This window comes from Arthrobacter sp. 05T410 (assembly GCF_056396505.1).
Genome location: NZ_JBFTLP010000027.1, coordinates 1 through 46995, shown reverse-complemented (window position 1 = coordinate 46995; position 46995 = coordinate 1). Strand labels below are relative to the sequence as shown.

The following is a 46995-nucleotide window of genomic DNA, read 5'->3' as shown; positions in this document are numbered from 1 at the left end:
AAATAGGCGGCCACGGCGAGCTCGCGCCCGTTCAGGGTCGCGTCCCCGATCCCGGTCACGCCGTCCTCGGTGGTGATCCGCAGGGTCACGAAGTTCCGGGAGGGGCTGGTGACGAACACTTCAGCGGCAATGATTTTCACAACAGGTCCTTTTCTGGTCTTTCGGGGGTGTCTTATTTGCTGGGCGCCAGCGGCGCGGCGTCCGCGGAACCGGTGGCGGAAACAGCGGCCGGCACGCCGGCGCCGTCGGAAGAACCGTCGCCGCCGGTGCGGCGGGCCTGGATCTCGGTGAGGATCCGGGCGTGCATGGCATCGGTAAGCGTGTACTTGGCCATGACGAGCACGGCCAGGATGGTCATGACGGCCGGCAGGGCGCCTGCGGCGATCTGGATGCCGAAGACGGCGTCGGGCGTCTGGACGGCGCCGGACTTGTAGCCGCCCAGGGCCAGGGCGTAGGCGGCGAGCGCACCGCCGACGGCCTGTCCGGTCTTGCGGGTGAAGGAGAACAACGCGTAGGTGATGCCCTCGGTCCGGACGCCGGTCTTCCATTCGCCGTACTCCACGGTGTCGGCCTCGAGCGCCCACACGACGATGTTGACCGCCAGCACGCCCACGAGGCTGATGATCAGGCCGGTGAATCCGATCCAGACCTGGCTTGCCGGGGTGAAGAAAACGATGGCGCCGCCAATGACCGTGAGCAGCGAGGAGAAGATGTAGACGCGCTTTTTGCCAAGGTTCCGGACCAGCTTCGGCATGAACCCGGCCAGCACGAAGGTGAGGACGAGCTGGGTGATGGACAGTACGGGGTACAGGTCCAGCCGGCCCAGGACATCGCGGAGGTAGTACAGCTGGACCGAGGTGAGGGCCAAGTAGCCGGTCAGGAAGAAGAAGGAACTCACGCACAGCATCAGCAGCGGCCTGTTGCCCTTGAGGGTGTCCATGCTCTGCTTGAACGTGACGTTGGGGACGGCGCGGTGGACCCGCTCCTTGGCGGTCAGGACGGTGAAGAGGTACAGGGCCGCGCCGATGACGACGAAGACAAGGGTGATGGTGGTGAACGTTGCCTGCAGGTTGGCGCCCGGCTTGATCAAAGGGGCCACGAAGATGCCAAGGGCGGAGCCGACCAGCATTCCGCCGATCATCCGGGCGGAGCCGAGCTTGGCGCGTTCCGCGGGGTCCTGGGTCATGGCGCCGGCGAGGGAGCCGTAGGGGATGTTGACCAGGCTGTAGGCCAGGCCCAGGGCTGCGTACGTGACGTAGGCGTAGAGCAGGGTGCCGGATTCGCCGAGCTCAGGGATGGAGAAGGTGGCCACGCTCAGCAGCAGCAACGGGATGGAACCGAACATGATGAACGGACGGAACTTGCCGAACCGCTTGCTGTAGGTCCGGTCCACCACGCGGCCGGCGAAGACGTCGGCGAAGGCGTCGAAGATCCGCACCACCAGCAGCAGGGTGCCGGCGGCCGCGGCGGAGATTCCGGCCACATCCGTGTAGTACACGAGCAGGAACATGGTGGCGGTGGTGAAGGCGAGATTGTTTGCGGCGTCGCCGGCGCCATAGCCGACGATGCTGAGCTTGTTCAGCTTTTTCATGATTGGGCTCCTTTACCCGTTGCCGGACCTGGGTCCGGCGAAAAATGTGCGGTGAGGCCTACGCCTTGGAGGTGCTGTTCTTGGTGCCGGCCAGTGCCGTCCACCGTTGGCGCAGGGCATAGGCGGCAGGTTTGGGCCGCCTGTCCCGGGTGAAGACGCCCTTCTTGTTGCCGTCCACGCGCATGATGCCGTTGGAGGTCTGGAAGTCCGCGAAGTTCCAGACCTGTTCACCGACCATGGCGTCGACCCGGTCGAAGACCCGGTGGTACATGGCCAGGAACGCTGCCTGGTATTCCTCGCTCCAGGGCTGTTCATAGATGGAGTGGAAGCCGGGCATGGTGTCCGGTCCGTACTCGGTCATGATCATGGGCTTGCCGTACTTGGCTTCCCACTCGCGCAGCTCCTTCTCGAGGTGCTGCTCGGCGGTTTCGAGGTCGCCGTTATCGACGTACCAGCCGTAGTAGCGGTTGAGCATGATCACGTCGAACAGGTCCCCGAGCAGTTCCTTGTCCGGGGTGTCGAACAGGACGTTGACGTAGCCGACGGGCCGGGTGGGGTCCAGGCTGCGGGTCAGCTCCGCGAGGGGTGCGAAGTACTCGCGGGCGCCCTCCTCGGAACCGTTGGGTTCGTTGGCGATCGACCAGATCACGACGGAGGGGTGGTTCTTGTCGCGGGCGACGAGTTCGGTAATCGCCTGCCGGTGGTTGGCGGCGGTGTGGGCGTCCACTCCGCCCTCGACGTAGGTCTTCCTGGCGATGCCGCCGAAGACGGCGCCGAAGCCCAGGTGCAGCCCGACGGCGGCGGTTTCGTCGATCACGACGATGCCGTGCCGGTCCGCGAACTCCATGACCTCCTCGGCGTAGGGGTAGTGCGAGGTCCGGAACGAGTTGGCGCCCACCCAGTCCAGGAGCTGGAAGTCGTTGACCATCTGGGCGTTGCTGTGGCCCTTGCCGATGGCCACGTGGTCCTCGTGCATGCCGAAGCCGGTGAAGTAGAACGGTGCACCGTTGATGAGGAATTCCTTGCCCCTGACTTCCACGGTGCGGACGCCGACCGGCAGGGTGTAGCTGTCCAGCAGCCGGCCGCCGTCGCGGATCTGCGCGGTGAGGCTGTACAGGTAGGCCGCGCCGGGCTTCCAGAGCACGACGTCGGCGACCGCCAGGGTGCCGCGGGCGCCGTCGGCGCGGGCGACCTCGACGCCGTCGGCGTCGCGGAGGGAAACGGTGACCGTTTCGCTGCCGGTTCCGCCGGCGGTGGCAATCGTGTAGTCGACGCTGCCGGCGGTTCCTTCGAAGCCGGTGACGACGGTGATGTCATCGACCGTGACCGCGGGGGTGCTGAAGAGCCAGAGGCTGCGGTGCAGGCCGGCGTAGTTGTAGAAATCGTGGAGGTAGCTCTGCTGCCGGCGGCCGTCCCCGGTGACGGTGATGGTCCCGGGCGGGATGGTGGCCTGCGTGAGCTCGTTGTTGACCGAGACCGTCAGGCGGAAGGCCTGTCCGGGTGTCACATGGTCCGTGATGTCTGCGCTGAACGGCATGTAGCCGCCGGTGTGCTGTGCCACCAGGGTGTCGTCCACCCACACCATGCCTTCGTGGGTGGCGGAGTCGAGGCGGACCTGGATGCGCTCCCCTGCCCAGCCGCGCGGGACGCGCACGTCGCGCTGGTACCAGACGTAGCCCACGTGGTCCCGGATGGCCTTGTCGGGGAAGACGTCGTTGTAGCTGGCCGGGACGCCCATTTCCAGTCCGGTTTCCAGGGGCGCCTTGAACCATTCGTCCCGGTGGCCGGAGCGGTCATGGTCGACCTTGAAGCGGTACAGGCCGTCGAGGTTGACGATCTCGCGGGTTTCGCTGGCCTGGGGCTTGAGCATTGGGAGGTCCTATCGCGTCTTTGCGGGCAGTGCCGGGGAGGGTTTTTAGGGTCCGGCCGCGGGGCCGGTTTGTGCTCTTGCTGTAATCCTAATCACTTGGCAATCAAATGGCAAGCGGTTGCCATCATTTTGTTGAAAGTTCATTGAAACTCCGCTGTTCATTGAAACACTGCTGCCCGGCTCCCGATGATCCGGGAGCCGGGCAGCAGTGCTTGCCCGCAGGGCGTTACGGGGAGACAGCCTGCTCCCCGAACGTTCCGCGCAAGCTTTCAATGAGGTCCACGACGGAACGGTCACCGGCCAGGGCCGGATCCACCAGGGCCAACAGTGCACGGGTCCGCTCGGCGCCCGCGAGCCGATTGGCTGCGGCTGCCTCCTCGGCGAGCGGATCCTGGAGCGCGGCCGAGGCGGCGCTGTAGTCCATCCAGGCGGCAATCATGAGCGCGGCCGCCGCGCCGGGCCTGCCCGCGGCACGCTCGGCCCGCAGCACCGGAACGGCGCGCATCCGCAGCTTCGTGCTGCCGTCCATGGCGATCTGTGCGAGGTGGTGGGCAATCCGGGCGTTGCCGAATCGCTCCAGCAGGGCGGCGCGGTAGGCCGGGATCTGCAGCTCGGCGGCATGTCCCGCCGGCCCGGACAGATTTGCCTCCGCCTCGTCCCAAAAGCTTTCAATGGCCCGCAGGCACAGCGGGTCTGCCAGGGCCTCGGCCACGGTGGTGTGGCCGCGCAGCAGGCCGGCGTAGGCCAGCAGGGAGTGCGCGCCGTTCAGGAGCCAGAGTTTGCGGTTCTCGTACGGCTCAATCTCGGCGACGAACACGGCTCCGGCGTCTTCCCAGCGCGGCCGCCCGGCGGGGAACTCCCCGCTGAGCACCCAGTTGGAGAAGGGCTCGGCCACCACGGGCGAATTGTCGCGGTAGCCGCACGCGGCCTGGACGGCGGCGATGTCCGCGGCCGTGGTGCGGGGAGTGATGCGGTCAACCGAGGTGCTGACGAAGCTGACGTTGGCGTCGATCCATCCGGCCAGGCCCGCGTCCCACGCCCCGGCCATGCCTGCCACGGCATTGTGCGCGACGGTGCCGTTGTTGGAAAGGTTGTCGCAGCAGACGACGGCGAGCGGTCCCGCCCCGGCAGCCCGGCGGGCGGCGAGGGCCAGCACCAGCCGGCCCAGCGGCGTCGCCGGGTTGGCGCTGCCGGACGCCAGCAGCGCAAGGTCGGCGGCGACGTCGGGCGCGGAGCGGTCAAGCTGCCCGTCGGCGCGGAGCCGGTAGGCCGCCTCGGTGATGGTCAGGGTGATCACCGCGGTGGCCGGCGCGGCAACCAGCTCCGCCAGGCGCTGGACATCCGCCCCGTCCACGGCTTCGACGATGCTGCTGACAACGGTGAAGGTGTCGCCGCCGTCGGCCCGGTTCACGATCGTGTAGAGCCCGTCCTGTTCGGCCAGCGCCAGGGCGGCGTCGGGGCGGCGTCCGGTAAAGGCCGCAATGCCCCAGTCCGCTGCGTCGGACGCCTGGTGGGTGTACCAGCCCTGGTGCGAGCGGTGGAAGGCGCCCAGCCCCAGATGGACGATCCGCACAGGCGCCGTCGCACCGGGGTGCAGGCGCCGGCTCAGTTGGGGAAGTTCCACGGCGGCCTCGACCTCGGATTCCTGTGCGGATGTCAGTTCGGCGCTCACAGTTTGAACACCCGTCGGGGTGAGCCGTCCACGACGTCGACGATCAGTTCATGGGCGCGGTCCTCGCTGACGCGGTGCTCCGCGACCAGCCTGGCCAGGAAGGAGGCCTCGATCCGGCGGGAGGCATCGTGGCGCGCGGGGATGGAGCAGAAGGCGCGGGTGTCGTCGATGAAGCCGGACGAGCGGGAGAATCCTGCGGTTTCGGTCACGGCCGAGCGGAAGCGCAGCATGGCGTCGGGCGCGTCCAGGAACCACCATGGCGCACCGAGGTAGACCGACGGGTAGAAACCCGCCAGCGGCGCGAGTTCGCGGGAGAACACGGTCTCATCGAGGGTGAAGAGCACCAGGTGGAAGTCCTTGGCGGTGCCGAAGTCCTGCAGCAGCGGACGGATCGCCTCGGTGTAGTTGACGGCGAACGGGATGTCGTGGCCGGTGTCGGCGCCGAAGGCGTTGAAGGTGGGTTCGTGGTGGTTGCGGTAGGACCCCGGGTGGATGGTCATGACCAGGCCGTCCTCCACCGACATCCGTGCCATCTGGTACATCATGTGGGCCTCGAAGTCGTCGCGGTCGGCCGCCGTGGCCTGGCCCGAGCGGGCGCGGTCGAACAGCCTGGCCGCGTCGCCGGCGTCGAGCTTGAGCGTTGCCGGGGTCCGGACGCCGTGGTCGGCCGAGACTGCGCCGTGGTCCACGAAGTAGCGGCGCCGGTTTTCCAGGGCGGTGATGTAGCCGGCATAGCCGGCGGCGCCGTCGCCCGCTGCCGCAATAAGCCGGTCAACATTCGCACTCCACGTGGGGTGCGCGATGTTGAGGTAGGCATCGGGGCGGAAGGTGGGCAGGACGCGGCCGTGGAAGGTGGGGTCCTCGGCGATCGCCGCGTGGCTGGCGAGGCTGTCCAGGGGGTCGTCGGTGGTGGCCAGCACCTCGATGTTGAAGTCCTTGAAGAGCTGGCGGGGACGGAAGCCGGGCTCCAGCAGCTTGGCGGAGATCGCGTCGTAGCTGGCGTCGGCGGTTTCGGCGCTGATCTCCTGCCGGAGGCCGAAGACGCTGCTGAACTGGGTGCGGAGCCAGTAGCCGGAGGCCGTGCCTTCGAAGAGCGGCCAGGCCTTGCAGAACTCGCGCCAGACCGTGCGGGAGTCCGGTTCCGCCGCGGCCGAGCCCCGGAGCCGGTCCAGCGGGACGCCGCTGGCGTGGATCAGCCGGGTGACGTAGTGGTCCGGGCTGACCAGCAGCGCTGCCGGGTCCGGGAAGGGGCTGTTGTGCTCGATGACGGCGGCGTCAACGTGCCCGTGCGGGGAAATGATGGGGAGGTCCTGGACGCGCTGGAGGAGGTCGCGCGCAATGCTGCGCGTTCCGGGATCCGCGGGCAGAAGCCGGTCTGGGTTGGCGGCAATCGACTGTGACATAGATCAATGGTCCGGCTTGCCTCCGGCATTTGTCAACCGGTTGCCAATAATTGCCATCAAGTTGCGGATGGCCTCACAGGTGTGGCTAGCCCGCGGGCAGCAGCCGCCCGCTCGAGCCGCGCAGCACCAGCTCCGTCTCGACGCGCAGCGTGGCGGCCGGTTCCCCCGCACCGTGCAGCAGATCAAGGAGCAGGGTCGCGGCACCGGCGCCGCACTCCCCCAGCGGCGAGCGCACGGTGGTGAGCGGTGGCGTGGTGAAATCCGCGCCGAAGATGTCGTCGAAACCCACGATGCTGATCTGGTCCGGGACCACCATGCCGGCGGCCTGGAGTTCCTGCATGAGCCCGATGGCCAGGAGGTCGTTGTAGGTCAGCACCGCCGTGGCGCCGCTTGCCCGGACGTCGCGCGCCACCTGGCGGCCGCCGTCGACCGTGGGTTTGGTGGATTCCAGCCGCACGGCTTCGAGCCGGGACCACTCGCAGGCCGCCTGCACGCCTTCCCAGCGGCGCGCGGACATCCAGGACTGCGGCGGCCCGGCAACAAAGGCAACCTTGTGGTGCCCGTTGGCGGCCAGGCTGCGGACTGCCTCGCTGATGCCCTTGTTGACGTCGGGAACCACGCACGGCACGCCGTCGACCTCGCGGTTGATGACCACCACCGGCTTGTCCCGGGCGATGGCGCGGATGTCGTCGTCGTCCATGCGGGGGCTGGCCAGGATGAGGCCGTCCACGGTGGCCATCATCCGGCGTGCTGCCGTCAGTTCGGTGACGCCGGACTCGGCCGACTCGGCCAGCACCAGGGTGTAGTCCCGCAGCGTGGCGGTCGTTTCCGCCCCGCGGATGATGTCGAAAAAGGTGGGGTTGGTGATGTCCGCGACGATCAGGCCGAAGGTGTTGGTGCGGCCGGTGGGCAGCGCGCGGGCGAACGGATTGACCTGGTAGTTCAGCTCGGCGGCCGCGTCCTCGATGAGTTTCTGCGTCTTGGCGCTGACCCGGCCGGGCTTGCTCAGCGCCCGTGAGACGGTGGAAGGATTGACGCCGGCAACCTTGGCAATGTCGTAGATGGTGGCGTGGGACTTTCCGGACCGCGAGTGCTTCTTGGCCGGGTCTGTTGTTGCGGCAGCGTCCGGCGTCTTGGGTTCAGTCACCGCCCCATCCTAACGAGGAAACAACCCAACCAGCCCCCAGCGGAGGCCGTTTTGAGTGCTCAAAACGGCCCCTGCTGCGGCGGGGCGGGGCGGGCTAGGAGCGCTCGGCGAACTTGCCCTCGTCCGCGATGCGCTTGTTCAGCTCGGCGAGGAACTCGTCCTCGTCGAAGTCCAGCGCCACTTCCGTGCCGGTCCAGCTCGAGAGATGGATGGCGTTGGCCAGCCGGACACCCTTGATGCCGTCCGATCCCGGGGCCAGCAGCGGCGTGCCGTCCAGGATGCTGGCGGCGAAGTTCGCCAGGACGCCGGAGTGCTGCGCGCCCCAGGCGGACTCGAACTCGATGACCTCGGTGGTGTAGTACTCGCCGGGATTCAGCTCGCCCATGAAAAGTTTGCGGACATCGTCCATGCCCATGCCGTCGCTGAGTTCACGCTCGGGCTTCTTCAGGCGGGTCACAGTGGCGGTTTTGCTGTTCTCCACCACGATCTTGCCCTGGTCGCCCAGGATCTCGAAGCGGTCGGTTCCCACGAGGTCGTGCGTCGCGGTGACGAAGACGCCCGTGGCGCCGTTGCCGTAGTCCACCACGGCAGTGACTTCGTCCTCCACGGCGATGTCGCGGCGGAAGCCGTAGGCCACCTTGGCGTAGACGGACTTCGGCACGCCGCAGATCCACTGCCACAGGTCCAGCTGGTGCGGGGCCTGGTTGACCAGAACGCCGCCGCCCTCGCCGCCCCACGTGGCGCGCCATTCGCTGGAATTGTAATAGCCCTGCGGTCGCCACCAGTTGGTGATGATCCAGTTGGTGCGGCGGATGCCGCCGATCTCGCCGCCGTCGACGATCTCTTTCAGCTTCTGGTACAGCGGGTTATTGCGCTGGTTGAACATGATGGCGAAGGACAGCTCGGGCTTGCCCGCGGCAAATTCGTTGAGCTCCCTGACCTGCTTGGTGTAGACGCCGGCTGGCTTCTCCACGAGGGCGTGGATGTTGCGCTTGAGGGTCTCGATCCCCATTTCCGGGTGCAGGAAGTGCGGCACGCACGTCACGACCGCATCGACGTCGCCGCTTTCCAGCATCGTGATGTAGTCGTCGTAGAAGGGCGCGTCGGGGTATCTGGCGGCCGCCAGTTCCTTTTTCGCGGGGTCGGTGTCGCAGATGGCGCCGATCACCATGTTCGGGACCAGGCCGTCGGTGATGAACTGGGCGTAGGCGCCGCCCTGCTGGCCCAGGCCGATGATGCCCAGGCGTACTTGCTTGCTCATGTGGTGGTTCTCCGTAGTCAGTGGGGGTGGGCTAGAAAAGGTCGGAGTGGCCGAGCGCCACCAGGTTGTCGTGGGAGGTCTGCAGCGCGTCCCAGACGGTGCGCCCGTAGAGTTCGTCCTGCTCCACGAGCAGGTACCGGGCGCCGGCGGCCTGGGCGGCCGGAACAATGGATGCGAAGTCCAGGTTGCCTTCGCCCACTTCAGCGAACTGGACCACATTCTTGAACTCGGTCATGAAGCCCATGATGTCCCCGGAATCCAGGAGCCCGAACGAGGACTCCGGCAGTTCTCCGATCCGGTAGTCCTTCAGGTGGACCATGGCCGTGCGGCCGGCGTACTTCTGCAGCGTCCGGACCGGGTCCAGGCCGCCGCGCTGCACCCAGTGCACATCGATTTCCATGCCCATGGCCGGGGAGTTCTCGGCAATGATGTCCAGCATGAATTTGCCGTCGAACTTCGCGAACTCGATGTGGTGGTTGTGGTAATACAGGCCCAGGCCCTGTTCCTGCAGGCGCTGCGCGTACTCGTTGGCCTGCTTGGCGAAATCAACGACTGCCGCGATTGACTTCATGGCCGGGAACGGCAGCATGCCGATCCGCAGGAGGCTGGAGTCCAGGCGTTTGGCGTCCGCCACGATCTTGTCGAAGTGCTCCGCCAGGGAGTCCCCGGGACGGCCTTTGGGGGTCTCCATCGCGACAGACAGTGCCGCGATGTCCATGCCCAGTTCGCTCCGGGCGCGGCCCAGCTCGGCGACGTTCTCGGGGGTCATCGGGATCTGGGAGATCTCGACGGCGTTGTATCCGATCGCGCTCACCTTGCGGAGCGTCTCGAACGCCCCCACTTCGGCGAAGCTGTCTTTCAGCATCATCGCTTGTACGCCAATTTTGGCCACTGTATTCCTCCGTGGTGTTACGGACCCGCAAGGGCCCTCGTTGCCGGTTAGGTGCTGCCGCCAGGGCGCCGGCCGTTCTGTCTGACGGCGCGGGTGGCCTCAGGCGAGGGCGCCCGCTTGTTCGTGCTGCATGCGCTGCGTCTCGAGCAGGCGGTGCCGGTCCGCGCGGCGCTGTTCCTGCCGGTCCGGGTCCGGGACCGGGGAGGCGAGCAGCAGCCGCTGGGTGTAGGGGTGGTCGGGGTCGGTGGTGACGACGCCGGCCGGGCCTTGTTCGACGATCTCCCCGTGGTACATCACGGCGACGCGGTGGCTGATGTGCCGGACGACGTCGAGGTCGTGGGAGACGAAGAGGTAGGACACACCGGTGTCCTTCTGGATCTGCAGGAACAGGTCCAGCACCCGGGCCTGGGTGGAGAGGTCCAGGGCACTGACCGGCTCATCGCAGACGATCAGCTTCGGCGAGAGGGCCAGGGCGCGGGCGATCGCCACGCGCTGGCGCTGTCCGCCGCTGAATTCGCGCGGCAGCCGGTTGATGGCGTCGGCGGGCAGACCCACCTGGTCCAGCAGTTCCCTCACACGCTTTTTGGCCGCCGCGGCGTCCATGCCCTGCACACCCAGTGGTTCGGCGAGGATGTCGCCGATCTCCAGGGCGGGGTTCAGCGAGGTGTAGGGATCCTGGAACACCACCTGCAGGTCACGGCTCAGGACCCGCCGGTCCTTGCGGGTGGCGCGGCTGATGTCCTTGCCGTCGAAGCTGATCTTCCCGCCGGTCACCGGGGCCAGCCCCAGGATGGCGCGGCCCAGGGTGGTCTTGCCGGAACCGGACTCCCCCACCAGGCCGAGGGTTTCGCCGCGGCCGATGGTGATGTTGATGTCCGTCAGGGCGCGAAAGGGCTTGGCCCGGAACTTCTTGCTGGGGTACTCGACGATCAGTTGGTCTACCGCGAGCAGCGGAGCGCTGTCGGTGGGGCTCATGCGACTGGCTCCTTCTGGCCGGTGGAAACGAGCATGGACATGGGTTCCTTGCCCTCAAGCATCGATGCCAGGAGCGTTTGCGTGTAAGGCTCCTGCGGATTGCGCAGGATGTCGCGGACGGATCCTTCCTCCACGAGCCGGCCGTTCTGCATGACAGCCACACGGTCGCAGAGGTCCGCCACCACCCCGAAGTTGTGGGTCACCAGGATGACGCCGATGTTCAGGCGCTGCTGGAGCTCGCGCAGCAGGTCCAGCACGTCCGCCTGCACCGTGACATCCAGGGCCGTGGTGGGCTCATCGGCAATAACCAGGTCCGGTTCGCAGCTGATGGCGCCGGCGATCAGGACGCGCTGGGCCATGCCGCCGGAGACTTCGTGCGGGTAGGCGTTGAAGGTCCGTTCCGGGTTGGCGATTCCGACGTCGGTGAGCAGCTTCAATGCCCGCCTCCTGGCCTCGGCCTTGGAGATGCCGAGGACGCGGACCATGGGCGTCACGAGCTGGTAGCCGATGGTGAAGGCCGGGTCCAGGTTGCTCATGGGCTCCTGCGGGATGTAGGAAATCCGCCTGCCGCGCAGTTTGGACAGGCGCTCCTGGCTGACGCGTTCCTCGCCCGGGGCAACGGTGTAGTTGCCATCGAACTGGATGGAGCCGGCCACGATGCGGGCATTGTCCGGCAGCAGCCCCAGGATGGAGAAGGCGGTCTGGGACTTGCCCGAACCGGATTCGCCCACGATGCCCAGGATCTCGCCGCGGTCCACGTGGAAGGAGACGTCGTCGACGACCTTCTTGATGGAGCCGTCTGCCTGCGGATAGCCGACGCCGAGATTGGTCACCTTGACCAGGTGGTGTTCGGTTCCGGGGTCGACGGCGGCCACTGACTTCCGCGACGGGCGCGCGGCGGCGGGCGCCGCCGTCGTGCGTTTGCTGATGCCGTTTCCCCTTGGCTTCTTGCGATGCGTGATCTTTTCGCCGTCTTCAAGGGCATCGCGGATGGCGTTGCCCAGCAGGACCAGGCCGCCGATGGTCAGCGCCATGGCCAGTGCCGGCCAGAAGAGCAGCGTGGGAGTGAGGTAGACGTTCTTGAAGCCCTCCGAGAGCATCACGCCCCAGGTGGCCTTGGTGGGGTCGCCCAGGCCGAGGAATTCCAGACCGGACTGAATGGCGATGGCCACGCCGGCGATCGCCGCGGTCTGGATGATGATGGGGGCGCGGACCACGGAGAAGATGTGGCGGGCGATGATGCTGAGGTCGGACAGCCCGGAGACCCGTGCGGCGTCGACATAGAGCTCGTTGCGCACCGACTGGACGGCCGTGCGGGTCAGCCGGAAGTAGGACGGGCTGATCAGGATGCCGAAGGCGATCATGGACATCCAGACCGAAGGGCCGAAGGCCGCCCGGATGGTCAGCAGCACGATCAGCCCGGGGAGGCTCATGAGGATGCCGACCACCCAGTTGGAGACTGCCTCGAATTTGCCGGCGTAGTACCCGGCGACCAGGCCGGACGGCAGGCCGATGGCAATGGCCACGCCCGCGCAGAGCAGGGCGGAAAGCAGCGTCAGCTGCGCGCCGTACAGGAGCCGGCTCCAGACATCGCGCCCGGCGCTGTCCGTTCCGAGGATGTTTACGGAGTCCGGGGCGGCGAGGGTCTTGGCGATGTTGGCGTAGTTCTGCTCGAAGGGCGCCAGGACCGGGGCGAGTACCGCCAGGAGCGAGATCGCCAGCAGGATGGTCATGGCAACGATGCCCAGCGGGTTCCTGAACAGGCGCCGGATGACGGTGGACCGGACCACGGTGCCGCTCTGGCCGGGGTGAATCGGAATGGCGGCGGATGCCGCGGTTGCGGCGGCTTCTTCGGAAGAATTGTTCATGACACACGTACTTTCGGGTTGAGCCAGCCATTGAGGATGTCCACCAGCAGGTTCACCACAATGACGACGACCACCGTGTACATCACGACGCCCATCACCACCGGAAGATCCGACTGGCCTGTGGCGGCGACCGCCATCGGACCCATGCCGGGAAGGGCGAAGATCTGCTCGATGATCACCACGCCGCCCAGCATGCCGATCAGCTGCAGGCTCAGCACCGTCAGGCCGGCCGGCGCGGCGCTGCGCAGGACGTGCTTGAACAGGATTTCCCGCTCGCCGATCCCGCGACTGCGCAGGGTGCGGACATAGTCCCGCTCGAGTTGTTTGATGACGGCGCTGCGGATCTGCTGCGCGCCCCCGGTGACGCCGTTGATCAGCAGGGCTATCACCGGAAGCGACATGGAATAGACCCACGCGTCGGCCCCGGAATCCGGGGAAATGGTGCTGGTGGCCGGGAACAGGCCCAACTGGATGGCCAGGATGGTGACCAGGACGACGCCGATCACGAACCCCGGAACGGAGTCGCCGATGATGGCGCCAACCTGGACCACCCTGTCCACCCAGCCGCGCTTGACCGCGGCGATGACACCGATGAGTGCGGCACAAATTGCGATCAGGATCATTGCGGCGAAAACCATGGTCATGGTCACCGGAATCCGGCTGGCCAGGGAGTTGGCCACCGGTTCCGAGGAGAACCAGGAGGCACCCAGGTTTCCGCTGAGGGCATCGGCCACCCAGGCAAAGTAGCGGGTCAGCAGGGGCTGGTCCAGCCCCAGCTCGTGTTCTTTCATCGCCACCTGCTCAGCGGTGGCCTGATCGCCCAGGATGTTCCTGGCGATGCTCCCGCTGGACATATAGAGCAGGAAGAAGGTGAGCGCCGAGACAACAAGCAGCACCACCAGCCCGCTGCCCAGTCGTTTCGCAATGAACCTGATCATGGTGTCCTACTTGGCGGGTGAGTAGTTGTAAATGGACGGAACGGCCTGCTGGATCTGGGGTGTGACGTCGACCTTGGCGTTGTGGTAGTACATCTGGTTGACGCGGAACAGCGGCGCGAACCAGGCCTGCTCCACCACGTACTTGTTCACTTCCTGGGCCAGCTTGCCCGCGTCAGCCCCGCCGTTGCGCACGGCGTCAATCTTGGCGTCGAGCTCCGGCGACGCGTTCTTGAACGGGTTGTAGAGCGCCTTGGTGGAGATGATCTGGTTGATGGCAACTGTCGGCTGGCCTTGGAAGAGGGAGAAGTACATGGTGGTGTACTTCTGTCCAGCCACATCGGAGGTGAAGGTGTTGGTGAGCGCGGCGCCAATCTTCAGGGTGATACCGACGTCTGCCAGCTGCTGCTGGACCACGGAAATCTGAGTCTGGAAGTCGGGGATGCTGGGGACTTCCAGGGTCACGCCGTTTTCATAGCCGGCTTCCTTGAGGAGCTGCTTGGCCTTGGCCGGATCGTAGCTGTAGTAGTTCTCCAGTTCTTCGGTCCAGGCGCCGCTGGCCTTGCCGAACGGCTGGGACGTCGGGGTGCCCTGGCCCAACAGGACCTGGTCGAGGATGGTCTTGCGGTCAAAGGCGTAGTTGATGGCCTGGCGGACCTTGACGTTCTGCAGTGCGGGGTTCTTGGCACCGTCACGGTCCAGGAGGAGCAGCCCCTGCCAGTCCACCTCGTTGGCGGCCAGCTTCATCTTGGCGCCTTCGGCCTGCTTGCCGTTCTTGGGGTCCAGGAGTGTGGCGTCCACCTGGCCGGAGACCAGGGCGTTGGTGCGGGCGGTCGGGTCGGTCAGGATCTTGAAGGTCAGCTTGGAGTACTTCTGCAGATCCTTGTTCCAGTAGTCCTTCCGGGCGGTGAACACGGTCTGGGAGTCCTTGACCGACGCGGCCTTGTCCATCACGTAGGGCCCGGAGCCCACCGGCTCGGTCTTGATGCCCTCGGTGCCGAGCGCCTTGGGGCTGCCCATCAGGCCGGCCGCCTGGCTGAGGAAGTACTCGAGGGCCGGGTCCGGGGTGCTGAGGTTGATGTCGATGGTATCGGCGTCCACAACGGCCACGTCCTTGACGGCATTGAGCTGGGCCATCTGCGGACCATTGGCCGTCTTGAAGTGGTCCATGTTGGCCTTGGCAGCCTCGGCGTCGAACTTTGCTCCGTCGCTGAAGGTGACGTCCGAGCGCAGGTCCACCGTCAGTTTGGTGTTTGCTGCGTTGTACTTCCAGGCCGTCGCCAGCATGGGGCTGAGCTTTCCGTCCGGCTCGCGCAGGATCAGGGTGTCGTAGACGGCCTGGTACGGCTGGAGGATATGGCCCACATGGGCCTGGGCCGGATCCCAGGACCGGACGTCCTGGATGGTGCCGAGCGTCAGGGACGTGGCTGTGGTGCCTGCGCCGCCTGCTGCGGCGCCGCCGCCACAGGCGGTGAGCGCGAGGGATGCGCTGAGGATGAGGGCAGCAGCTGCTGCCTTGGGACCGAACTTCATTGTTGGCTCCTTTGGATCGCTTCTCGAGGTCCGCTGCACGGACGTTGATGGCGGCAATGTGGCTTGGGCCACACCGCCGCTTGTGGGTTCAGCGTACGTTGGGTTGCCACATCTGGCAACCGGTTGTCATTATTTTTTGAATTATTGCGAATTCGGGCGTGGCCAAGCACTACGACGGCACCGGACGGAGACGCAGCGCGGCGCGCCTGAGGGGCGCACGTACTGGGCAAGCACGACGTTCGCAGCGGAGTGCACAAGCAGCGCAACGGAAGTCCGCATGGGTCGCGGCGGCGGCTTCGGTCAGGACACTTTTTCCTCAGAGCCGGGGTAGGACTGGCGGTAGAGTTCCTTCACGATCCGCAGCGACTTCGCCCCTTCGGCGGCGTCAATCCAGAACGGGCCCGGTTGCGCCAGTCCGGCATAGAAATCTGCGATCAGCAGGGCATGCGAAACGCCCCAGTAGGACCGGCCGCCGGATCCCTTGGCGCGTTCACGCACCACCTCGCTGCGCCCGTCGTCGTAAGTGACTGTCAGGTCCCCGCGCAGGCTCAATGCAGCCCTCTCGGTGCTGATGTCCAGCGTGACCGGTGCGTTGACGGTGTTAGCCAGGGTGGCGTAGAAGACGGAGCGCGCCCCGCTGCTGTGCAGCGCTGCGAACTCCGCCGTGTCCTCCACCTCGATGGTTTCTGCCAGCACATGGGTCGAGGCGCTGCCGGCGAGCGCGACGACGTCGCCCACCAGCCACTGCAGCAGGTCAACGGTGTGGATGGCCTGGTTCATCATCAGCCCGCCGCCGCCCTCGGCCCAGCTTCCGCGCCAGGGCCGGCTGAGGTAGTAATCGGCATTGCGGTGCCACATGACCGTGGCCGAGGCCCCCCGCACCTGGCCCAGCTCGCCGGAGTCCAGCAGCCGGCGCATTTCCTGCACCGGGGCGTTGTAGCGGTTCTGGAAGCACAGGGCAATTTTGGCCGTGCTGTCGGCAGCCGCGGCCAGCAGCCTTTCGCCCTCGGCCAGGGTGTGCGCCAGGGGCTTTTCCAGCACCACGTGGACCCCGCGGCGCAGGCATTCGATCGCTATCGCCGCGTGTTCGTGATGCGGGGTGGTGATGTGCACGACGTCGGGAGCTGCCACCTCCAGCATGTCGCGGTAGTCCTCGAAGCCGGGGACGCCGTGGGCCTCCTGCGCCGCCGCCCGGCGTGCCGGATCCGGGTCACAGACGGCCACCAATTCGGCGTCGTCCATCCCTGCAAGTGCTTCAAAGTGAACGACCGACACGTCGCCGCAGCCGATGATTGCCGCCTTTGGCATCCGGAGTTCCCTCTTTCCCTAGTGGTGGTGCATGCCTGCTAAAGAAGGCCGATTACACGAGTTCGATCTGGTTTTTCGCGGCCAGCGCGGCAAAGGCGCGGGCCGCGGTGCCGAAGGCCGCCGGGCCCGAGAAGCCGCCGAGTTCGTGGGCGCTGGCCAGGTGGGGTTCCAGCGAGGCGAAGCCGGCGTAACCGTCCGCCTTGAGGGCGGCGATGGTGGCGTCGAGTTCGCCGTCGCCCTCACCGGAGGGGACTACTTCCCCGGTGGTGGCGAGCGCGTCCTTGACCTGGAAGTACTCGAGGTAGGGGCGCAGCATGGCGTAGCCCTCGGTGTAGGGCTTGACGCCCACCTGGACGAAGTTGGCGTTGTCCCACGCGATGCGGAGCGCGGGCGAGTTCACGGATTCCATGATGTCCAGCACGCGCTGCGGGGTATCGCCATAGATGCCCTTTTCGTTTTCGTGCAGGAGCACGACGCCGGATTCCGCGGCGAGCGCCGCCAGCGCGCCCATACGGGCCAGGACGTCCTCGCGGATGTCTTCCGCGCTGCGCCCCTCGGCCCGGAAGAAGGAGAAAATGCGGACGTATTGTGTATCCAGCCCCCTGGCCACTGAGATGATTTGCCGGAGCCGTGCCAGCTCCTGCTCCACCGGCAGGCTCACGTCCACCTTCCCGATGGGGCTGGCCACGGCCGAGACCTTGAGGCCCTTTTCATCCAGGATTTCCTTGAGCCGGGCAACCTGCGCGGGCTCCAGCTCGGAGACGTTCGTGCCCCAGGCGCTGCGGACCTCGATGTGGCTTGCGCCCAGCGCCAGGAGCACGGCGGCCTGAACTGCCGGGTCCGGATCTATTTCGTCGCCGAAACCTGACAGCGACCAGACTGCGGGTGGTGTTTTGCTCACGCGGATCTCCTGGGTTTCGCGGCCGCCGCGGGCAGCTTCCGGCTCCGGCGCGGTGACGCAGTTCACAAACGGTGTGGGCCCCAGTCTAGCCAGCACCGCACACAAATGACAACCGGTTGCCAAATTCTGACAATCTGTGGCATGCTTTGCTGACCGGCCCTGTGGCGGCAATCACAGCCCGGCCACCCGCCCCGGCCACCTCGGCCCGGCCACCACGTTCAGAGAGGAGCGCCGTGGCGACGACGCAACCAGCAGCGGTGGACCGCCCGGCCACCATCCATGACATCGCCGCGCTCTGCGGCGTGGCGGCCTCCACGGTTTCCCGTGCCCTCTCCACGCCGGACCGGGTCAACATCAGGACACGGCAGCGGATCGAGGCGGCCGCGGCCCGGCTGCACTACACACCCAACAGCCAGGCGAAGGCGCTGAGTTCCGGGCGCACGGGCGCGGTGGGAGTCCTGGTTCCGGATATCACCAACCCGTTCTACTTCGACCTCATCAGGGGAACCCAGCTCCAGCTCAAGGCGGCCGGGTACACCCAGTTGCTGGTGGACACGGAAGAATCCGACGAGGTGGAGGCCAGCACCGTGGAGCAGCTGCGCAAGAGCGCCGACGGCATCATCGTTGCCGCATCCCGGCTCAGCGACGAAGCTCTGCTGAACGCGGCGGCGAAGATGCCCATGGTCGCGATCAACCGTGACGTGCCCGGCGTTCCCGCGGTCCTGATCGACACCCCGTCCGGCACCAGCCAGGCGCTGGACCACCTGATCTCGCTGGGGCACACCCGGGTGGCCTATGTGGCCGGCCCGACGACGTCGCAGTCCAGCGAACGGCGGTGGACCGCGTTGTCCGTGGCTGCCGAGGAACGCGGCGTGGAGGTGCGCCGGCTCGGTCCGTTCGCCCCCAAGACACAGTCCGGCGCGGCAGCCGCGGACGCCGCCGTCCACAGCGGGGTCACCGCCTGCCTCGCGTTCAACGACCTCATCGCCATCGGCATGCTCCAGCGCCTTCGCGAACGTGGCATCCGCGTCCCGCAGGACATGAGCATTGTGGGCTGCGACGACATCTTTGGCGCCGACTTCTGCAATCCGCCGCTGTCCACCATGGCCTCCCCGATCGAGCAGGCCGGCCGCGTGGCGGTGTCCATGCTGCTGGCCCAGCTGAACCCGCTCGCCGGCGGCGGCACCCGAAGCCGGTCCGTGATGCCCACCCATCTCACGGTCCGCGGCTCCACCGGTCCGGTGCGGCAGGCTCAATAGGCCCGGCGTCCGGGCCGGTGCCCAGTCAGTACCGGACAGGCGCCGGCCGGCGGTGCGGTTTTCGCGGCGGTTCCGGACAGGGGCGCCGAATTCGGACCGGCGCACCGGGGATCTAAGTCGCAACGGTCCGAAACCGTAGCCGCCGTCCGGAACCGAAGCCATTTCGACGCCGGATCCGCCCGTCAGCCGCCGGCCCGGGCGCAATAGTTGAGCGTTGTTGACACCGCTGACTAGGCTGTGAGGCATGCGTGAACTCCAGGCGAAGATCATCGAGGAAATGGGCGTGCAGCCCCGGATCGACCCTGCCGGGGAGGTGCGCAAACGCGTGACGTTCCTGAAGGAATACTTGGCGGCCACCCACACCAAGGGCTTCGTCCTGGGCATCTCGGGCGGCCTGGACTCCTCCCTGGCCGGGCGGCTGGCCCAGCTGGCGGTCGAGGAACTCGAGGCCGAGGGCACCGAGGCGAACTTCGTGGCCGTGCGGCTGCCCTACGGCGTCCAGCATGACGAGGACGACGCGCAGGCGGCCCTGGACTTCGTGCGAGCCAAGACCGAATGGACGTTCAACATCTCGGCCGCAGTAGATGGCTTCGAGGACGAGTTCGAGAAGACCGTGGGCGCGGAGATCTCCGATTTCCACAAGGGCAACACCAAGGCCCGGACCCGGATGATTGCCCAGTACGCCCTGGCCGGCGAGCACAACTACCTGGTGATCGGCACGGATCACGGCGCCGAGTCCGTCACGGGGTTCTTCACCAAGTTCGGCGACGGCGGCGCGGACATCCTGCCGCTGTTCGGCCTTAACAAGCGACAGAACCGCGCCCTGCTGGCGGAACTCGGCGCACCGGCCCGGATCTGGGAAAAGGTTCCGACGGCGGATCTGCTGGACGGCAAGCCGGGCCGCACCGACGAGGACGAACTCGGCCTGGGCTACGACCTGATCGATGACTACCTCGAGGGCCGTGACGTACCCGATGCCGCTGCCGAACGGATCGAGGCGATGTACCTGCGGACCCGCCACAAGCGCACAGTCCCGGTGACGATTTTCGACACCTGGTGGAAATAGCCTGAGCCGAGAGCCCCCGGCCGGGCTGCAGGCTCGCCCCGCGGGGGGTCCAATCACGGGATCAGCACGAGTTTGCCCCGGACATGGCCCGCGCGGCTGATGCCCAGTGCCCGGGCCGCATCGGTGAGGGGAATCCGTTCCTGGATGCTGAAGCGGAGCTTTCCCCCGGCCGACAGCCGGGCCGCCTCCGCTACCCGTCCGTCCAGCAGCCTGACCGGTGCAATTCCGGCGGCGTTGGCCTCCTTTCCAGGCACTGTGGTCACCGCGGCGCCGTGGCCGCCGAGCAAATGGACCGTCGCCGTCGTCGTCTCCTCCCCGCCAAAGGTGTCCACGACGGCGGTGATGGTGCCCAGTGCGCGGACGCGTTCGACGAGCCCTTCGCCATAGGCCACAGGCACGGCGCCGAGGCCGCGCAAGTAGTCGTGGTTCTGCTCTGAAGCGGTGCCGATGGTCCGGGCGCCGAGGTGCCGTGCTATCTGGACCGCCGCCGAGCCGACCCCGCCCGCTGCGCCGTGGATGAGGACCGTGTCCCCCATGCCAATGCCAAGCTGAACCAGCGCCGAATACGCTGTGCCGCCAGCTATCGCGACGCATGCCGCCTGCTCAAAATCGATGCCCGCGGGCTTTGGCGTCAGCTGGTCGACCGGAAAATTGGCCACGGCACGGTAGGCCCCGGAAATGCCATTCCAGATGACGTCGTCACCCACCTCATAGCCGGTCACGCCGGGGCCAACGGCGGTCACGATTCCTGCCGCCTCACAGCCGGGAACTGCAGGGAAGTCCAGGGCAAGGTACGGCTCCAGGTAGCCGGCAACGACTTTCCAGTCCACCGGGTTGACGCCGACGGCGCGGATTCCCACCTGGACCTCGTTCTCCCCCGGAACCGGCGGTTTCTCCTCGCCAACGGTGACGACGTCCGGGCTGCCATAGTGATCGAAAGAGATCTTGATGTCTTTCACGGGGCTTTGCTCCTTCGGCTCGACGCGCTGCGGCCTGTGCTGCCAGCTTCTGGCACAAGCGGCGGCTGCGCAAGAGTCGCCCGGCAAGTTGAACTGTCCGAAGCAGCCCGAGCCGAACCGGGGCCCGTGACGAGGGTCAGGCGCCTGGCGAGCGGGTCAGCAGCGTGGAGATCCGGTGCGCTTCTTCCAGGAGCAGCCGCCCCAGCTGCGGACGCCGGTCCTCCCGGAAGCGCGGTTCGATGCCGGTCAGGGACAGCGCCCAGGCGGGGCGCCCCCGCTGGTCGAAGACCGCCGCACCCATCCCCCAGCTGCCTTCCAGGACCAGCCCCGGATTGACCGAATAGCCGGCCTGCCGCGTCGCTTCCAGGTTCTCCCTGACCAGTGCTGCGGTGTGCGCGGCCGCAAAGCTGCCGGCATGGGCTGCCCAGTTAGCGAGCAGTTCTTCCTGCTCTTGTGCCGGCAGGAAGGCCATGATGGCGGTGCCGGCGGAGGCGACGCCCAGCGGGAACCGCACCCCCTCGTGCAGCACGAAGGAACGGACCGGGAAGCTGCCTTCTTCCCGGAGCAGGCACACGGTCTCGTTGCCGCGGCGGATGGAGAAGAAAGCGCTTTCGCCGGTCTCTTCGGCCAGGCGGCGCAGGCTCGGCCTCGCGATGTCCTCCAGGGGGAAGCGCGCCGAGGCCACGGACCCCAGCAGCAGGATCTCCGGTCCCAGGACCCAGTTGCCGCTGCCCGGGTCCTGGTCCAGCAGCCCCTCGGCCGCGAGCGAGCTCAGCAGCCGGTGCACGGTGGGCCGTGTCAGGCCGGATTCGCGCACGAGCTCCACCAGGGGGCAGCCCTCCGGCTTCCGGCCGACCAGGCGCAGCAGGCCGGCTGCCCGGCTGACCACCTGGGCGCCCTGGACGGGGGTTGTATTCATTGCTTGCCTCACGTCGGCCCGGAACTGAATGATGCTTTCTCCCACGCTGCTTTTACCCAATTTCACCATCAGGTATCCACATAATGGATAGTCCTAAGGGTAGCGTCCACACTGTAAATTCCGCCAGTTAGCGGCGAGACTCCACGTTGACAGTGGTCTGTGACACACCATAGGCTCCTTCTTCAGACATGGAGTCCACAAAGTGGATTGCCGGGGTGGACAGCAAGACGAGCTCAATGAGGAGATGCAATGTCAAAGGTGAAATCCGGGGCAGCGGCCGCTTTGCAGGACGTACTGCGCGACGGCATGACGCTCGCCGTCGGCGGTTTCGGGCTCAGCGGGATCCCCGCTGACCTGATCGAGGCGGTGCGGGACTCCGGGGTGAAGGACCTGACTGTCGTCTCCAACAACATGGGCGTGGACGGCAAGGGCCTCGGGGTCCTGATCGAAGGCGGCCAGGTCCGTAAGGTCATCGCGTCCTACGTTGGGGAAAACAAGCTCTTCGCCGAGCAGTACCTCGCCGGCCAGCTGGAGGTGGAGTTCACCCCGCAGGGCACCCTTGCTGAGCGGCTGCGCGCCGGCGGCGCCGGCATCCCGGCGTTCTACACGAAGACCGGCGTGGGCACCCTCGTCGCCGAAGGCAAGCCGCTGGCGGAGTTCGACGGCGAGACCTATGTCCAGGAGCGCGCCATCAAGGCCGACGTCGCCCTGGTTCACGCCCGCACGGCCGACACCGACGGCAACCTGATCTACCGGTATACCGCGCAGAACTTCAATCCGGTGGTGGCTACCGCGGGAGCCGTGACGGTCGCCGAGGCCGAAGTGATCGTCGAGCCCGGCCAGCTGGACCCGAACCACATCATCACCCCCGGCGTGTTCGTCCAGCGCCTGGTCCAGGCCAGCGGCCGCGTCAAGGACATCGAACAGCGCACCGTCCGCCCGCGGCCCGCAGCGGAAGCGGCGGCGGCGCAGGCCGCCTCCGCCGTCACCGTCTAATCCGGCCCGAGCGCCGCCCACCCCGGGCGCGCCGGCGTTGGCGCCCCACCCTTTGCACCCTGACTTTCCAAGGAGAACCACCATGGCCTGGACCCGAGATGAAATGGCCGCAATCGCGGCCGAAGAACTGAACGACGGCGACTACGTCAACCTTGGCATCGGCATCCCCACGCTGGTGGCCAACAACCTGCCCGACGGCGTCCGCGTTGTCCTGCAGAGCGAGAACGGCCTGCTCGGCATGGGCCCATTCCCCTTCGAGGGCGAGGAAGACGCGGACCTGATCAACGCCGGCAAGCAGACCGTCACGGTCCTGCCCGGCGGCAGCATCTTCGACTCCGCGACGTCCTTCGGCATGATCCGCGGCGGCCACGTGAAGGTCGCGATCCTCGGTGCCATGCAGGTCTCCGGTGCCGGCGACCTCGCCAACTGGACCATCCCCGGCAAGATGGTCAAGGGCATGGGAGGCGCCATGGACCTCGTGGCCGGCACCCCGCGCGTCGTGGTCCTGACCGAGCACAACGCCAAGGACGGCAGCGCCAAGATCGTCAAGGAATGCACGCTGCCGCTCACCGGGCTCAGCTGCGTGGACCGCATCATCAGCGACCTCGCCGTCTTCGACCTTGTGAAGAATGAACACAAAGCAGGCGGCGGGCGGAAGCTCACGCTCACGCGCCTCGCGCCCGGCGTCACCGTGGAGGAAATCCGCGAAAAAACCGAAGCCGACTTCGATGTCGCGCTCGAATTTGAAGGAGCGACGGCATGAGCCTCAAAGACCAGTTCGGCAAGGACGTCCTGCTCACCGGCTGGGGCCACAGCCGGTTCGGCAAGCTGAGCGAAGAAACCCTGGAGTCCCTGATCGTGCAGGTCGCCACCGAGGCGATCGGCAACGCCGGGATCGAGCCCGGCCAGATCGATGAGATCTACCTCGGCCAGTTCAACTCCGGCATGATGCCGCTGGCCTTCCCGTCCTCCCTCGCACTGCAGGTCTCGGATCAACTGGCCAACGTACCCTCCACTCGGGTGGAGAACGCCTGCGCCTCCGGCTCGGCCGCATTCCAGCAGGGCACCAAGTCCCTGCTTGCCGGCACCGCGAAGACCGTCCTGGTGATCGGCGCCGAAAAGATGACCCACGCCGGGGCCGACGTCGTGGGCGCGGCCCTGCTCGGCGCGGACTACGACATGGCCGGCAAGGCCTCCACCACCGGGTTCACTGGGCTCTTCGCGGAGGTCGCGAAGCACTACGGCAAGCGCTATGGCGACGGCAACGGAAAGCTCGGCGACGTCCTGGGCACCATCGCGGCGAAGAACCACCGCAACGGCGTCGACAACCCCTACGCCCAGCTCCGCAAGGACCTCGGCGAGGAGTTCTGCCGCACCGTCTCGGACAAGAACCCGATGGTGGCCGACCCGCTGCGCCGCACCGACTGCTCCCCCGTCTCCGACGGCGCCGCCGCCGTCGTCCTCTCCGTCGCCCCTACCGGCGGGGCAACCGCCCCGGTGCGGCTCGCCGGCTTCGGCCAGGCGAACGATTTCTTCCCCGCCGAGCGCCGGGACCCCACCGAATTCGCCGCCACACGCGCCTCCTGGCAGCGGGCCCTGGGGATGGCCGGCGTCGGGCTGGAGGAGCTCGACTTCGCGGAAGTCCACGACTGCTTCACCATTGCCGAACTGCTCATGTACGAGGCCATGGGGCTGACCGAACGCGGCCAGGGCGCCCGGGCGCTGGAAGAAGGCTGGGTCTTCAAGGACGGCAAGCTGCCGGTCAACGTCTCGGGCGGGCTCAAGGCCAAGGGCCACCCCGTCGGCGCCACCGGCGTCTCCCAGCACGTCATCGCCGCGATGCAGCTCACCGGGACCGCCGGCGACATGCAGCTGGCCAACCCGCGCCGGGCCGCGGTGCAGAACATGGGCGGCGTGGGCATCGCCAACTACGTCAGCGTGCTCGAAGCCCTCTAAAGCAACGCGGGGTCAGATACAGCCCATGCCGGGCGGCTTGATGGGCCGTACCTGACCCCGCGTTGCTTGTCCTCGCCTGCGTGGCCGGCATGCCACGGGACTAAACTCGTTCCCAGCCCATCCACCACAATGCGAGGAGCACCCATGCGCGCCACCATCATCCACGGTCCCGGCGACATCCGAGTCGAAGACCGCGACTACCCCACCCTCCAGCTGCCCACCGACGTCATCGTGAAGGTCACCGCCTCCTGCGTCTGCGGCTCGGACCTCTGGCCGTACCGCGGGGTCAAGCCCACCCACAAGCCGTCCGCGATCGGGCACGAGTTCATCGGAACGGTCGAAAGCATCGGCGACGACATCAAAGACCTCGCCGTGGGCGACTACGTGATCGCCCCGTTCGTGGTCAGCTGCGGCGCGTGCCCGCAGTGCCTCGACGGCGTCACGGTGGCCTGCGACCACCTCGCCGGCTGGGGCGGCAAGGATGACACCGGCCACGGGATCGACGGCGGCCAGGGCCAGGCCGTGCGCGTACCGCTCGCCGAGTCCACGCTGGTCAAGGTCCCGGGCGTCACCGACCCGGACGACGCCCTCCGCGCCAGCCTGCTCACGCTCTCAGACGTCATGGCCACCGGCCACCACGCAGCCCTCGCGGCCAAGGCCGGTCCCGGCCGGACGGTCGTGGTGGTCGGCGACGGTGCCGTCGGGCTCTGCGGCGTCCTGGCCGCCAAGCGCCTCGGCGCGGAGCGGATCATCGCCATGTCACGGCACGCCGACCGCCAGGCGATCGCCCGCGAATTCGGGGCCACGGACATCGTCGCCGAACGCGGGGACGAGGGCGTCGCCAAGGTCCGCGAACTGCTCGGCGGCGTGCTGGCCGACTCCGTGCTGGAGTGCGTGGGGACCAAGGAATCCATGGAACAGGCCCTGCACAGCGTCCGCCCGGGCGGCGCCCTCGGCTTTGTCGGCGTCCCCACCGGCGGCGCCGAAGCCCCGCTGCGCTTCCTGTTCGATACCAACATCTCGATCGGCGGCGGCATGGCCCCGGCCAGGACGTACATCCCGGAACTGCTGGCGGACGTGCTGAACGGCACCATCAATCCGGGCCGCGTGTTCGACTCGGTCATGCCGCTTGAGGAGGCACCCGAGGCCTACCGCGCGATGGACGAACGGCGCGCCATCAAGGTCCTCCTGACCCCCTAGCCGGGATCTCGACGGCGGCCGCGCTTGCACCCGCGCGGCCGCCCGCGCCGGCCTAGCTGTACTGCTAGCTCCCGCCCTTGCACGGGCAAGGACGAGGGTCTAGCGTGAAGCGCATCAGCATCCGCCGCCGTCAAGGGAGCCGTCATGGCCAGGTTCGTGCAGATCATCGAATTTCAGACCTCCCGCATTGAGGAGATCGAGCAACTCGGCCGGCCCTCCAGGACGGAGGGAACCACTGCCCCGACCTTCCGCCGCATCATGGCCACCGCAGACCGCGACCGCCCCGGAACGTACCTCACGATCGTGGAATTCGACTCCTACGAGTCGGCCATGGAGAACTCCAACCGGCCCGAGACCTCCGAATTCGCCGCGCAGATGGCCGCCCTGTGCGACGGCCCTCCGGTCTTCCGCAACCTGGATCTTATGTGGGAAGACACCGGCGAGGCCGACGCCGGCCAGTAGGCCGGCAGGCTCGCTTGGCGGAGGTGCCGCCGCGCCGCCGGACTCAGGACCCGGAGGCCGCCCGCGGCTTGAATACGTGGCGTGAACACGTGGATTGAAGACGCGGACAGGACGTGGGAGCAGGGAAATGGGTTCTGCAGATGGCAGGGCGCCGGAAAGTCTCGTCATGGATCTCAGCGCGCTGGGTTCCGCTCCCCTGCCGCTCGTGGGCGGAAAGGCCCTGAACCTCGGCAAGCTCACGGCCGCCGGATTCCGCGTACCCCGTGGATTCTGCCTCACCACGGTTGCCTACCGAAAGGCGGCCCCGGCCGAACTGGACGCGCTGGCGGCCCGGCTGGACGCCGCGCGGCCCGGCCCTTCGAACGACGACGAAACAGACAACGGCGAACCAGGCGACGGCGAACCAGGCGACGGCGGCTCCCGCCCCGGCCAGCCAGGCCGCCCCGGGTTGGCCCGGCCCGGACCGGACCTGGGCGAACTGGCCCGGCAGGCGCGGGAAATGATCGTGACCGCGCCGATTCCCGCCGACGTCGATGCCGCCCTTCGCGGCGCGTATGCCGCGCTCGGCAGCCGGGCCACAGTGGGGGTCAGGTCCTCCGCCACCGCCGAGGACCTGCCCTTCGCCAGCTTCGCCGGCCAGCAGGATTCCTTCCTGAACATCTCCGGAGCCGACGCCGTGGTCGAGTCGGTCCGGCGCTGCTGGGCCTCACTCTGGACCGAACGGGCCGTGGCCTACCGCGCCGCCAACGGGATCAGCCACCGTGAGGTGGGGCTCGCCGTCGTCGTCCAGGACCTCATCACCGCCACCAGCGCCGGCGTGCTCTTCACCGCCAATCCCGTGACGGGCACCCGGACTGAAACGGTCATCGATGCGAGCGCGGGGCCCGGCCAGGCGGTGGTCTCCGGCAGCGTGAACCCGGACCATTTCGTCGTGGATACGGCCACGGGACGCATCCTCCTCCGTTCACCGAAGGGGACGGCAGTCCGGCGGCGGCCGAGCCTGGACGACGCCCGGATCAGCGAACTCACGGCCCTCGGCGATACCGTCCAGCGGCTGTTCGGTACACCCCAGGATGTGGAATGGGTGATCGACGCAGCGGGCAGGATCTGGGTGACCCAGTCGCGGCCCATCACCACGTTGTATCCGCTGCCGGAGCCTGCGGCCGCCGAACCGCTCGGCGCGGAGGCAGGGGCCGACGCCGACCCCCGCGTCTACCTGTGCGGCACCTTGCTCCAGGGCCTGACCAGGCCCCTGACCCCCATGGGGCTCTCCGTGCTGGGCTCAATGCGGAACCGCAACGGGCCGTGGCGGTACGTCAACCCGGGATTGCGGATGTATGTCGACGTGACGCCCATGGTGCGCAACAGGTACGGCCGCCGCTACCTGCTGCGGATGCTGCCGCTGGCGGACGGCAGGTCCGGCGCGGTTTTTCCGGCACTCCTGGATGACCCGCGGTTCGGCGTGCGCAAACGGCCGTCCCGGCGGGCACGGCACGGTGCAGCGGGCAGGCTGGCCCCCCGACAGGCGGGGACTGGCAGCGGCGCAGCGGGCAATAGCGCAGGGCGCGATCCCGGAACCATGGCCGGCCTGGGCCTGACGGTCCGGCTGCTTCCGTCCCTGGCGCGGGCCGCGGTGCGGCCGTCCGCCGAACTGCGCCGCGCCTTCGATTACGGAAATCGCCTTCAATCCGAGCTTGTCCTGCCGGAGCCGGCCACCACTTTTGGCCGGCTCGATCACGCCCAGCGCATCCTGGAGAACACCGTGGACGGGCTGATCTTGGCGACGCTGCCCGGACCGTCCGTTGGGTACCTCATGCTGGCCGGGGCGCGCAGGCTGCTGCGCGGCATCGCGGCACCGCGGGAACTCGAGGCCGTGTTGCGGGGTCTGCCCAACAATGTCACCACCGAGATGGACCTCGAGCTCTGGCAACTGGCCGTCACCATCGGCGCGCATGCCGCGTCCCGGGAGGTGTTCCTGGCCCACGGGCCAAGGGAACTGGCCGCCCTGTACCAGGCCGGCTCGCTGCCCGCAGTGGCACAGACCGGCCTGCACGGGTTCCTGGACCGTTACGGCCACCGCGCCGTGGCGGAGATCGACCTTGGCATGCCGCGGTGGTCGGAGAAGCCGGACCATATCCTCGGGATGATCTCGAACTACCTTCATGTGGCCGACCCCGAGCAGGCGCCCGACCGGCAGTTCGCCCGCGCCGAGGAACATGCCGAGGCCAGGATCCGCAGCCTGGTGGAACGGACCAGGGTCCGGAGCCGGATCCGTGCCCGGCTGGTGGAATTCTGCCTGCGCCGGACCCGCCAGCTGTCCGGACTGCGCGAACTGCCCAAGTTCTACATCATCCTCGCCCTCGCGGAAATGCACCGCCAGCTCAACGCGATCGGCATCGAGCTGGCCCGGTCCGGTGCGATCGCCGCCGCGGACGATGTGTATTTCCTGGAATTCGACGAGGTCCGTGTGGGTTTGCGGGGTGCCGACCTCAAGGGCATCGTCGCGGGCCGCCGCCGGATCTACGACGTCGAACTGCGCCGGCGCCGGATTCCCCGGCTCCTGCTCTCCGACGGGACGGACGTCGAGGCGGCCGTGATGGCCAAGTCCCCCGCTTCCGGCGCCCTCGCCGGGACACCGGCGTCGGCCGGCACCGCCACCGGAACGGTCCGGGTCATCCTGGATCCGGTGGGCGCGCACCTTGAGCCCGGGGAAATCCTTGTGGCACCCTCCACCGACCCCGGCTGGACGCCGCTGTTCATGACGGCCGGCGCCCTGGTGATGGAAATGGGCGGGGTGATCTCGCACGGCGCCGTGGTGGCCCGCGAATACGGCATCCCGGCGGTGGTGGGCGTGCCGGACGCGACCACCCGTTTGCGGACCGGTGAGACCGTGACCGTGGACGGATCGGCCGGAACGGTGCGGCAGGTGGATTCCCCGCTCTCCCCTGCGACGGCCGCCGGCAGCCTGGCTGGCTGAGCGTGAACCTCCGGACCGGCCGGCGCCGGGCCTTCGAATTGCAGCGGGACCTCCGCCACGCCGCCAGCAGGGGGCTATGTTAGTTAGATGGCGTCTGCCGGCAGTAACGCACAGGGCGGCCCGGTTCCCGAGGGCTTTGGTTCGGGGCTGGTGGACGATGCCGCCCGCCGGGACGCCGCGTTGCCCGACTTCGACTGGGCCGTCCTTCCGGCAGGCGTGATGCGCGGTGAGTTCGAGGCACCGAGCGGGACCTTGGCGACGATCGCTGCCGGAGATCCCGGGAAGCCGCGCGTCCTGCTAGTCCCGGGCGCGACCGGCTCCAAGGAAGACTTCATCCTCATGCTGCCCGAGCTCGCCGCGGCCGGATACTTCGTCCTCAGCTGCGACATCGCCGGGCAGTACGAATCCGCCCAGGCCGGGCCCGAAAACCTCGTTCCGCCCCGGAATTGCTACGACTACGAGCTGTTCCGCGACGATCTCCTGGCCATGCTGGACACCGATCAAGGCGCGGTGCACGTCGTGGGGTATTCCTTCGCGGCGGTGGTTGCCCAGCTGGCGTTCGTCCAGCGGCCAGAAAAGTTCCGCAGCCTGACCCTCATCAGCTGCCCGCCGGAGCCGGGGCAGAGCCTCCGCTACGTGCGCCTGGCTGGCTGGGTCAGCTGTTGGGTCACCTCCAGGGTCGGCACCGCATTAATGATTTGGGGCATCCGCAGCAATATTGCCCGGGTGGCGCCGCAGCGGCTGCGGTTCGTCAGGAGCCGGTTCGCGTTCACGCGCCGCGCCTCGGTGGTCGACATCATCGGCCTTATGAAGCACACCCCGGATCTGCGGCGGGTGCTGGCGGCCGCGACGCTGCCAAAGCTTGTCGCAGTCGGCGAACACGACCTCTGGCCGCTGGCGTTGCACCGGAGCTTCGCGCAGTCGATCGGTGCGCGGATTTCGGTCTACCGCGCGGGCCACAGCCCGTCCGAGACCTCGCCGTACCAGATCAGCCGGGACCTGATTGCGCTCTTCGACGCCACCGTCTCGGCCTGACGAAAGCGGCCGGCCGGGACGAAGACCCCCGTCAGACCCTTGCACCGCGGCCCGTCGCACCGTACGTTGGGGACAGCGGACGAATGTCTCCGCAGCCGTTGGCCTTATGGCCGCCGGAGATCAGCAGCATTTCAGAAGGATAAAGGCATGGCTACAGGCACAGTTAAATGGTTCAACGCCGAAAAGGGTTTTGGCTTCATTGCCCCGGATGACGGGTCGGCCGACGTTTTCGCCCACTACTCGGCAATCGCTACCAGCGGCTACCGTTCGCTGGACGAGAACCAGAAGGTTGAATTCGACGTCACGCAGGGCCCGAAGGGCCCGCAGGCTGAGAACATCCGCCCGCTCTAAGTACTCCGGAAAAAGCCCCGGCCGCCTGGCCGGGACACTTTCCCCGAAGACCACAACGCCCCTCCGGAGGATTCCTCCGGAGGGGCGTTTGTGTTCGAGGCGCTTGTGTTCGAGGCACTTGTGGCCTTGCGCCTGCCGCCGGGCGCGGTCTCAGCCGACGTGGACCCATGGACGCCGGGTGACGTCCGGCTCGGCCTCCCGCAGCACTTCGCGCGTCACCGGGGCGATCTCGCCTTCGCCGAAAGCCAGGAACCGCAGGAGGTTGGTGAACGGGTTTCCCTCCGTCCAGCGGAAGTAGATGTGCGGCATCAGTCCGGTGACGTCGCGGATGTGCAGCAGCACGGAGGCGATCGTGTTCGGAACAACTGGCCCGTGGACCTCCAGGATCTGGTACCCGTGCCGGCTGACCCCGCGGACCTCGAGCGCGGTCTCGAAGTCCGAGGAGTCGTCCACGACGACTTCGAGGAACAGTGCCTGGGAGTCCAGCGGGAGGTGGCTGACCTCGATCGCGGACGTGAGCTTGTCCAGGTACGCCTGGGCAGTGAGACGCAGCGGCTCGTGGGCGATGATCGCGATGGGGCCGGATTCATTGGCGGCCAGGAATTCCAGGGCCGGGGTGTCCATCCGCACATGCGTGGCATGGAGCTCGAAGGAGCGCCGGATGCGCGAGAGCAGGGAGATCACGATGATCCCGATGATAAAGAACGCGGCGATCCGGATGCCTTCGGGCCGCTCGAAGATGTTGACCACCGTGGTGTAGATGAACACGACGGCAATGATGCCGAACCCGATGGTGCGCTTGCGCTGCTGTCGGCCGCGCGCGGACAACGTCACGGCAATCGCCGCCGACGTCATCAGGACCAGGACACCGGTGGCGTAGGCACCGCCCTGGGCATCGACGTCGGCGTCGAACAGCCAGGTGATCACGAACCCCACCAGCGTGAACACCAGGACCAGCGGCCTGACCGCGCGGGCCCATTCCGGGGCCATGCCGTACCGGGGCAGATAGCGCGGCACGAGGTTCAGCAGCCCGGCCATGGCGGAGGCGCCGGCGAACCACAGGATGGCAATGGTGCTCAGGTCATAGACGGTGCCGAATCCGTTTCCCAGGTATTCGTGCGCGAGATAGGCCAGGGCACGCCCGTTCGCCTGCCCGCCCGGCTGGAACTCCTGCGCCGGGATCAGCACCACCGTGGTGAAGCTTGTGGTGACGAGGAACGCGCTCATGATGAGGGCCGCCGTCGTCAGCAGCCGGCGTGCACCCTTGATCCGGCCCTCAGGGTTCTCCTCGGTGTCCTTGACGTGGCCGCGGATCTGCGGCATCACGGCGACGCCGGTCTCGAAGCCGGACAGGCCCAGGGCCAGCTTGGGGAAGACGAGCAGCGCGATGCCCACCACCATCAGCGGGCTCCCGTGCTGGGTGGTCAGGGCCAGCCACCAGTTGTCGACCGCCACCGGGTGCTGCAGGACCTCGATGATCGTTGTTATGACCACGACGACGTTCAGCCCGAGGTAAATGCCCACCAGGACGACGGCGACGCCGATCGCCTCCTTGAAGCCGCGCAGGAACACGGCAGCGAGCAGGGCCAGGAAGACCAGCGTGACCGCGACGTTCTGGCCTTGGATCCAGTCGGGGGCGAACGGGTTCTCGATCGCGTGCGCTGTCGCGTCCGCGGCAGAAAGCGTCATGGTGATCATGAAGTCGGTGGCGGCGAAACCCAGCAGCACCAGGACGAGCAGTTTCCCGCCCCACCGCGGCAGCAGCCGCTCCAGCATGGCGATGGACCCTTCGCCGCGCGGACTTTCGCCGGCCACCCGGCGGTACACCGGCAGTGCGCCCAGCAAGGTCACGGCGACCAGGACCAGGGTGGCCAGCGGCGAAATCACGCCGGCCGCGAGCGCGGCGATGGCGGGCTGGTAGCCCAGCGTGGAGAAGTAGTCCACGCCGGTCAGGCACATGACCTGCCACCATGTGTGTTTCTTCAGGTGGCTGTCGCTCACGGCCCCGGGCCCCTGGTGGATTCCCTTGGCGTCCTGGAGGCCGAACAGCAGCCAGTTCTTGAAGTGCTCCCCGGCGTCGGGCCGCGGCGCCGAAGGGTCTGCCGGTGGCCGGCTGAGGGTAGTCATGTAGTCCTTTCCAGGCGACGCATCGCGCCGCTTCCGTCCGCGAGAGTACCAGCGCACGCAGACGTCACGACCGTCCGGCCAACAATCCTGATGGTTCCTTAACGCCCACGGCGAGCCGCCACATTAAGAGAACGCAAATTTATGGCCTGCCGGCATATGGAAAGCATTAAGGACCGTCCCGAGGGGCGTCGCCGGTGATGTTATGAAGCAAGGGGACGCTGCAGCCACGGTGGCCGCAATCCGATCCCCAGCAGGAGCCAAACAGCATGAACACCACGTCCCGGCCGGCACAGGACACGCCCGACCTTCCGGCCGGTGCCGGTATTGCCCGGGATTTCGTCGTCATCGATGACAGCGGGGACTTTTCCTATCACCGGTCGGAACAGGATCTGCTGGCGGCGTTTGAGTACGTCGGGGAAGCCGCGTGCATCCTCGATCGCAGCGGCAGCGCCTACCGCCTCGCCCTGGATCCGAACCGTCATCTGGTCCTCGGGCCCTCCCGCGGCCAAGTGGAATTCCATTGGCTCCGCCACGCATGGCTGGACGCACAAGGCGCGCATCCCGAGGGGCATCGGCTCCGCCGCTTCTACCCCGCCACCAGGGACGAAGTGGTCTCGGACCTGTTCGAAACCCTCGCCCTGGAACGCGGGACAGCCCCGGCCGGGGGCGCCTGGTCTCTCGACATCGACGGCCTTGCCTCGCACCCGTCCGGCATCGAGGACATCGACGTCCAGCTCCGGCGCCAAGACGTGCTGGCGCATGCCCACGTGACAGACCCGTTCGGACACCTCTACCGGCCCGCACGGCACCGCAGGCACTGGTATCTGCCGGCTGCCGCCGGTTTCATCCTCTACATCGAAATCCCCGCCCCCGCCGCAGCCCGCTGAGACCGGTGCCGCCGCCGGCGGGCCGGTGTTAAAGATCCGTCAAGATCGGCCCCGGGGCGGGAGCCGCTCCCGGCTCCGGTGTTATCGTCGGCAGTAAACACGATGGTGGGCATCGCGCGGAGAGGCATAGATGACCACGATGAGCAGGCCGCCTTCGGATCCCTCAGCGGCACGGCCGGGAGCCGGGGACAACTTCAGGAAATGGCTGCTGTTCGGCCTGCAGGACGCCAAGGGTATCCATCAGGGGCCCGGGGCCGTGAGCGACAGCCACCTGAAGAAGCACTCGTGGTGGCAGGTCATGTGCCTGACCGGCGTCGATTACTTCTCCACGCTGGGCTACCAGCCGGCCATTGCGGCCCTGGCCGCGGGCGTGATTTCGCCGCTGGCCACGCTGGTCCTGGTTGCCGTGACCTTGTTCGGCGCACTGCCGGTATACCGCCGGGTGGCCGGCGAAAGCCACCGCGGCGAGGGATCCATCGCCATGCTGGAGCGGCTGATGCCGCGGTGGGGCGGGAAACTGCTCGTCCTGGTGTTGCTGGGGTTCGCGGCTACCGACTTCATGATCACCATGACGCTTTCTGCCGCGGACGCGACCGCGCACGCGCTCGAGAACCCGTTCGCCCCCGCCTGGATGCAGGGCCAGAACGTCGCGGTCACGCTGTTCCTGCTGGCTCTGCTCGCCGCCGTGTTCCTGCGCGGTTTCAAGGAGGCCATCGGCGTCGCCGTCGTCCTGGTGGGCATTTACCTGGGCCTGAACGTCGTCGTGGTAGTCACGACAATATTCGAAACATTGACCCACCCAGTTGCCGTGGACGACTGGTGGCTGGCCCTGACCACCCAGCACGGGAGCCCGCTGATGGTGGTGGGCATCGCGCTGCTCGTCTTCCCCAAGCTGGCCCTGGGCCTGTCCGGCTTCGAGACCGGCGTGGCCGTGATGCCGCAGATCCAGGGACGCCCCGGTGACACGGAAGAGAAACCGGCAGGCCGAATCGACGGTGCCCGCCGGCTGCTGACAACTGCCGCCGTCATCATGAGTGCCTTCCTGATCACGACCAGCTTCACCACGGTGGTCCTGATCCCAGCGCAGGACTTCGAACCCGGCGGCCCGGCGAACGGCCGCGCCCTGGCCTACCTCGCGCACGAATACCTGGGAAACGGATTCGGCACCGTCTACGATCTGAGCACCATCGCCATCCTGTGGTTCGCCGGCGCCTCCGCCATGGCCGGGCTGCTGAACCTCGTGCCGCGCTACCTGCCCCGGTACGGCATGGCCCCCGGGTGGGCAAGGGCCGTGCGCCCGCTGGTCCTGGTGTTCACCCTGGTGGGGTTCCTGATCACCTGGCTGTTCGACGCCGACGTCGACGCCCAGGGCGGCGCTTACGCCACAGGCGTCCTGGTCCTGATGACCTCCGCCGCGGTGGCGGTGGCACTGTCCGCCCGGCGCGGGAAACAGCGCAAACGCACTATCGGGTTTGGCGTCATCGCCGTCGTGTTCATCTACACCACGGTGGCCAACATCATCGAACGGCCCGAAGGCATCCGGATCGCCGCGTTCTTCATCGGGGGCATCATCGTGATCTCCCTGCTTTCCCGCATCCGGCGCTCCTTCGAACTCCACGCGACCCATGTCCACATGGACCGGAAGGCATTGGAGTTCATGTCCGCCAACCTGGAAGGTCCGATCGCCATCATCGCCCACGAGCCGTTGCGGCTGAGCCCTGAAGCCTACCTGGACAAGCTCACGTCCGCGATCGAGGTCAGCCACCTCCCCGTGGACTACCAGGCGCTGTTCCTCGAAGTCGTCGTGGACGACTCCTCGGACTTCGAGACCGCGCTCGAGGTCCGCGGGGTCACCCGGCACGGGTACCAGATCCTGGAGGTCCACGGACCTGTTGTGCCGAACACGATCGCCTCGGTGCTGCTGCATATCCGCGATGTCACGGGTCTGATGCCGCACATCTACTTCCGCTGGACCGAAGGCAACCCGGTCACCAACCTGCTGCGGTTCCTGGCCTTCGGCGAAGGCGAAATCGCACCGGTCACGCGCGAAGTGCTGCGCGAGGCGGAGCCGGACGTCACGCGGCGGCCCTGGGTCCACGTCGGCTAATGGCCGCGGGACGGCGCGCTTTCCGCGCCCGTTAAGACTGCGTCAAGATCGGCCGTCCGGGCGTTAAGAAACCATCAGGAACCGGTTATTTCGCTCTTGGCAGGGATTGACTTTCAGTAGCCCCGCAAACGGGGCGCGGATGAAAGGAACCTGCAATGGCCGACCTGGCTGTTATCGGAATCCTCATGGTGTCCATGGGGTTCGTCATGTGGATCGGCCACGTCCTGGCCGGAATGGTCGGCAGTGCCGATGACCGGCCGGAGAGCGGCAAGTGAGCGCCGACGCGATCATGTGGCTCGTTCTGTTGCTGGCCGGGTTGTGCCTCTTCGGCTACCTGCTGGCCGTCCTGATCCACCCGGAAAAGTGGTGAGCGGATCATGACGTTCAACGCTGCATCCTTTGCTGCCCAGGTGGCGGCCCTCCTCATCGTTCTGGCGGCCGTGCACAAGCCCCTGGGCATCTACCTGGCCCGGGTTTTCGAGGGCAAAACGTCATCCCGGCCCGAGCGCCTCTTCTACCGGCTGGCTGGGGTCGACGCCGACACCGAGCAGACTTGGTCCGTCTACCTGCGCAGCGTCCTGGCGTTCTCGGCCGTGTCCATTCTGGCCGTGTTCGGCCTCCAGCGGCTGCAGGGCGTCCTGCCGGGCAGCGGATCCCTGCCCGGCGTGGATCCTTGGGTGGCCATGAACACGGCCATTTCGTTCGTGACCAACACGAACTGGCAGACCTATGTACCGGAGACCACGGTAGGCATCTTTGTGCAGATGGCCCTGCTTGCGGTGCAGAACTTCCTTTCTGCCGCCGTCGGGATCGTCGTCGTTATCGCCCTGATCCGAGGCATCGCCCGGACCCGCACCGACCGGCTGGGCAACTTCTGGGTGGACCTGGCCCGGACCTCGTTCCGGGTCCTGTTGCCGATCGCGTTCGTCGCGGCTGTGGTGATGGTCCTCGGCGGTGTGGTGCAGAACTTCTGGCCTACGGACGTCGTCAACCAGGCGTCCGGGGTCAGCCAGACCATTCCCGGCGGTCCCGTCGCCTCCCAGGAAGCCATCAAGATCCTGGGAACCAACGGCGGCGGCTACTTCAATGCCAACTCGGCCCACCCGTTCGAAAACCCCAACGCCTTCATCAGTCTTTTTGAGGTGTTCCTGATTCTGCTCATCCCCTCGGCGTTGCCTTACGCCTACGGCCGGATGGTGGGCGACCAGAAGCAGGGCTATACGGTGGTCGCCGTGATGGGCACCCTGTGGCTGGCTTCGATTTCGCTGATGGGTTGGGCCGTGGCTGCCGGGCAGGGAACGGCGACAGCGGCCGCCAGCGGATTGGGCGAGGGGTTTGAACAGCGCTTCGGCCCCGTGCCAAGCGCGATCTTCGCTACCTCCACCACTCTGACCTCCACCGGCGCCGTCAACGTCGCCCACGATTCGCTGCCGCCGCTGGCCGGCGGAATAGCCATGGTGAACATGATGCTCGGCGAGGTCGCTCCCGGCGGAACCGGTTCCGGGCTCTACGGCCTGCTGATCCTGTCGATCATTTCCGTCTTCATCGCAGGTCTCATGGTCGGGCGCACCCCGGAGTATTTGGGCAAGAAGATCGGCCCGACGGAAATGAAGCTCGCCGCCATGTACATCCTGGTCACCCCGACCCTGGTGCTGGCCCTGTCCGGAATCACCGTCCTGCTGCCGGACATCATGGCCAACGCGCCAGCAACCGGTCCCCACCAGTTCAGCGAAGTGCTCTACGCCTTCACGTCCGGGGCCAACAACAACGGCTCCGCGTTTGGTGGCATCACCACCTCCGGCCCCTTCATGTCGGTCATGATGGGCCTGGGCATGCTGCTGGGCCGGCTCCTCCCGATTGTCCTGGTGCTGGCCCTGGCCGGCTCCCTCGCCCGTCAGGGCAAGGTTCCCGCCTCCGCCGGCACCGTCCCCACCCACGGCCCACTGTTCGGCTCGCTGCTGCTCGGCGTGACAGTGATCATGACCGCCCTGAGCTACTTCCCGGCCCTTGCCCTCGGACCCCTCGCAGAAGGACTCCTCAAATGACCCGGTCTCACACGGCATTAGCCACGGACACCGACGCCCAGACCTACGCCGACGGCAACCCCCTCGGCACCCCCGGCGAACACAAGCACCACACCAAGGCCCCGGCAAAACTCACGTTCGCGTCCGTCCTCGCGGCCCTGCCGCTCGCGGTCCGCAAACTCTCCCCGCGGCAGATGATCCATTCCCCGGTCATGTTCACCGTGCTGGTGGGGGCTGGCCTGTGCACGGCGATCTCCCTGTACCGGCCGTCGGTGTTCGGCATCGCGGTCACAGCCTGGCTGTGGCTCACCGTCCTCTTTGGCACGTTGTCCGAATCCATCGCCGAGGGCCGGGGCAAAGCCCAGGCCGACAGCCTCCGCGCCAGTCGCAAAGGCGTCCAGGCCCGGCTCCGCCAGCCCAACGGCACCACCCGGGACGTGCCCGGCACGGAGCTGCGTCTCAATGATGTGGTGATCTGCGAGGCCGGGGACGTCATCCCCTCGGACGGCGAAATCATCGAAGGCCTGGCGAGCGTCGACGAATCGACCATCACCGGCGAATCAGCCCCGGTGATCCGCGAATCCGGCGGTGACCGGTCCTCCGTCACCGGCGGCACGAGGGTCCTCTCGGACCGGATTGTCATCCGCATCACGGCCGAGCCTGGACAGACGTTCATCGACCGGATGATCAAGCTGGTGGAGGGCGCCGTGCGGCAGAAGACTCCCAACGAAATCGCGCTGCACGTCCTGCTGGTGTCCCTGACCATCGTGTTCCTGGCCGTGACGATGTCTCTGGCACCGTTCGCCGCCCTGGCCGGCGCCACGCCGTCTCCGATCGTGCTTGTCGCCCTGCTGGTCTGCCTGATCCCAACCACCATCGGGGCCCTGGTCCCTGCGATCGGCATCGCCGGCATGGACCGCCTGGTCCAGCACAATGTGCTGGCGACCTCCGGCCGTGCCGTGGAGACCGCCGGGGACATCACCACACTGTTGTTGGACAAGACCGGAACTATTACCTACGGCAACCGCCGCGCCGTCAATTTCTTCCCCGCCAGCCATGTGGAGCGGACCCGGATGATCGAAGCGGCCCGGGTCTGCAGTCTGGCCGATGAAACCCCCGAGGGACGCTCTATCCTGGACCTCGCCGCGGACAAGGGCGTGACCGGGTCCGATCTGGCCACACTTGAACGCTCCTCCGGCAATTTTGCCGTGGTCCCCTTCAGCGCCAGCACCCGCATGAGCGGCCTGGACCTTGACGGCCGGCAGATCCGCAAAGGCGCTGCCACCACGGTGGCGGCATTCGTTGCCGACTTCGGCGGGCACACCCCGGCGGAGGTCGACCACCGGGTACAGGAAATCTCGGCCCAGGGCGGCACCCCCCTGCTGGTCGCCCAGGTGGACAAGGACGGCCGGGCGGACATCCTGGGAACCATCCACCTCGCCGACGTCGTCAAACCCGGCATGCACGCCCGCTTCGCCGAACTGCGGCAAATGGGCATCCGGACCGTCATGATCACCGGCGACAACCCCATCACCGCCAAGGCCATCGCCGCCGAGGCCGGCGTCGATGACTTCCTGGCCGAAGCAACCCCGGAGGACAAGCTCGCGGTCATCAAAAAGGAACAGGCCGCAGGCCGGCTCGTGGCCATGACCGGTGACGGCACCAACGACGCCCCGGCCCTGGCCGCGGCGGACGTCGGCGTCGCCATGAACTCCGGAACCCCGGCCGCGAAGGACGCCGCGAACATGGTCGACCTCGACTCCGACCCCACCAAACTCATCAACATCGTCGGCATCGGCAAGCAGCTGCTCATCACCCGCGGCGCCCTGACCACCTTCTCTGTCGCCAACGACGTCGCCAAGTACTTCGCGATCGTCCCGGCCCTCTTCACCGCAGCCTTCCCCGGGCTCGGACTGCTGAACATCATGGGCCTGGCCACCCCGGCCTCAGCCATCCTGTCCGCAGTGATCTTCAACGCCCTCATCATCATCGCCCTGGTGCCGCTGGCTCTGCGCGGGGTCAAATACCGTGCCGTCTCCGCCAACCAGGCGCTGGCGCGGAACCTGCTGATCTACGGGCTCGGCGGCCTGATCGCACCATTCATCGGCATCAAAATCATCGACCTCATGATTTCCCTCATCCCCGGAATCGGCTAGGAACACCCCCATGAACGCACTCACCGGCTACCTCCGCCAGGCCGGCACCGCACTGCGGTTCCTGCTCTTTGCCACACTGGCCCTCGGCGTCGCCTACCCGCTGGCCGTTTTCGGCATCGCACAGCTCATCGCGCCATATCAGGCGAACGGCTCCATCATCAAGGACGCCGCCGGCGACCCGGCCGCGTCTGCCTTGATCGCCCAGTCATCCGCTAACGACGCCGGCGCTCAGGACCCGCGCTGGTTTCACCCCCGGCCCTCGGCCGTGAAGTGGGACCCGGCGTCGTCCTCGGCCACCAACTTCGGGCCCAACGATCCGAAACTGCTCGAGGCCGTCGCCGCGAACCGGGCCGCCGTCGCCGCCGCTGAAGGCGTGGATGCGGCAGCGGTGCCGGCCGACGCGGTGACGGCCAGCGGTTCCGGACTGGACCCGGACATTTCACCCGAGTACGCCAAACTGCAGCTTGCGCGGGTGGCAGCAGCGAACGGCCTGAGCACTGACGCCGTTGCGTCCCTGGTGGAGCAGCACACCAGCAGTGGGTTAGTCGCGTTTCTCGGCCAGCCGTCGGTCAACGTGACTGCCCTCAACCTCGCCGTGGCGGCGGCCGCGCTGCCGTCGCAGCCGGCACAATCCAAGTGAGAGAATGACGGCATGGCACGTGGAACGCTGCGGATCTTCCTGGGCGCCGCGCCGGGTGTGGGCAAGACCTACGAGATGCTCGAAGAGGCCCACCGGCTCGGCAAGCGCGGCGAGGACGTCGTCGTCGCGTTCGCCATGGACCACGGCCGCAGCGAGACAGGGGCGCTGCTGGAGGGACTCGAAGTCATTCCACCGCGGAAGCTGCCCTACCGGGACACGGAGTTCGAGGAAATGGACCTCGACGCTGTCCTGGCCCGGGCGCCAGGGACCGCGATCGTGGACGAATACGCCCACTCCAACATCCCCGGCAGCGGCAATCCCAAGCGCTGGCAGGACGTCGATGCGCTTCTGGATGCCGGCATCAACGTGCTCTCCACCGTCAACGTCCAGCATCTGGCGTCCCTGGGCGACGTTGTCAGCGCCATCACCGATGTCCACCAGGCGGAGACGGTGCCGGACGCCGTCGTCCGGAAGGCGGACCAGATCCACCTCGTGGACATCTCCCCCGAGCTGCTCCGCCAGCGCCTGGGCGACGGCAAGATCTACGCTGCCGACAAGATCGACGCCGCCCTCTCGAACTATTTCCGCCTGGGCAACCTCACGGCATTGCGTGAACTGGCTTTGCTGTGGCTCGCCGACCGGGTGGACGAGGGCGTGGCCAAGTACCGGGCCGAACAGGGCATCGACGAAAGCTGGCCGGCCCGGGAACGCATCGTGGTCGGGCTGACCGGCAGCCCCGAAGGAGAAGTCCTGATCCGCCGCGGGGCCAGGATCCTCAACCGCGTCAGCGGTGGGGACCTGCTGGCGGTCCACGTCCGGTCCGCCGATGGCCTCGCCGAGGAGTCGCCCCAGGCGCTGGAAGCCCAGCGCCGCCTGATCCTGGACCTGGGCGGCAGCTACCACATCGTGACCGGCGAGGATCCGGCTGCCGCGCTCCTGGACTTCGCCCGCAGCGTCAACGCCACCCAGATCGTCGTCGGCATCTCGCGGCACAAAAAGCTCGCCGGCCTGGTCGGAAATTTGCTCGGCGGCGGGGTCGGCACCCGGGTGGTCCGCGATTCCGGCGACATCGACGTCCACATGGTCTCCCATCCGCTCGGCGGCCGGGGAACCCGCCCGCCACGGCAGCGGGACCTTGGCCGCATCCGGGTGGCCGCCGGGTTCGGTCTTGCTGTGCTGCTCCCGGTGGTCCTGCAACTCCTGCTGTCGCTCTTGAATCCGGAACAGAATGTGGCTGCGGCCATGCTGGTCCAGCTCACCGGCTCGGTGGCGGTGGCGTTGATCGGCGGGTTGTGGCCGGCCATCCTGGCCGCACTGTGGAGCAGCCTCCTGGTGAACTACTTTTCGACCCCGCCGCTGGGCAACCTCACCATCAGCGATCCCCAGAATTTCCTGGCGCTGCTGGTGTTTGTAGGCGTCTCGGCCGCCGTCGCCCTTGTGGTCGACCTATCGGCCCGCCGCTCCAAGGAAGCCGCGCGGGCCCGCGCCGAAGCCACGACGCTCGGTGACCTGACGCGCAGTGCCGCCGGCTCGGAGGACACGGTCCAGGCATTGCTGGAACAAGCCCTGAGCGTCTTCCAGGTCCGTGGTGCTGCTGTTTTCAGCCTGGGCTACGGCCTCGCGGACGGCGACAGCGGAGCCAGCCCGGACCGGCAGTGGCGTCTCCAGGCCGCCGTAGGTGAAATTCCTGCCCTGTCCGCTGACGGGACCGGAAGCGATGCCGCCGGCGACAACGTCGAAGAAATCGACGCCTCCACGCGCCTGGTGCTGTTCGGACGAATTCTGCCCGCAAGCGACCGGCGCCTTCTGGGGGCGTTCGGGGTTCATCTGGCAGCGCAGCTGGAACGACAGCAGCTGGTGGCGAGCCGGCGGGAGATGCTGCGCCTGGCCGAGAGCAACACGATGCGCACCTCCATCCTCCGGGCCGTTTCCCACGACCTGCGCACGCCCCTGGCCGGGATCAAGCTGGCCGTCGGCGGACTTCGGCACGACGACGTCCATTTCACCAAGGAAGAGGAGAAGGAGCTGCTGGCTACGATAGAGGAGTGTTCGGACAGGTTGGACGCGCTGGTCGGCAATCTGCTGGACATGTCCCGGATCACGTCGGATGCCGTCAATCCCCTGCTCAAACCCGTGCGCTGGTATGAGGTCATCCAGGGTTCCCTGAGCGCCGTCCCCGCGGGGAGGGTGCGGGTGGACCTGCCTCCAAACATGCCGGAGATTGAAGCCGACCCTGGAATGCTGGAGCGGGTGATTGCGAACATCGTCGAGAACGCCGTGAAATATGCCCCCGACTCGGACATCGTCCTGGTCGGGGCGGCCGGCGGGCTGAGCCCGGCGACTCTCGGGGGGCGTCCTGCCGGCGAGCTGCGGATCATCGATCACGGCCGGGGAATCCCTGCGGAGAGTGTCCTGGAAATGTTCCGGCCATTCCAGCGGCTCGACGACGCCCCGCAGGCCACTGGGATCGGGCTCGGGCTTGCGGTAGCGAAAGGGTTCACGGACGCCATGGGTGGGAGCCTGACCGCGGAAGCTACACCGGGAGGAGGGCTGACGATGATTATCCGGCTGCCGTTGTCGACGGGGACCCCGTATGACGGGCACCGGGCCCAGGCCCCGTTCGAGCCCCGCTCGCTGGTGGCGCGCCGTGGTCATGCGCTGCCCGTCACGTCCGGACCGGACGCAGCATGACGGCGGTCCTCGTCGTCGACGACGACCCGCATCTGCTCAGGGCCCTCCGGATCACGCTCCAGGCCAACGGCTACGCCGTCACCACCGCCGTCGACGGGACCTCAGCACTGCTGGCGGCCACTCAGAACCCGCTCTCACTCATCATTCTGGACCTCGGCCTGCCTGACATTGACGGGACCAGCGTCCTCAAGGAGCTGCGCGGCTTCAGCAGCGTGCCGGTTCTGGTGCTGTCCGCCCGACACGGCTCCGAGGACAAAGTTGAGGCGCTCGACGCCGGCGCGGATGACTACATCACCAAACCGTTCGGCCTGGACGAGCTCCTGGCCCGGCTGCGGGCCCTGCTGCGCCGCAGCGTCGAACCGGAACACGAATCAGTGGTCAGGACCGATGCCTTCACCGTGGACCTTGCCAAGCACCGGGTGACCAGGGACCACGAGGACGTCCGGCTGACCCCCACGGAATGGAAGATTCTGGAGGTTCTGGTCCGCAATCCGGAAAAGCTCATCACCCAGCAGCAGCTGCTCTCCAGGGTCTGGGGTCCGGCCTACGCCAAGGAGACCAACTACCTCCGGGTTTACATGGCGCAGCTGCGGCGCAAGCTGGAGCCGGATACCGCCAGCCCGCGCCACCTGCTCACCGAGGCCGGCATCGGCTACAGGTTCATGCCCTGAGTCCCGCTGACACGCTGGCGGTCGATGACACTGACGTTTCCCTCCAGGCAACCCGGCCATGGATACTGGGGCAATGACTAATCGCAGCCCGCTCAACAGGGACGATGCCGGTCCGTCGCCACTGCCTGAGATCCCGGCGCAGCTGCGGGCCGTCCTGAACGGAATTCCGGCACTCGTGGGCTATTGGGACACGGGACTCCGCAACCGCCTGGCCAACGACGCCTACTGCGAGTGGTTCGGTTTCGCACCCCAGCAGCTTCACGGCATGCATGTCCGGGACGTGCTCGGCGAGACCGTCCTGGAGGCCAACCTGCCGCACATCGAGGGAGCGCTCGCCGGGAAGCGGCAGCAGTTCGACCGGACGCTGGTGGATGCCGCGGGCCAGTCCCGCTTCACCGAGGTGACCTACACCCCCGATACCCAGGACGGCGCGGTGCAGGGCTTCTTCGTCCTGGTCACGGACATCACCGAGCGTGTCCTGGCCGACCGGCGCCGGCAACGGGACATGGACCGGTACCGCGCCCTGGCGCGGAGCGTCCCCGGCGTCTTCGTCCTCCTCTTCGACGCCGAGCTGCGCTACCTGATCGCCGAAGGCCAGGAGCTGGAGACCTTCGGCTACCGCAGGGAAGAGCTCGAAGGCCAGCGCATCCAGGACGTGCTCAAGGGCAATCTCGCCAGCGAGCTCGAGCCGCGCTACCTCGCTGCCCTTGCCGGCCGCAAGGTGTCCTGGAGCCGGCAGATCGGCCACCGCACCTACCGGCTGAACGCCGGGCCGGTCTACTCCGACGACGAGGCCGCGGCCGGCATGGTGGTGGCGGTTGATATCACCGAGCGCCTGCAGCAGCAAAAAGTTTGGGAGGCTTTGCACGAGATAGCCACCCAAGTTGCCCGCAACGCGGCCCCCGCAGCCATCTCCGAGCGGGTCGCCGCGATTGTCCGCGACCTGTTCAACGTCGATTCCGCCGCCGTCGTCCGTTTCACGGGCGCATCCTCGGCGGAAATCGTCGCCATGGCGCCGACGCTGCCGCCGACGCTGAGCCGGCGGCAGATCTTCGCCCCGACGGACGAGTCGGCCACTGTCCGGGTGGCCGTGACCGGCAAGCCGGCCCTGGTTCGCTACCGGGCGGAAGGTGGACAGGCAGCGGAGCAGATGCGCGCCGGCGGCTTCCAGTCCGCGGCGGCGGCGCCGATCCGGGTCCGCGGCAGCCTGTGGGGCGCCGTGAGCCTGACGTCGAAGTCGCGCACCGGGGTCACTGAGGCGATGATGGAGCGGCTGGCCCAGTTCGCGGAGCTCGTCGAGATCGCCATCGGCAACACGGAGGCCCGGACCGACCTCGAACAGCAGGCCACTACCGATGCCCTCAGTGGCTTGCCCAACCGGCGGGCCCTGGAACGGCACCTCGCCGAGCATGTTGCGCAGTCCCGGACCCGCGGGACAAGCCTGAGTGCCGTCGTCCTGGATATCGACCACTTCAAGAGGGTCAACGACACTCACGGCCACCTGACGGGCGACGTGGTCCTGGCGGAGGTCGCGGCCAGGCTCCGGGCGGTCGCCCGCGCCGAGGAGATCGTGGCCCGATTCGGCGGCGAGGAGTTCGTGTGGCTGCTCCCGGAGACGGACGGTGCCGAGGCCCTGAGCGCCGCCGAACGCGCCCGCAAGGCCATCGCGTCCGAACCGTTCGGGGAGGTTGGTTTCCTGACGATCTCCGCCGGAGTCTGCGAGCAAAGCGACGCCGCGGCCGGCTCGCTCCTGGACTGCGCGGACCGGGCCCTGTACGAGGCCAAGAACGGCGGCCGCAACCGCACGTCCCGCTACGGCCACGCCAGCCCGGCGATTCAGCCTGCCCCGGCCGGGCCGGCACGGAACAGCCCGGCACAGAACGGGCCGGCACGGAGCGGCCAGGCGCGGGACGGCGCTGACACACTCGGAGCCTAGATGTACTGAGCCATCAGGTTGGTGACACCCGGGTGATGGGTGTGGTTCCGATGCCGGTGTGGATGCGTTCAGTGTTGTAGTGCTGGAGCCAGGGCGCAAGTGCGGCTTGGCGGTGGTTGCTGCTGGTGAAGATCTGCCGGTAGGCCCATTCGGTTTGCAGGGTCCGGTTGAAGCGTTCGGCTTTGCCGTTGGTCCAGGGGCAGTGGGGCTTGATGAAGCGCTGAACGGCGCCGAGATCTGCGACTGCCTGACGGAACGCTGTGGAGTTGCGGTAGGCGAAGGCGTTGTCGGTGATGACGCGTTCGATTCCTTGGATGCCGTGCCCGGCGAAGTAGCCCGCGGCGCGGGTGAGGAACCCGGCCGCGGTGGCGCCCTTCTCGTCGGGGAGGACCTCGGCGTAGCCGATGCGGGTGTGGTCATCGATCGCGACGTGGACGTAGTCGTAACCGATCCCGCGTCCCTTGACCTGCTCCGAGCGGCCGTGGGCCCGCCAGCCGCCACCTTCCGGGATGCGGCCGAGCTTCTTGACGTCCAGGTGGACCAGTTCCCCGGGCCGTGCCCGTTCGTACCGCTTCGCCGTGGTCCGGGCGGCGCGGATCGGGGCGCCGGTCAGCGGATCGCAGTCCGCCAGCCGCGGGACCCCGTGCCGGTGCAGGACCCGGGATACGGTCCGGGCCGGGACGCCGGTGAACGCAGCGATCCTCAGCGGCCCGAACCGTAACGACCGCCGGGCGTCCAGGACGGCTTGCTCACGGTCGGGACTCGTCCGGGCCGGTGATGACCTCGGCCGGCTCGAACGGTCCCGAAGCCCGGCTGCGCCCTCGGCGCGGAAGCGTCTGACCCACCGGTACGCGGTCTGCCGGGACACGCCCAGCTCCGCAGCGATATGGGCGACCGGGCGGCCGGCAGCCACCCGGTCAACGATCAGGAGTCTTCCATGAACCGTCAGCCGGGCATTAGCGTGGGACACGAGGACCTCCGAGCGCAAAGTGTGTGAACTAGACAGCTCCACTTAGCCCGGAGGTCCTCCTCGTTTTCAAGCCCTACATGTCAACAACGTCCCGGCGCAGTACACCTGATATGTAGGAGTTCTTTGTCAAGAGGGCAAGGGTGAGCGGTCCAAGGCTGGTTTGTCTTGGACCGCTCTTTGTGTCCGTTCCCTGTCTGGCCCGGGCGGCCGGCGCGTCGTGATCGACGGCGCTGTCAGACTGATATGCGCG

Annotated in this window: 36 protein-coding genes and 1 pseudogene; 19 read left to right on the top strand and 18 right to left on the bottom strand. The window is 67.5% G+C overall.

Annotated elements, in window-relative coordinates; genetic code table 11:
* From AC1DFR_RS20445 to AC1DFR_RS20380, 14 genes and pseudogenes are all read right to left on the bottom strand, one after another.
* Window positions 1–140: pseudogene (locus tag AC1DFR_RS20445) on the bottom strand (bifunctional D-altronate/D-mannonate dehydratase); the annotation flags it as partial.
* A gap of 32 nt (window positions 141–172) precedes the next feature.
* A complete protein-coding gene (gene uidB, locus AC1DFR_RS20440) occupies window positions 173–1591 on the bottom strand; it encodes a glucuronide transporter (RefSeq protein WP_476874330.1) in 1419 nt (472 codons plus the stop codon).
* 58 nt (window positions 1592–1649) lie between these two features.
* On the bottom strand, window positions 1650–3461 hold the full coding sequence (gene uidA / locus AC1DFR_RS20435; RefSeq protein WP_476874329.1) for a beta-glucuronidase: 1812 nt from the start codon (window positions 3459–3461) through the stop codon (window positions 1650–1652).
* Between the two features lie 226 nt (window positions 3462–3687).
* The gene (locus AC1DFR_RS20430) at window positions 3688–5133 is read right to left on the bottom strand and encodes a mannitol dehydrogenase family protein (protein ID WP_476851814.1); all 1446 of its coding nucleotides are present in this window, start codon (window positions 5131–5133) and stop codon (window positions 3688–3690) included.
* A complete protein-coding gene (uxaC, locus tag AC1DFR_RS20425; RefSeq protein ID WP_476859411.1) occupies window positions 5130–6536 on the bottom strand; it encodes a glucuronate isomerase in 1407 nt (468 codons plus the stop codon). Before uxaC ends, AC1DFR_RS20430 begins: the two co-directional genes overlap by 4 nt.
* A gap of 85 nt (window positions 6537–6621) precedes the next feature.
* Window positions 6622–7683, bottom strand: coding sequence for a LacI family DNA-binding transcriptional regulator (locus AC1DFR_RS20420; protein ID WP_476859412.1), 1062 nt, complete (start codon window positions 7681–7683; stop codon window positions 6622–6624).
* Window positions 7684–7777: 94 nt separating this feature from the next.
* A complete protein-coding gene (locus AC1DFR_RS20415; RefSeq protein ID WP_476874328.1) occupies window positions 7778–8944 on the bottom strand; it encodes a Gfo/Idh/MocA family protein in 1167 nt (388 codons plus the stop codon).
* A 31-nt stretch (window positions 8945–8975) separates the two neighbouring features.
* Complete coding sequence (locus tag AC1DFR_RS20410; RefSeq protein ID WP_476874327.1) at window positions 8976–9812, bottom strand: sugar phosphate isomerase/epimerase family protein; 837 nt, start codon at window positions 9810–9812, stop codon at window positions 8976–8978.
* Between the two features lie 123 nt (window positions 9813–9935).
* Window positions 9936–10811, bottom strand: a complete 876-nt coding sequence (locus AC1DFR_RS20405) for an ATP-binding cassette domain-containing protein (protein WP_476859415.1) — start codon at window positions 10809–10811, stop codon at window positions 9936–9938.
* Window positions 10808–12679: a dipeptide/oligopeptide/nickel ABC transporter permease/ATP-binding protein gene (locus tag AC1DFR_RS20400; protein WP_476872360.1), complete on the bottom strand. Its 1872-nt coding sequence runs from the start codon at window positions 12677–12679 to the stop codon at window positions 10808–10810. The genes AC1DFR_RS20405 and AC1DFR_RS20400 overlap by 4 nt, the downstream gene beginning before the upstream one ends.
* Window positions 12676–13617 carry an ABC transporter permease gene (locus AC1DFR_RS20395; RefSeq protein WP_476856218.1) on the bottom strand — a complete coding sequence of 314 codons (942 nt, stop codon included), beginning with the start codon at window positions 13615–13617 and terminating at the stop codon, window positions 12676–12678. Before AC1DFR_RS20395 ends, AC1DFR_RS20400 begins: the two co-directional genes overlap by 4 nt.
* A gap of 6 nt (window positions 13618–13623) precedes the next feature.
* Window positions 13624–15147 carry an ABC transporter substrate-binding protein gene (locus tag AC1DFR_RS20390; protein ID WP_230008163.1) on the bottom strand — a complete coding sequence of 508 codons (1524 nt, stop codon included), beginning with the start codon at window positions 15145–15147 and terminating at the stop codon, window positions 13624–13626.
* 300 nt (window positions 15148–15447) lie between these two features.
* Window positions 15448–16455: a Gfo/Idh/MocA family protein gene (locus AC1DFR_RS20385; RefSeq protein WP_476874326.1), complete on the bottom strand. Its 1008-nt coding sequence runs from the start codon at window positions 16453–16455 to the stop codon at window positions 15448–15450.
* Window positions 16456–16507: 52 nt separating this feature from the next.
* Entirely contained in the window at window positions 16508–17356 is an 849-nt protein-coding gene (locus AC1DFR_RS20380; RefSeq protein ID WP_476851822.1) for a sugar phosphate isomerase/epimerase family protein, read from the bottom strand.
* Between the two features lie 233 nt (window positions 17357–17589).
* On the opposite strand from AC1DFR_RS20380, the gene AC1DFR_RS20375 reads away from it, so the two are divergent.
* The gene (locus AC1DFR_RS20375) at window positions 17590–18615 is read left to right on the top strand and encodes a LacI family DNA-binding transcriptional regulator (RefSeq protein WP_223914562.1); all 1026 of its coding nucleotides are present in this window, start codon (window positions 17590–17592) and stop codon (window positions 18613–18615) included.
* A 244-nt stretch (window positions 18616–18859) separates the two neighbouring features.
* A complete protein-coding gene (gene nadE / locus AC1DFR_RS20370) occupies window positions 18860–19681 on the top strand; it encodes an ammonia-dependent NAD(+) synthetase (protein WP_476874325.1) in 822 nt (273 codons plus the stop codon).
* 53 nt (window positions 19682–19734) lie between these two features.
* Here nadE and AC1DFR_RS20365 read toward each other — a convergent pair whose 3' ends face one another.
* Both AC1DFR_RS20365 and AC1DFR_RS20360 read right to left on the bottom strand, forming a co-directional pair.
* On the bottom strand, window positions 19735–20640 hold the full coding sequence (locus AC1DFR_RS20365; protein WP_476874324.1) for an NADP-dependent oxidoreductase: 906 nt from the start codon (window positions 20638–20640) through the stop codon (window positions 19735–19737).
* A gap of 136 nt (window positions 20641–20776) precedes the next feature.
* Window positions 20777–21559, bottom strand: coding sequence for an IclR family transcriptional regulator (locus AC1DFR_RS20360; RefSeq protein WP_230010098.1), 783 nt, complete (start codon window positions 21557–21559; stop codon window positions 20777–20779).
* Window positions 21560–21808: 249 nt separating this feature from the next.
* On the opposite strand from AC1DFR_RS20360, the gene AC1DFR_RS20355 reads away from it, so the two are divergent.
* The 8 genes from AC1DFR_RS20355 (at window position 21809) to AC1DFR_RS20320 (ending at window position 30536) form a co-directional block, all read left to right on the top strand.
* Window positions 21809–22555 (top strand): CoA transferase subunit A, encoded by a 747-nt coding sequence (locus AC1DFR_RS20355; RefSeq protein ID WP_476874323.1) that lies wholly within the window; start codon window positions 21809–21811, stop codon window positions 22553–22555.
* Between the two features lie 82 nt (window positions 22556–22637).
* A complete protein-coding gene (locus AC1DFR_RS20350) occupies window positions 22638–23318 on the top strand; it encodes a CoA transferase subunit B (RefSeq protein ID WP_230008949.1) in 681 nt (226 codons plus the stop codon).
* Window positions 23315–24511 (top strand): acetyl-CoA acetyltransferase, encoded by a 1197-nt coding sequence (locus AC1DFR_RS20345; protein ID WP_476874322.1) that lies wholly within the window; start codon window positions 23315–23317, stop codon window positions 24509–24511. Before AC1DFR_RS20350 ends, AC1DFR_RS20345 begins: the two co-directional genes overlap by 4 nt.
* Before the next feature lie 144 nt (window positions 24512–24655).
* Window positions 24656–25711: a zinc-dependent alcohol dehydrogenase family protein gene (locus tag AC1DFR_RS20340; RefSeq protein WP_476851828.1), complete on the top strand. Its 1056-nt coding sequence runs from the start codon at window positions 24656–24658 to the stop codon at window positions 25709–25711.
* A 144-nt stretch (window positions 25712–25855) separates the two neighbouring features.
* Entirely contained in the window at window positions 25856–26173 is a 318-nt protein-coding gene (locus AC1DFR_RS20335; protein ID WP_079552423.1) for a hypothetical protein, read from the top strand.
* Between the two features lie 166 nt (window positions 26174–26339).
* On the top strand, window positions 26340–29150 hold the full coding sequence (locus AC1DFR_RS20330) for a PEP/pyruvate-binding domain-containing protein (RefSeq protein WP_476874321.1): 2811 nt from the start codon (window positions 26340–26342) through the stop codon (window positions 29148–29150).
* Between the two features lie 87 nt (window positions 29151–29237).
* The gene (locus AC1DFR_RS20325; protein ID WP_476872366.1) at window positions 29238–30185 is read left to right on the top strand and encodes an alpha/beta fold hydrolase; all 948 of its coding nucleotides are present in this window, start codon (window positions 29238–29240) and stop codon (window positions 30183–30185) included.
* Window positions 30186–30332: 147 nt separating this feature from the next.
* Window positions 30333–30536, top strand: coding sequence for a cold-shock protein (locus AC1DFR_RS20320; protein ID WP_009357211.1), 204 nt, complete (start codon window positions 30333–30335; stop codon window positions 30534–30536).
* A 150-nt stretch (window positions 30537–30686) separates the two neighbouring features.
* Here the strand turns inward: AC1DFR_RS20320 and AC1DFR_RS20315 are convergent, their stop codons facing one another.
* Window positions 30687–32663, bottom strand: coding sequence for an APC family permease (locus tag AC1DFR_RS20315; RefSeq protein WP_476874320.1), 1977 nt, complete (start codon window positions 32661–32663; stop codon window positions 30687–30689).
* A 266-nt stretch (window positions 32664–32929) separates the two neighbouring features.
* On the opposite strand from AC1DFR_RS20315, the gene AC1DFR_RS20310 reads away from it, so the two are divergent.
* The 9 genes from AC1DFR_RS20310 to AC1DFR_RS20270 all read left to right on the top strand — a co-directional run bounded on the left by AC1DFR_RS20310 (window position 32930) and on the right by AC1DFR_RS20270 (window position 45775).
* Window positions 32930–33550 (top strand): hypothetical protein, encoded by a 621-nt coding sequence (locus tag AC1DFR_RS20310; protein ID WP_476872402.1) that lies wholly within the window; start codon window positions 32930–32932, stop codon window positions 33548–33550.
* Between the two features lie 130 nt (window positions 33551–33680).
* A complete protein-coding gene (locus AC1DFR_RS20305) occupies window positions 33681–35657 on the top strand; it encodes an APC family permease (RefSeq protein ID WP_476874319.1) in 1977 nt (658 codons plus the stop codon).
* A 271-nt stretch (window positions 35658–35928) separates the two neighbouring features.
* Window positions 35929–36027 carry a potassium-transporting ATPase subunit F gene (locus AC1DFR_RS20300; RefSeq protein WP_344361134.1) on the top strand — a complete coding sequence of 33 codons (99 nt, stop codon included), beginning with the start codon at window positions 35929–35931 and terminating at the stop codon, window positions 36025–36027.
* Window positions 36028–36034: 7 nt separating this feature from the next.
* The gene (gene kdpA / locus AC1DFR_RS20295; RefSeq protein ID WP_476851792.1) at window positions 36035–37702 is read left to right on the top strand and encodes a potassium-transporting ATPase subunit KdpA; all 1668 of its coding nucleotides are present in this window, start codon (window positions 36035–36037) and stop codon (window positions 37700–37702) included.
* A complete protein-coding gene (gene kdpB, locus AC1DFR_RS20290) occupies window positions 37699–39837 on the top strand; it encodes a potassium-transporting ATPase subunit KdpB (RefSeq protein ID WP_476874318.1) in 2139 nt (712 codons plus the stop codon). The genes kdpA and kdpB overlap by 4 nt, the downstream gene beginning before the upstream one ends.
* A gap of 10 nt (window positions 39838–39847) precedes the next feature.
* Window positions 39848–40477, top strand: a complete 630-nt coding sequence (gene kdpC / locus AC1DFR_RS20285; RefSeq protein WP_476874317.1) for a K(+)-transporting ATPase subunit C — start codon at window positions 39848–39850, stop codon at window positions 40475–40477.
* Window positions 40478–40489: 12 nt separating this feature from the next.
* On the top strand, window positions 40490–43168 hold the full coding sequence (locus tag AC1DFR_RS20280) for a DUF4118 domain-containing protein (RefSeq protein ID WP_476874316.1): 2679 nt from the start codon (window positions 40490–40492) through the stop codon (window positions 43166–43168).
* Complete coding sequence (locus tag AC1DFR_RS20275; RefSeq protein ID WP_230008106.1) at window positions 43165–43839, top strand: response regulator; 675 nt, start codon at window positions 43165–43167, stop codon at window positions 43837–43839. Before AC1DFR_RS20280 ends, AC1DFR_RS20275 begins: the two co-directional genes overlap by 4 nt.
* A 73-nt stretch (window positions 43840–43912) precedes the next feature.
* A complete protein-coding gene (locus AC1DFR_RS20270) occupies window positions 43913–45775 on the top strand; it encodes a sensor domain-containing diguanylate cyclase (protein ID WP_476874315.1) in 1863 nt (620 codons plus the stop codon).
* Window positions 45776–45788: 13 nt separating this feature from the next.
* Here AC1DFR_RS20270 and AC1DFR_RS20265 read toward each other — a convergent pair whose 3' ends face one another.
* On the bottom strand, window positions 45789–46745 hold the full coding sequence (locus tag AC1DFR_RS20265; protein ID WP_476874314.1) for an IS481 family transposase: 957 nt from the start codon (window positions 46743–46745) through the stop codon (window positions 45789–45791).
* Window positions 46746–46995: the final 250 nt, after the last annotated feature.

Coding starts and splice junctions, on each gene's coding strand:
- kdpA (WP_476851792.1), top strand. CDS start 36,035: ATGACGTTCAACGCTGCATCCTTTGCTGCCCAGGTGGCGGCCCTCCTC.
- uidB (WP_476874330.1), bottom strand. CDS start 1,591: ATGAAAAAGCTGAACAAGCTCAGCATCGTCGGCTATGGCGCCGGCGAC.
- AC1DFR_RS20315 (WP_476874320.1), bottom strand. CDS start 32,663: ATGACTACCCTCAGCCGGCCACCGGCAGACCCTTCGGCGCCGCGGCCC.
- AC1DFR_RS20340 (WP_476851828.1), top strand. CDS start 24,656: ATGCGCGCCACCATCATCCACGGTCCCGGCGACATCCGAGTCGAAGAC.
- AC1DFR_RS20275 (WP_230008106.1), top strand. CDS start 43,165: ATGACGGCGGTCCTCGTCGTCGACGACGACCCGCATCTGCTCAGGGCC.
- AC1DFR_RS20405 (WP_476859415.1), bottom strand. CDS start 10,811: ATGAGCCCCACCGACAGCGCTCCGCTGCTCGCGGTAGACCAACTGATC.
- AC1DFR_RS20355 (WP_476874323.1), top strand. CDS start 21,809: ATGTCAAAGGTGAAATCCGGGGCAGCGGCCGCTTTGCAGGACGTACTG.
- nadE (WP_476874325.1), top strand. CDS start 18,860: ATGCGTGAACTCCAGGCGAAGATCATCGAGGAAATGGGCGTGCAGCCC.
- AC1DFR_RS20320 (WP_009357211.1), top strand. CDS start 30,333: ATGGCTACAGGCACAGTTAAATGGTTCAACGCCGAAAAGGGTTTTGGC.
- uxaC (WP_476859411.1), bottom strand. CDS start 6,536: ATGTCACAGTCGATTGCCGCCAACCCAGACCGGCTTCTGCCCGCGGAT.
- AC1DFR_RS20395 (WP_476856218.1), bottom strand. CDS start 13,617: ATGATCAGGTTCATTGCGAAACGACTGGGCAGCGGGCTGGTGGTGCTG.
- AC1DFR_RS20385 (WP_476874326.1), bottom strand. CDS start 16,455: ATGCCAAAGGCGGCAATCATCGGCTGCGGCGACGTGTCGGTCGTTCAC.
- AC1DFR_RS20335 (WP_079552423.1), top strand. CDS start 25,856: ATGGCCAGGTTCGTGCAGATCATCGAATTTCAGACCTCCCGCATTGAG.
- AC1DFR_RS20280 (WP_476874316.1), top strand. CDS start 40,490: ATGGCACGTGGAACGCTGCGGATCTTCCTGGGCGCCGCGCCGGGTGTG.
- uidA (WP_476874329.1), bottom strand. CDS start 3,461: ATGCTCAAGCCCCAGGCCAGCGAAACCCGCGAGATCGTCAACCTCGAC.
- AC1DFR_RS20400 (WP_476872360.1), bottom strand. CDS start 12,679: ATGAACAATTCTTCCGAAGAAGCCGCCGCAACCGCGGCATCCGCCGCC.
- AC1DFR_RS20345 (WP_476874322.1), top strand. CDS start 23,315: ATGAGCCTCAAAGACCAGTTCGGCAAGGACGTCCTGCTCACCGGCTGG.
- AC1DFR_RS20350 (WP_230008949.1), top strand. CDS start 22,638: ATGGCCTGGACCCGAGATGAAATGGCCGCAATCGCGGCCGAAGAACTG.
- kdpC (WP_476874317.1), top strand. CDS start 39,848: ATGAACGCACTCACCGGCTACCTCCGCCAGGCCGGCACCGCACTGCGG.
- AC1DFR_RS20270 (WP_476874315.1), top strand. CDS start 43,913: ATGACTAATCGCAGCCCGCTCAACAGGGACGATGCCGGTCCGTCGCCA.
- AC1DFR_RS20305 (WP_476874319.1), top strand. CDS start 33,681: ATGACCACGATGAGCAGGCCGCCTTCGGATCCCTCAGCGGCACGGCCG.
- AC1DFR_RS20330 (WP_476874321.1), top strand. CDS start 26,340: ATGGATCTCAGCGCGCTGGGTTCCGCTCCCCTGCCGCTCGTGGGCGGA.
- kdpB (WP_476874318.1), top strand. CDS start 37,699: ATGACCCGGTCTCACACGGCATTAGCCACGGACACCGACGCCCAGACC.
- AC1DFR_RS20415 (WP_476874328.1), bottom strand. CDS start 8,944: ATGAGCAAGCAAGTACGCCTGGGCATCATCGGCCTGGGCCAGCAGGGC.
- AC1DFR_RS20310 (WP_476872402.1), top strand. CDS start 32,930: ATGAACACCACGTCCCGGCCGGCACAGGACACGCCCGACCTTCCGGCC.
- AC1DFR_RS20410 (WP_476874327.1), bottom strand. CDS start 9,812: ATGATGCTGAAAGACAGCTTCGCCGAAGTGGGGGCGTTCGAGACGCTC.
- AC1DFR_RS20390 (WP_230008163.1), bottom strand. CDS start 15,147: ATGAAGTTCGGTCCCAAGGCAGCAGCTGCTGCCCTCATCCTCAGCGCA.
- AC1DFR_RS20325 (WP_476872366.1), top strand. CDS start 29,238: ATGGCGTCTGCCGGCAGTAACGCACAGGGCGGCCCGGTTCCCGAGGGC.
- AC1DFR_RS20360 (WP_230010098.1), bottom strand. CDS start 21,559: ATGAATACAACCCCCGTCCAGGGCGCCCAGGTGGTCAGCCGGGCAGCC.